At 59.8% G+C, this 53365-nt stretch carries 62 protein-coding genes, 3 tRNA genes and 6 pseudogenes (1 of these 71 cut by a window edge); 23 read left to right on the forward strand and 48 right to left on the reverse strand.

The window, feature by feature from the left end:
* Positions 1–479 (forward strand): annotated as a pseudogene (locus tag O3W47_RS10690) (FAD-dependent monooxygenase); the annotation flags it as partial.
* Here the strand turns inward: O3W47_RS10690 and O3W47_RS10695 are convergent.
* Positions 480–1405, reverse strand: a pseudogene (locus O3W47_RS10695) (AEC family transporter); the annotation flags it as partial.
* A gap of 34 nt (positions 1406–1439) precedes the next feature.
* Positions 1440–2182 (reverse strand): annotated as a pseudogene (locus tag O3W47_RS25365) (cytochrome c biogenesis CcdA family protein).
* A gap of 278 nt (positions 2183–2460) precedes the next feature.
* Here O3W47_RS25365 and O3W47_RS10705 point away from each other — a divergent pair.
* Positions 2461–2536, forward strand: a tRNA-Lys gene (locus O3W47_RS10705).
* Between the two features lie 208 nt (positions 2537–2744).
* Here O3W47_RS10705 and O3W47_RS10710 read toward each other — a convergent pair.
* The 4 genes from O3W47_RS10710 to O3W47_RS10725 form a co-directional block, all read right to left on the reverse strand.
* A complete protein-coding gene (locus tag O3W47_RS10710; protein WP_331283558.1) occupies positions 2745–2972 on the reverse strand; it encodes a hypothetical protein in 228 nt (75 codons plus the stop codon).
* Between the two features lie 74 nt (positions 2973–3046).
* Positions 3047–3559, reverse strand: a complete 513-nt coding sequence (locus O3W47_RS10715) for a hypothetical protein (RefSeq protein WP_269313730.1) — start codon at positions 3557–3559, stop codon at positions 3047–3049.
* 118 nt (positions 3560–3677) lie between these two features.
* Positions 3678–4139 carry a hypothetical protein gene (locus O3W47_RS10720; RefSeq protein WP_269313731.1) on the reverse strand — a complete coding sequence of 154 codons (462 nt, stop codon included), beginning with the start codon at positions 4137–4139 and terminating at the stop codon, positions 3678–3680.
* Between the two features lie 428 nt (positions 4140–4567).
* Complete coding sequence (locus O3W47_RS10725; protein WP_269313732.1) at positions 4568–4786, reverse strand: hypothetical protein; 219 nt, start codon at positions 4784–4786, stop codon at positions 4568–4570.
* A 46-nt stretch (positions 4787–4832) separates the two neighbouring features.
* Here O3W47_RS10725 and O3W47_RS10730 point away from each other — a divergent pair, with 46 nt between their 5' ends.
* Complete coding sequence (locus tag O3W47_RS10730) at positions 4833–5045, forward strand: hypothetical protein (protein WP_269313733.1); 213 nt, start codon at positions 4833–4835, stop codon at positions 5043–5045.
* Between the two features lie 132 nt (positions 5046–5177).
* Here the strand turns inward: O3W47_RS10730 and O3W47_RS10735 are convergent, their stop codons facing one another.
* The 21 genes and pseudogenes from O3W47_RS10735 to O3W47_RS10830 all read right to left on the reverse strand — a co-directional run bounded on the left by O3W47_RS10735 (position 5178) and on the right by O3W47_RS10830 (position 27039).
* Positions 5178–5654: a hypothetical protein gene (locus O3W47_RS10735; protein ID WP_269313734.1), complete on the reverse strand. Its 477-nt coding sequence runs from the start codon at positions 5652–5654 to the stop codon at positions 5178–5180.
* A gap of 570 nt (positions 5655–6224) precedes the next feature.
* On the reverse strand, positions 6225–6527 hold the full coding sequence (locus O3W47_RS10740) for a hypothetical protein (RefSeq protein WP_269313735.1): 303 nt from the start codon (positions 6525–6527) through the stop codon (positions 6225–6227).
* A gap of 597 nt (positions 6528–7124) precedes the next feature.
* Entirely contained in the window at positions 7125–8660 is a 1536-nt protein-coding gene (locus tag O3W47_RS10745; RefSeq protein ID WP_269313736.1) for a hypothetical protein, read from the reverse strand.
* A gap of 55 nt (positions 8661–8715) precedes the next feature.
* On the reverse strand, positions 8716–9144 hold the full coding sequence (locus tag O3W47_RS10750; protein ID WP_269313737.1) for a hypothetical protein: 429 nt from the start codon (positions 9142–9144) through the stop codon (positions 8716–8718).
* Positions 9141–11627, reverse strand: a complete 2487-nt coding sequence (locus O3W47_RS10755; RefSeq protein ID WP_269313738.1) for a hypothetical protein — start codon at positions 11625–11627, stop codon at positions 9141–9143. The genes O3W47_RS10750 and O3W47_RS10755 overlap by 4 nt, the downstream gene beginning before the upstream one ends.
* Before the next feature lie 10 nt (positions 11628–11637).
* On the reverse strand, positions 11638–12120 hold the full coding sequence (locus O3W47_RS10760) for a hypothetical protein (RefSeq protein WP_269313739.1): 483 nt from the start codon (positions 12118–12120) through the stop codon (positions 11638–11640).
* Positions 12121–12149: 29 nt separating this feature from the next.
* Positions 12150–13232, reverse strand: coding sequence for a hypothetical protein (locus O3W47_RS10765; RefSeq protein WP_269313740.1), 1083 nt, complete (start codon positions 13230–13232; stop codon positions 12150–12152).
* 81 nt (positions 13233–13313) lie between these two features.
* Positions 13314–16025, reverse strand: a complete 2712-nt coding sequence (locus O3W47_RS25370) for a transglycosylase SLT domain-containing protein (RefSeq protein WP_442864619.1) — start codon at positions 16023–16025, stop codon at positions 13314–13316.
* A 1-nt stretch (position 16026) separates the two neighbouring features.
* A complete protein-coding gene (locus O3W47_RS10775; protein ID WP_269313741.1) occupies positions 16027–16587 on the reverse strand; it encodes a hypothetical protein in 561 nt (186 codons plus the stop codon).
* The gene (locus tag O3W47_RS10780) at positions 16587–16742 is read right to left on the reverse strand and encodes a hypothetical protein (protein WP_269313742.1); all 156 of its coding nucleotides are present in this window, start codon (positions 16740–16742) and stop codon (positions 16587–16589) included. The genes O3W47_RS10775 and O3W47_RS10780 overlap by 1 nt, the downstream gene beginning before the upstream one ends.
* Before the next feature lie 47 nt (positions 16743–16789).
* On the reverse strand, positions 16790–18664 hold the full coding sequence (locus O3W47_RS10785) for a hypothetical protein (RefSeq protein WP_269313743.1): 1875 nt from the start codon (positions 18662–18664) through the stop codon (positions 16790–16792).
* Positions 18664–19317 carry a hypothetical protein gene (locus O3W47_RS10790; RefSeq protein ID WP_269313744.1) on the reverse strand — a complete coding sequence of 218 codons (654 nt, stop codon included), beginning with the start codon at positions 19315–19317 and terminating at the stop codon, positions 18664–18666. Before O3W47_RS10790 ends, O3W47_RS10785 begins: the two co-directional genes overlap by 1 nt.
* Positions 19318–19389: 72 nt before the next feature.
* Positions 19390–19668, reverse strand: a complete 279-nt coding sequence (locus O3W47_RS10795; protein ID WP_269313745.1) for a hypothetical protein — start codon at positions 19666–19668, stop codon at positions 19390–19392.
* A 65-nt stretch (positions 19669–19733) separates the two neighbouring features.
* On the reverse strand, positions 19734–20669 hold the full coding sequence (locus tag O3W47_RS10800) for a phage capsid protein (RefSeq protein ID WP_269313746.1): 936 nt from the start codon (positions 20667–20669) through the stop codon (positions 19734–19736).
* Between the two features lie 154 nt (positions 20670–20823).
* Positions 20824–21777 carry a hypothetical protein gene (locus O3W47_RS10805; protein WP_269313747.1) on the reverse strand — a complete coding sequence of 318 codons (954 nt, stop codon included), beginning with the start codon at positions 21775–21777 and terminating at the stop codon, positions 20824–20826.
* Positions 21774–22118, reverse strand: a complete 345-nt coding sequence (locus O3W47_RS10810) for a hypothetical protein (protein WP_269313748.1) — start codon at positions 22116–22118, stop codon at positions 21774–21776. Before O3W47_RS10810 ends, O3W47_RS10805 begins: the two co-directional genes overlap by 4 nt.
* 38 nt (positions 22119–22156) lie before the next feature.
* Positions 22157–23605, reverse strand: a complete 1449-nt coding sequence (locus tag O3W47_RS10815; RefSeq protein ID WP_331283565.1) for a portal protein — start codon at positions 23603–23605, stop codon at positions 22157–22159.
* A pseudogene (locus O3W47_RS25375) lies at positions 23506–23775 on the reverse strand (portal protein); the annotation flags it as partial. The gene O3W47_RS10815 and the pseudogene O3W47_RS25375, both read right to left, overlap by 100 nt.
* A complete protein-coding gene (locus O3W47_RS10820) occupies positions 23775–23996 on the reverse strand; it encodes a hypothetical protein (RefSeq protein WP_269313749.1) in 222 nt (73 codons plus the stop codon). The pseudogene O3W47_RS25375 and the gene O3W47_RS10820, both read right to left, overlap by 1 nt.
* Positions 23997–24371: 375 nt before the next feature.
* Positions 24372–25985: a hypothetical protein gene (locus tag O3W47_RS10825; RefSeq protein WP_269313750.1), complete on the reverse strand. Its 1614-nt coding sequence runs from the start codon at positions 25983–25985 to the stop codon at positions 24372–24374.
* Between the two features lie 358 nt (positions 25986–26343).
* Complete coding sequence (locus O3W47_RS10830) at positions 26344–27039, reverse strand: hypothetical protein (protein WP_269313751.1); 696 nt, start codon at positions 27037–27039, stop codon at positions 26344–26346.
* Between the two features lie 686 nt (positions 27040–27725).
* Between O3W47_RS10830 and O3W47_RS10835 the strand changes: the two genes are divergently transcribed.
* Entirely contained in the window at positions 27726–28070 is a 345-nt protein-coding gene (locus tag O3W47_RS10835; protein WP_269313752.1) for a hypothetical protein, read from the forward strand.
* On the opposite strand, the gene O3W47_RS10840 is transcribed toward O3W47_RS10835, so the two are convergent.
* From O3W47_RS10840 to O3W47_RS10905, 14 genes and pseudogenes are all read right to left on the reverse strand, one after another.
* On the reverse strand, positions 28067–28327 hold the full coding sequence (locus O3W47_RS10840) for a hypothetical protein (protein WP_269313753.1): 261 nt from the start codon (positions 28325–28327) through the stop codon (positions 28067–28069). The genes O3W47_RS10835 and O3W47_RS10840 overlap by 4 nt on opposite strands.
* Positions 28324–30243, reverse strand: coding sequence for a hypothetical protein (locus tag O3W47_RS10845; RefSeq protein ID WP_269313754.1), 1920 nt, complete (start codon positions 30241–30243; stop codon positions 28324–28326). Before O3W47_RS10845 ends, O3W47_RS10840 begins: the two co-directional genes overlap by 4 nt.
* 60 nt (positions 30244–30303) lie before the next feature.
* The gene (locus O3W47_RS10850) at positions 30304–30732 is read right to left on the reverse strand and encodes a DUF2829 domain-containing protein (protein WP_269313755.1); all 429 of its coding nucleotides are present in this window, start codon (positions 30730–30732) and stop codon (positions 30304–30306) included.
* Between the two features lie 55 nt (positions 30733–30787).
* A complete protein-coding gene (locus tag O3W47_RS10855) occupies positions 30788–32365 on the reverse strand; it encodes a hypothetical protein (protein ID WP_269313756.1) in 1578 nt (525 codons plus the stop codon).
* Positions 32366–32382: 17 nt separating this feature from the next.
* Positions 32383–32640, reverse strand: coding sequence for a DUF2312 domain-containing protein (locus tag O3W47_RS10860; protein WP_269314824.1), 258 nt, complete (start codon positions 32638–32640; stop codon positions 32383–32385).
* Positions 32641–32645: 5 nt separating this feature from the next.
* Positions 32646–33335 (reverse strand): hypothetical protein, encoded by a 690-nt coding sequence (locus O3W47_RS10865; RefSeq protein WP_269313757.1) that lies wholly within the window; start codon positions 33333–33335, stop codon positions 32646–32648.
* Complete coding sequence (locus O3W47_RS10870) at positions 33325–34446, reverse strand: toprim domain-containing protein (RefSeq protein WP_269313758.1); 1122 nt, start codon at positions 34444–34446, stop codon at positions 33325–33327. The genes O3W47_RS10865 and O3W47_RS10870 overlap by 11 nt, the downstream gene beginning before the upstream one ends.
* Positions 34443–35101, reverse strand: a pseudogene (locus tag O3W47_RS10875) (hypothetical protein). The gene O3W47_RS10870 and the pseudogene O3W47_RS10875 overlap by 4 nt, the downstream one beginning before the upstream one ends.
* A 20-nt stretch (positions 35102–35121) precedes the next feature.
* Positions 35122–35463, reverse strand: a complete 342-nt coding sequence (locus O3W47_RS10880; RefSeq protein ID WP_269313759.1) for a hypothetical protein — start codon at positions 35461–35463, stop codon at positions 35122–35124.
* Positions 35460–35687: an HNH endonuclease gene (locus tag O3W47_RS10885; RefSeq protein ID WP_269313760.1), complete on the reverse strand. Its 228-nt coding sequence runs from the start codon at positions 35685–35687 to the stop codon at positions 35460–35462. The genes O3W47_RS10880 and O3W47_RS10885 overlap by 4 nt, the downstream gene beginning before the upstream one ends.
* Before the next feature lie 80 nt (positions 35688–35767).
* Positions 35768–36316, reverse strand: coding sequence for a hypothetical protein (locus O3W47_RS10890; RefSeq protein ID WP_269313761.1), 549 nt, complete (start codon positions 36314–36316; stop codon positions 35768–35770).
* A gap of 2 nt (positions 36317–36318) precedes the next feature.
* A complete protein-coding gene (locus O3W47_RS10895) occupies positions 36319–36705 on the reverse strand; it encodes a hypothetical protein (protein WP_269313762.1) in 387 nt (128 codons plus the stop codon).
* The gene (locus O3W47_RS10900; RefSeq protein ID WP_269313763.1) at positions 36702–37121 is read right to left on the reverse strand and encodes an ASCH domain-containing protein; all 420 of its coding nucleotides are present in this window, start codon (positions 37119–37121) and stop codon (positions 36702–36704) included. Before O3W47_RS10900 ends, O3W47_RS10895 begins: the two co-directional genes overlap by 4 nt.
* A complete protein-coding gene (locus O3W47_RS10905) occupies positions 37118–37339 on the reverse strand; it encodes a helix-turn-helix domain-containing protein (protein WP_269313764.1) in 222 nt (73 codons plus the stop codon). Before O3W47_RS10905 ends, O3W47_RS10900 begins: the two co-directional genes overlap by 4 nt.
* On the opposite strand from O3W47_RS10905, the gene O3W47_RS10910 reads away from it, so the two are divergent.
* The 10 genes from O3W47_RS10910 to O3W47_RS10955 all read left to right on the forward strand — a co-directional run bounded on the left by O3W47_RS10910 (position 37338) and on the right by O3W47_RS10955 (position 42119).
* Positions 37338–38060 (forward strand): LexA family protein, encoded by a 723-nt coding sequence (locus tag O3W47_RS10910; protein WP_269313765.1) that lies wholly within the window; start codon positions 37338–37340, stop codon positions 38058–38060. The two genes, O3W47_RS10905 and O3W47_RS10910, sit on opposite strands and share 2 nt — an antisense overlap.
* A 255-nt stretch (positions 38061–38315) precedes the next feature.
* Positions 38316–38609, forward strand: a complete 294-nt coding sequence (locus O3W47_RS10915) for a helix-turn-helix transcriptional regulator (RefSeq protein ID WP_269313766.1) — start codon at positions 38316–38318, stop codon at positions 38607–38609.
* Positions 38606–38947 (forward strand): hypothetical protein, encoded by a 342-nt coding sequence (locus O3W47_RS10920; RefSeq protein ID WP_269313767.1) that lies wholly within the window; start codon positions 38606–38608, stop codon positions 38945–38947. Before O3W47_RS10915 ends, O3W47_RS10920 begins: the two co-directional genes overlap by 4 nt.
* Positions 38944–39210 (forward strand): hypothetical protein, encoded by a 267-nt coding sequence (locus O3W47_RS10925; RefSeq protein ID WP_269313768.1) that lies wholly within the window; start codon positions 38944–38946, stop codon positions 39208–39210. Before O3W47_RS10920 ends, O3W47_RS10925 begins: the two co-directional genes overlap by 4 nt.
* The gene (locus O3W47_RS10930) at positions 39207–39758 is read left to right on the forward strand and encodes a hypothetical protein (RefSeq protein WP_269313769.1); all 552 of its coding nucleotides are present in this window, start codon (positions 39207–39209) and stop codon (positions 39756–39758) included. Before O3W47_RS10925 ends, O3W47_RS10930 begins: the two co-directional genes overlap by 4 nt.
* Positions 39755–40075 (forward strand): hypothetical protein, encoded by a 321-nt coding sequence (locus O3W47_RS10935; RefSeq protein WP_269313770.1) that lies wholly within the window; start codon positions 39755–39757, stop codon positions 40073–40075. Before O3W47_RS10930 ends, O3W47_RS10935 begins: the two co-directional genes overlap by 4 nt.
* Complete coding sequence (locus O3W47_RS10940; RefSeq protein WP_269313771.1) at positions 40072–40380, forward strand: hypothetical protein; 309 nt, start codon at positions 40072–40074, stop codon at positions 40378–40380. Before O3W47_RS10935 ends, O3W47_RS10940 begins: the two co-directional genes overlap by 4 nt.
* The gene (locus O3W47_RS10945) at positions 40377–40640 is read left to right on the forward strand and encodes a hypothetical protein (RefSeq protein ID WP_269313772.1); all 264 of its coding nucleotides are present in this window, start codon (positions 40377–40379) and stop codon (positions 40638–40640) included. Before O3W47_RS10940 ends, O3W47_RS10945 begins: the two co-directional genes overlap by 4 nt.
* A gap of 259 nt (positions 40641–40899) precedes the next feature.
* Positions 40900–41202 carry a hypothetical protein gene (locus O3W47_RS10950; protein ID WP_269313773.1) on the forward strand — a complete coding sequence of 101 codons (303 nt, stop codon included), beginning with the start codon at positions 40900–40902 and terminating at the stop codon, positions 41200–41202.
* Entirely contained in the window at positions 41199–42119 is a 921-nt protein-coding gene (locus O3W47_RS10955; RefSeq protein WP_269313774.1) for a hypothetical protein, read from the forward strand. Before O3W47_RS10950 ends, O3W47_RS10955 begins: the two co-directional genes overlap by 4 nt.
* 487 nt (positions 42120–42606) lie before the next feature.
* Here the strand turns inward: O3W47_RS10955 and O3W47_RS10960 are convergent, their stop codons facing one another.
* Complete coding sequence (locus tag O3W47_RS10960) at positions 42607–43881, reverse strand: YcbK family protein (protein WP_269313775.1); 1275 nt, start codon at positions 43879–43881, stop codon at positions 42607–42609.
* Positions 43882–44037: 156 nt separating this feature from the next.
* Complete coding sequence (locus tag O3W47_RS10965; protein ID WP_059760310.1) at positions 44038–44478, reverse strand: VOC family protein; 441 nt, start codon at positions 44476–44478, stop codon at positions 44038–44040.
* A 192-nt stretch (positions 44479–44670) separates the two neighbouring features.
* On the opposite strand from O3W47_RS10965, the gene O3W47_RS10970 reads away from it, so the two are divergent.
* Positions 44671–45249, forward strand: coding sequence for a cold-shock protein (locus O3W47_RS10970; RefSeq protein WP_004442353.1), 579 nt, complete (start codon positions 44671–44673; stop codon positions 45247–45249).
* A pseudogene (locus O3W47_RS10975) lies at positions 45249–45730 on the forward strand (DUF192 domain-containing protein). The gene O3W47_RS10970 and the pseudogene O3W47_RS10975 overlap by 1 nt, the downstream one beginning before the upstream one ends.
* 60 nt (positions 45731–45790) lie before the next feature.
* Here O3W47_RS10975 and O3W47_RS10980 read toward each other — a convergent pair.
* On the reverse strand, positions 45791–46039 hold the full coding sequence (locus tag O3W47_RS10980) for a BON domain-containing protein (protein WP_003522642.1): 249 nt from the start codon (positions 46037–46039) through the stop codon (positions 45791–45793).
* A gap of 213 nt (positions 46040–46252) precedes the next feature.
* On the opposite strand from O3W47_RS10980, the gene O3W47_RS10985 reads away from it, so the two are divergent.
* Both O3W47_RS10985 and O3W47_RS10990 read left to right on the forward strand, forming a co-directional pair.
* On the forward strand, positions 46253–46522 hold the full coding sequence (locus O3W47_RS10985; protein ID WP_003522644.1) for a DUF982 domain-containing protein: 270 nt from the start codon (positions 46253–46255) through the stop codon (positions 46520–46522).
* 216 nt (positions 46523–46738) lie between these two features.
* Positions 46739–47881, forward strand: a complete 1143-nt coding sequence (locus tag O3W47_RS10990) for a ceramide glucosyltransferase (protein ID WP_269313776.1) — start codon at positions 46739–46741, stop codon at positions 47879–47881.
* Positions 47882–47934: 53 nt separating this feature from the next.
* Here the strand turns inward: O3W47_RS10990 and O3W47_RS10995 are convergent.
* Positions 47935–48011: transfer RNA gene (locus tag O3W47_RS10995), tRNA-Pro, on the reverse strand.
* 266 nt (positions 48012–48277) lie between these two features.
* Here O3W47_RS10995 and O3W47_RS11000 point away from each other — a divergent pair.
* Together O3W47_RS11000 and O3W47_RS11005 are read left to right on the forward strand one after the other, a co-directional pair.
* The gene (locus tag O3W47_RS11000) at positions 48278–48583 is read left to right on the forward strand and encodes an ETC complex I subunit (RefSeq protein WP_003507982.1); all 306 of its coding nucleotides are present in this window, start codon (positions 48278–48280) and stop codon (positions 48581–48583) included.
* Positions 48584–48631: 48 nt separating this feature from the next.
* Positions 48632–48708, forward strand: a tRNA-Arg gene (locus O3W47_RS11005).
* Positions 48709–48721: 13 nt separating this feature from the next.
* On the opposite strand, the gene O3W47_RS11010 is transcribed toward O3W47_RS11005, so the two are convergent.
* The gene (locus tag O3W47_RS11010; RefSeq protein ID WP_269313777.1) at positions 48722–49225 is read right to left on the reverse strand and encodes a VOC family protein; all 504 of its coding nucleotides are present in this window, start codon (positions 49223–49225) and stop codon (positions 48722–48724) included.
* Between the two features lie 44 nt (positions 49226–49269).
* Positions 49270–49425, reverse strand: coding sequence for a hypothetical protein (locus tag O3W47_RS11015; RefSeq protein ID WP_080707327.1), 156 nt, complete (start codon positions 49423–49425; stop codon positions 49270–49272).
* 237 nt (positions 49426–49662) lie between these two features.
* On the opposite strand from O3W47_RS11015, the gene O3W47_RS11020 reads away from it, so the two are divergent.
* Genes O3W47_RS11020 through O3W47_RS11030 form a run of 3 tightly spaced genes read left to right on the forward strand, consistent with a single transcriptional unit; the run spans position 49663 to position 52896 of the window.
* Entirely contained in the window at positions 49663–50964 is a 1302-nt protein-coding gene (locus tag O3W47_RS11020) for an efflux RND transporter periplasmic adaptor subunit (protein ID WP_269313778.1), read from the forward strand.
* Positions 50965–50978: 14 nt separating this feature from the next.
* Positions 50979–51698 carry an ABC transporter ATP-binding protein gene (locus O3W47_RS11025; RefSeq protein WP_269313779.1) on the forward strand — a complete coding sequence of 240 codons (720 nt, stop codon included), beginning with the start codon at positions 50979–50981 and terminating at the stop codon, positions 51696–51698.
* Positions 51688–52896 (forward strand): ABC transporter permease, encoded by a 1209-nt coding sequence (locus O3W47_RS11030; RefSeq protein ID WP_065655182.1) that lies wholly within the window; start codon positions 51688–51690, stop codon positions 52894–52896. Before O3W47_RS11025 ends, O3W47_RS11030 begins: the two co-directional genes overlap by 11 nt.
* Before the next feature lie 59 nt (positions 52897–52955).
* On the opposite strand, the gene O3W47_RS11035 is transcribed toward O3W47_RS11030, so the two are convergent.
* A protein-coding gene (locus O3W47_RS11035; RefSeq protein WP_269313780.1) for a DUF6714 family protein crosses the window boundary here: on the reverse strand, positions 52956–53365 show its 3' portion. 118 nt of this gene lie beyond the right edge of the window; only the last 410 of its 528 coding nucleotides appear in the window; the start codon falls outside the window, past its right edge; it ends in the stop codon at positions 52956–52958.

Here is a 53365-nt window from a genome sequence, read left to right on the forward strand (position 1 = left end):
TGCGGGTCGAGGAGCGCATGCAATCCATGCTGGGAGCTGTCACCGTCGAGGACAGTGTGCAGGCATGGCCGCTCTCTTCCATGACGGCACATCGCTTCGGCAAGGGCCGCGTCGCCCTGATCGGCGAGGCCGCACATGGTTTTCCGCCCATCGGCGCGCAGGGGCTGAACCTCAGCCTGCGCGACATCATCGCGCTGACGGAATTGCTGAGCGCCGTCTCCGACCGGCCGATTGCGGCCGATGCCGGCAGCAGCTTCGACCGCAGGCGGCGGGCGGATGTCTATAGCCGCACGCTGAGCGTCGATCTTCTGAACCGCTCTCTGCTTTCCGATCTCCTGCCGGTGCAGATGGCGCGCGCGGCGGGCCTGCACGTGCTTTCCGGCATCGGCACTCTTAGAAGCATGGTCATGCGCGAGGGCATCGAACCGGGCCGTGGGCTGAAGGCCCTGCCCTCGCTGCTGTTCGGCAGCTTCAAAAGGCTGGATGAAATACACCACGCCGGTCAGCGTAAGGACCGACAGCACCGTCGAGATCAGGATCGTTGCCGACGCCCGCTCCTGCCAGACGTGATATTGCTGGCCGATGACGAAAACATTCGTCGCGGTCGGCAGCGCGGCCAGCAGCACGGCGGAATAGATCCAGACCGGCTCGAAACGCCCGAGCGACGAGAGCACGAGATAAGCGGCAAGCGGATGCAGGATCAGCTTGGCGGCACGATATAGCTGATTTCCACAGGCACCCGTTTCATCGGCCGAAGCGCCAGCGTCACGCCCATGGCAAACAGCGCGCAGGGCGCCGCCGATTGCGCCAGATAATCCACCAGCCGCTGCACCTCTCCGGCGGCTGCCAAGACAGCGAAGCGGCAAGAAAGCCGGCGATGACGGAGACGATGAAGGGATGGGTGATGACCTTGCGCGCCACATCCAGCGTAAGTCTTGCCGGAGAGCGCTTGTCACCGCCCGCAACCGCCATCATCGCCGGGGCGACGATGAAATGGGCGGCGTTTTCCAGACAGACGATCAGCGCCACCGGCACCGCCGCCTTTTCGCCAAGCGCCAGAAGCGCAAGCCCCGGCCCCATATAGCCGATATTGCCGTAGCTTGCCGCGAAACTCTGGATCGTGGTTTCGGCAAGGCTGTTTTTCCGCACGAACCGGCCGATCAGGAACACAGCCAAGAAAATGCCATAGGTGCAGGCGAGACTGGCCGCGACGAAATCCATCCGCGCCAGTTCTTCCACCGGCGTTTTCGACACCAGCGAAAAACAGCGCCGGAAGCGCCGCATAGATGATGAAGGTGTTCAGCCAGCCCATCGCCTCGACCGGCTGCTTCGTGATGCGCGCCGCCCCGTAGCCGATGAAGATCAGGCCGAAAAACGGTAACAGCAATCCGACGATATCCGTCACTATGTTTCCCCCGCAAGCAACTCCAGCGGGAGGCTTAGCCGATTTGCATCAGGATCGGAAAGGTCTCCTGGAACCAGATCGCCACATTGGTGATAAAACCGGACATGAAAGCGAGACCGGTCAGCACCAGCAATACGCCGAGCAGCTTTTCCACGAGGCCGAGATGGCGGCGGAAGCGGACGAGGAAACGCATGAAGGAGCCGGAAAACGCCGCCGCGATCCAGAACGGCACCGCAAGGCCAAGAGAATAGACCGCAAGCAGCGCCGCACCGTCGCCAACCGTATCGCGCGCGGCGGCGACGCCGAATAGCCCCCAGAACCGGGCCAATGCAGGGCGTCCAGCCGAAGGCGAAGGCAAGACCCATGACATAGGCCCCCGACAGCGTGGCAGGCTTGCCCGCCCCCTGAAACCGCGCTTCGCGCGAAACAGGCCGATGCGGAACACGCCAAGGAAATTCAGGCCCATCAGAATGATGATGAAACCGCCGATCTTGGCGAGAATGTCGGATTCTGGCGCAGAAGCGTGCCGATCGTCGAGGCGCCTGCCCCCAGCGCCACGAAGACCGTGGCGAAACCGAGCGTGAAGAAGAAAGCCGAAAACAGCACGGCCCTGCAGATCTCCGGCCGCGGCGCGGTATCTTCCGTCCTGAACTGCTCGACCGAAACACCTGCCATATAACAGAGATAAGGCGGCACCAGCGGCAGAACGCAGGGCGACAGAAACGAAAGAGCGCCGGCCAGAAGCGCGCTGAACAGGGAAATATCGGCAATCGACAAGAAAGAACTCCGCATTCCGCAAAGCCGCCGCGATTCTCGAGTTTCGCTGGCACTTCACGCTTCATTTTCGTGCATGTCATTGCTGCAAAGGATTTCACCCGTCCGGCCGACATGTCTGAAGCCGGTTTTATCCCCAGCCGCCCCCTCTCTCCAATCACCTTTTCGGGGTGCGACAAAAAAACCGGATTGATTGTCGAAACCGCTTTTTTGGGTTGACCGAACGGATCGCTCTACATATGTTCCGCGCACTTCCGAAGGGCAGCCAAGCCCCGACACGGGAGAGCGTAGCTCAGCCGGTAGAGCAACTGACTTTTAATCAGTAGGTCCAGGGTTCAGATCCCTGCGCTCTCACCAAAAACCCCATAAAAATCAATATGTTACCGGCGATTTCAATATGTCGTGCGACCTGTTTACGACATTTTGCGACTAATAAAAGTCGCACATGTCGCACGCCGAATTTTGCCTCTCTAGACAGGCTTTCCACCGGCCCACCGCGTCAGCCTCGATATAATCAAATCAGAAATCCACATCGCGCTTGTGCCTGTCAGGAACGCGGCCGCGTTCATGGTCGCGATTGGATCCTCCGGCAGGGCCAGTTGATGCTGTAGAGGTAGTGCAGCAGGGGCGTTGTGAGATAAGCGGCCGCCAAAGCGCCACAGACCGGCGAGACAATCATTTCCTTCCAGGTTACATTCGGACGAGACAACGCCCGCAGAACACCCCCGAAAAACCCGGCAAACAACACGCCCAGCTTGATACCAAGTGCATCGAGAAAATCAAAGAAGGACATGACGCCAGGCTTTCGGATCAGGAAATGATGAGAGCATTTTGGCATCATGCCTATGCAGTCAAATGAGGGCCGCGTCACGCAGCCGGTCGCACGAGGCCAAGACGCGGAACAAGCCCCTCGATGATAACGCACCGCTGTAACCAGTTGACGTCGGCCGTCGGGGCAGCAACCGCTCCGAACGCGGGAGCGAACCTGTAAGCAGAATTCGCATCGTCATTGCTGGGGTCACATGCAATGCCGCCGTAAACGATGGGCATCCACCCGCCCGGGCCGGAAGCACCGGCACTAGGCGACCACATCAATCCACCTCCGGTGTACGTTCTCAGGCCGTTATTCGCACGCGTGATGAAGCTGGTGACGGGTGTTCGTTGAAGCGGGTTCGCCTTCGCAAGCATGATCGCAGTGACCGTCTTTCCCGCCATCGAGGCGCGCTCGGCCGCATCGAACGGGTTTGACAGGCTGGAAAAATGCCCGTTGGCATCTGCCGGCTTCACCCTGGCGGAATAGGCAGCGCCGGAGCCGGGGAAAATGTTTGCCGTGTCCGTATCCTTCGTGACACTGTTTCCCGCCACATTCTGGAAATTCACCGGAACCGAACCCGTCCAGTTCGAAGGTCACCATTGCCGAACAGCTGGGTGCCGATCGGCAACTCCATCCAGCTTACCGTGGAAAATGCGCCTGCCTTAGAACTCCGAAACCGCGCCATCAGCGCATCCGCAACAATCTGGGCACCCTTCGAATTAGCCTCAGTGTCAGACAGATGCACACCTGGCGACGGCTCGCCCAGCCGGTACAGCGAGGCATCCTTGCCAGCCTCGAGTATGCGGGCGTGGCTATCGACAAGCGTAAGGCTGGGAAAGCAGATGCGACGCCACGAATTGCGTTGTTGACGTTGTCATAGCCGGCAGTGTCACGCCATGGATTTTGTGTCGTCATCACCTGCGCAACGCCCTGCCATTGCCAACTGATCAGTCCGATGATCGACCAGAAGAGCCCGCGACCGATTGCAAGGGCACTACCCGGCGTTTCGAAACTCGACATGTTATGGCCGTGATGAGTAATCGCCACGTCCGGTTTTGGAATGGCATCGATCGCATTCGGCTTGCGCGACGCCTCAAACATGCAACCAGCGACCTGTCCGGGCAAGGCCGCCAGATACACAGCCATTGAACCGCGCGTGCCAGTGCGTAGCGTAACCGGCGCGGCGTATTCTTTGGGCCGTTGGCGGAGGAACCGCCCCACTCCGCCCAGCGATACATCACGATTGTGTAATCGTAGAGATCCCCGAGCGCGACGACAAATTTGTAATAGGGGCCAAACTCCGAATAGCCCGTACTGTCTGAATTGATGAAGAGGACGACGTTCTGCCCGGCCTCCAACTTTGTCTTTAGAGGGCCGAAGGCATTAACTTCCCGAACAGGCCCGCCGTTCAATCCGCGCCAGGGCGAGAGGGCGGACAAACCGCGCCCCTTATTTCCGCGAGCAAGCGAGGTGGAAGCCAGAAGCCGCAGTGATGTTGTCATTGCACCGAAACCTTGCAGTTCGGGTAGTGGCACCCGTCAGGGAGACGTAGACATTGCCGGCGCTGACGAACACTATCTGCCGGATCGGATCACCGTTCCCATCCACATTTGCAGCGGAAAGCTTGCTATCCGGAACGGGCACCTGGTCAGCGCCATCGGCGCACTGGGTAGAAGCTGCAGCGTTCCACCGCCCAGCGATCCGGAATAGGAGAGAACGCGGTAACCCGCATCGCTCTTCGCCTCGATACCCATATTCTCGGTGCCATTCTGCGTGAGTGTTTTCGTCGGCATGTTTTAGCTCCAGCATCCTTGCCGCTGTCCGTTGCGGTCGTTTCCGATGACCCTTTCCGCGCCCGACCTATCGGCGGCAATCAGCGCCACCAGGCCGGAAGGAGAAAGATTATTTTTCGTCCACCCCGCGCAGCTGGTCGCAGGCATCGACTGGCATGCCGTTGCTGCGAAGGCCAAGAACGCAAAGCTCAAAATCTGTTTTGGTCTGCAGGCTCGCATCGTCACCCTTCCTTTGCATCTCGGCCTGGCGGCCGCCTGACCATTTCTGCGATCGCGGCCGACTTGCCCTCCCGCTTCGCCGCCGGCACCATCACGAGCGAGGCGACGGCACGAGGCAACGGCAATACCGGCCACCGCCCCGCCGATCGCAACCACTGCGGTTTTGATACGGTCAAGCATTGAACTCGGCCTTGATCTCTCGATACACCTTGGCGATGTCCGCACGACGCTTGATGGCGTAGACGCCGGAGAGGCCGATCGCCACAACGATCAGGATCTGCACACGCCAGTCGAGGCCACCGAATGCAGCAGCTGCAGCGCCCAGAAATGTCAGGATCCATTGCCAGACCGTTTTCGATTTCAGGAGCGGTTTATCCAGCTTTTCCGGATCCACCTTCTCCGCAGGCACTGGCGCTGCGGTATTCCCGTCGACGTGAGGCTCCGGCCGTGCAGGTGCGGGAGAAATCGTCGCCGGCGTATCGCCGACTGTCACGAGCCTGACAAGGTCGAGCACATGGCGCAGGCGCGCCTCTACGCGCTCCGGCTTGACCAGGGATTTGTTGAGGCCGTCGCCGGCGTAATAGCTCTGGCCGCGCAGCACCTGCCGGTGAGCGCCTTTCGTATCGGAGAGCACCGGAAGCTTGCCCACTCCTTGGCGAGGTTCAGGCCGAACTGAACGAGATTGAGTTTTCCCGAAATGAAATCGGCATAGCCCCGGCGCAGGAGCAGGTAATAACCGAGCCTGTTCTGCAGGCCGCCGGAAAAGATCGTCCTGCCATCGATGGAGGGAACCTCCTTCGCGATGCCCTGCAGGGTGGCGCGCATAAACTGGTAACGGCCCGCCGCGCTGGACGCCGTGTCATAGCCCCATTTTTTTCACCCACGTCTTGTTCCCCCATTTTGCCTGCGCATCGACGATATCGCCGTAGGTCATCTGAGTGAGGGGAACAGCCAGCTTTCCCTGGCGGTTTCCAAAAATGGTGTCGAAACCTTTCCGGAGCTTCGATATCGCCGATGAAATCGAGTAAGTTTTGCGCATGCAAGGGGCACAGCGTCAGGCAGCTTGGCGGTCATGAAAATGGCTCCGGTTTTTCAACTGGAGCCATGGTATGCGTCCGGAGGTACGGTCAAATGCGCAGTCAGGAGACCTTTACGACGATCTCGGCCCGCCCATCATCCAGAATGCGACGAACCTTTCCGATTGCCGACTTGTATTGCGCTAACGAAATGGTGGCGTCGCGGACGATACTGCCAGAGATCTGTCCTGATCTCCTCGAACTGGCACGATCCAGTCACCAGGAGCCGCGCCGTAGACGTTCACCGGGACCTTGCCGCAATAGGCGATGCGATCCATCTTGACGCGTTCGCTTTCAAGCAGCTCCTCAAACTCGGAAACTGCCTGGCGATAATCGGCATATTCGGACGCCTCCCATGCACGTCGATGATCTGCACACTTCTGATCGTATTCCTCGATCTGGCGATCAAATTCCGCCTGCGCTTGTGCCGCCTCCTCAGTCGCCATCCGGCTGAAGACAGGAAGTCTCGGCCGCTCGATTTCCAGGGGACATATTCGGGCTCAGAAGGCCGTTCACCAATTTGCGTGTCCCAGTCATCACCGCCGACAAGGTTGGGATTTGTGGATTTAACACCGAACGATATCGCCTCATCGAAGAGGTCCGTCAGGAGCCCCAGTTCATCGAAGCCAATTATCTGCCCTTTGATGATTTCGCCGCAGTCTTCGGATTTCCGCTCATACTCGGCATAGTCAGCACCGCTCGCATTGATCGTGCCGCCCGCATTGATCGAGCGCCCGGTGGCGCTCTGGCCGTTGACACGCATTGCCGCGTTCGCGCCGTTCGGCGGGGAGCCACGCGCAATCTGGACTTCAGGGCAGTAACGGAGGCGTTATCGCGCAGGCTCAGCATGGCCTGGCCTTCGGTCGTGGATGATCTGGTTGCGATGATCGCCCCCGCACCGCCGATCGTGAGATTGTTGCCTGTATCGCAACCGATAGACGCGGGCGAGCCGCCAGCGCTGCCGAACCGAACGCGATGCTGGTTTCCAAGAACGATCGCATCAAGCGTGAACGACGAAGCAGCGCCGGAGTTCAGAAGGCTGGTCATGATGCTGCCGGATCCGGCGGCGAGCCCTGCGCCTGCAATACCGTCCAGTATGATGCCGTTGTTGAAATTTCCGCCACCAACATACCCGACCTGCATAGCCGGACCGGGGATGGCAACATTGAAGGCATTGATGTAAAGACCCGCCGAACCAGCCGCCCGGCGACGCGCGCGGCAGAAGGCTCAACGTCGATCTCAACGCCTACAAGTTTTGCGCCATTCACGCCGGGTGCAGAACCGGCGATGATGTTTGCCCCAAACGACGTGGTGCTGTTCTGCCAGGAAAAAGCAACCGACATGGAGGCCACGACATCCGCAGTGCTGCCCGTGTTCGCAGCATAGGCGAACATCGCATTTGCCGGGGAATGCGTGCCGGAAACATAGCCGGGGCCAAACTCGCGGGAAACACCGAAAAACGTTCCAACCTGACCCGGCCAGATGCCCGCAATATCTTCAAGCTTGTGGCTATCTGCCTGCTCGAAAAGCTTTTCGATTTTCATTTTCGAACCGGCGACGGGGGCGGATCGATAATAATCGAAAACACGAAGGCCACCTGTCGGCTGCGTTCCCGAGAAGGATGCGCCCTGCTCAAAGACGAGCCTATCGGTTGCGGCGAAGGCAAGAGCGGACCCGATTTCATAAGTCCCAGCGGGAAGGACGATTGGCCGGCCGCCGGCAAATGCCTTGGCTCGCAATATGGCGGCCCTGTCGTCAGCGACACCGTCGCCAACAGCCCCGAACATCAGGGGATTTGGAAAGGTCTCCGCAATTTCCCACCACGCGCCATCCGCCGTCTGAAACTTGCCATCGTGCGCGGGCTCGCCACCTGCCTTGACGTAGAGCGCGCCGCCGCCATCACCAGCAACATAAAAGCCATTCACCCGGATCGCATTGATCCCTGCGGGGATCTCGAGCGCCGGCATGCCAACGACCGCTGCATAGATCGGCACATTACCCTGACTGACAATGTCACTCGCCCAGCCTTCGACGAGGTCTTTCATCGCCTCGACTTCGTCACCGATCGCGCCGAGATCCGGACCGGCAACGAGGCGGTTCCCCTGCTTCATCAGGGTGCGCCCGTCATCCATGTCAGCATCAAGCGTGAAGCTCGGCGCGCCGAAATCCGTCACGATCGCGCGGCCAATATCGCGACGCAGTTCCTGCTGTTGCGTCGCAATCTTCGAAAACTCTTTCTCCAGCGCATCCGGATTGATTTTCGTACCGGAAATAACGCCGGCATCACGCGCGGCCACGCGGGCGGAAAGGACCACGAACCGGGTGGTTTCCGGCACGAGGTACGGAAACTTGATGGTGAAGGCGTCAAAGGGATTGAGCACCGTGTTGCCGTTCACCTTGGTAACGACAACGTCGGGAACTTCTTCGAAGCGCAGGGCACCGGCCGGCCGAACACAGACAACAGCATCTTGTGTATCGAATATCTCGAAGTCGAACGGCCCGTATGTGTCGCCGCCATCGCCGACGAGGATATCGCTCAGCCGAAGCTGACGTGGAATGGGATAGGGATTTTCAGCCATAGTCGCCCCGCCTGATTTTTTGGATCAGGCAAAGCGTAAGGGCGGGCCACAGAGGTTAAGTGCGGGATACTCGAACCAACGAGCGGCTAACCAGACGTATCAAAAGGCCTATGCACGACATACCGAGAAATCGAGCACAAACCGATAGAGGCAAGGTTGACCAAGGATCAATTCCCGCCTGCACATACCGACCGTACGCGCCGGTAGCGATAACGATGGAAGCGATAAGAGGAGGCAACAAGATCACCCACCACTTAGCGCGGCCAATAGCAAGCGCGATGGTAACGAGCAGAATAACCATCTGAAAAGGGTCTCGAATTGCCCCCATCATCACGCCGGCGACAACAGCGCTAAAGACGCTTAGTCCGTCCAGAATATCTAGAAAAGCTCCCACAATAGCATCCTGATCAAACGATTCGACCGGAATATAGCTTAAGCCTTCACACCAAAAGGAGAAGTCAAAACGAGGCCCGAGTATCTTCATTCCTGCCCGAGCGCTGCATCTGGATTAGGAAGCCGGCGAAACGTCATTTCACCAGGCTCCCACCAGTGAGAGGCTTTCGCCTTTTGAGACTTGAAGCTTTTGTCTGCGTCCGGATCGAGCAGCCACTGCAGCTGGTCAACGAAGGCACGGCGATACCAGTTGCGGGTTGCCGGGTGCGACGACAAAATCGGCGTGTATCGACCCACATACTTCGCCGCGGCGCGCCCAACTTTTTGATCCTCCGGGTAAATGATCGCCTGGATGCTCTTCAAGGTGAGATCGGCGGTATCGGCTATGAATGCGCCACCTATGCCGCCCAAAGTAGCAACAAGGCTTTGCCCATAACGGTTTTCCGATTTGTCGACGAAATCAGCAAAGAGGCCGCCGCCACCGCCTTTCACGAAAGCCTTAACCCAGAAGGCATTTTCGGTCATATCCTCCGGATCCTTGCCGTTCAGAACGTTGAGGATCTGGATGTAGAACGCCGCGCCCATTGTCAGCGGAACGGCCATAGCGGCGAAATAACCGGATCCACGCGCAACACGGCCGGCCGCGCTTTTCGAAAGCATCGAATAGACATACATCGCCTCGAGCTGGCGCGCTGTGAAACTCATACCGAACGACATGAACTGGGAGCCAAATTCGGCTATTTCGCCCAGGATCGTGCCGCGCTCCACCTTTCCTGTCAGCACGCTCTTGATGCGCGGATCTCCGGCCGGAACCGATCGTTCCTGCCATTGCTGGATCAGCTCGGCATATTTTTCAGCAAGCACGCGATCGCGGGTCTTTTCGAAAACGCCGCCCGGATCCAGAAAGCCCATATTGTCGACGCCGGCCCGCATTTTGTGCCAGTCATCAGGGGTAATGCCGAAACCTTCCATCGCCCGCTGCAGAAGCGGATTAAGGTCGATCCAGTCAGTATCCTTTTCAGCCAGGCCGCCGAGCGTCTCATGCCAGGCCGTTGCCTCGAGACGCTTGCGGGCATCCGTCAGAGGAGAAAGCGCATTCCACGTCAGCGACCGATCGACAAGATAACGGCTCCATTCATGGCCAAACATCTGGTCGACGAAGCGCGCGCTTTCATTCATCGTGTGCAGATAATCGTCCCAGATCATCGCCCGGCGGGCCATCGCCTTACGATCGCCGTCATTGGCGAACCGTTTCAGAATGCCGCCGAAACCGCGCACCACCGGCAGGCCGGCCAGCCGACGCGAAGCTGCAGCTACGAACGGATCTGTTGCGGCCGCCAGAATACCGGTAGAGCCAAGTGCGGCCGACGTCGCGAGGTTACGAATATCGCCAGCCCATTGAGCCGGCGCATCGAGGACAGTTTCCCGCCCGCGCAGGGCACGCCAGAGGCTGTCAATGCGATATTCGGCCATCTTGATGGCTGACATGCCCGGCACCTTCACACCTTCAATATTGAGCGCTCCGGACTGCCGCTTGCCGATATCGACCTGCACGGCCTGTTTCAGCCACTCGATAGTCGCATCCGGGTTCGGTCCAAAGCGCTCCATAGCGGCGATATCGCGTGCCACACCGTTGATGTGGTTGAAAATGGAGCCGATCGCGTCGGAGCTGCCGAATTTCTCATTGTAGGCAAGCCAGCTCCGGGCATCTCTGAAAATCAGAAAGCGGCTGTCCTGGTACTTGCTGGCCACCTTGCCTTTGCCGAACCTTCGCCCTTCCGGCCGGCGGTGCGCCCAGCCATCGGAAGTGATGGTCTCGAAGACATAATCAAGCGAGCTATCGAGCCCGTTGGCGCCAATGACCTCGCCAGTGTTCGGATTGGTCATCTGCTCCGGATCGAGCAAAGGCCGGATGAAATCTTTCCAGCGCTGGCGCGCCTCCTCCGGCGTCCCGCCTAGTTTGCGGATCGCCCGGCGGTTATGGCTGTGCACGATGCCCCAGTCCTGCCGCTTCGGAATATTCCCGCCGGCATCGTTGAAGCGCAGACGCAGATCCTCGAGGACGCCGGAAAGAGCGCCGGCAAGCGCTTTGGCGGTCGGATTGCTAACGTGCTCGCCATGCATGGCCGTGATGAGATCGGGAATATCGACCTTGTTCAAACGACGGCCGAGACCCTTCGAGCGCCGGAAATGATACATCACGTCCGAAAGCTGGCGGTGCGCCAGGGCAATAATCGCATTGGCCTTGCCGGACATGCTCTGGGTGCCCTTGTAACCGTTGTGGATCATCAGCGATAAAACGGCATCGAGCTTATCCGGACGCCCTTTCTTGTCACGGTAGTTTTCGATGAAGCCCGCCAGATCCTTCCGCGCCGCCTCTGTCAGATTGACCTGCCGACGCATCTCTTTGGCATCGGCACGCAACGCGGCCGCCACCTCATCGCGTGCAGCGGCCATCGCCTCGCGTTCCGACATAGCGGCACGCTTGGTGTTGAAGCGGGCATCGTAATAACGGTGCAGTTCATCCGCCTGGCGCGAATTGATCGCCCCTGTGCTACGGCGGAAGCCAGACAATCGCGCAGGCTCATAGTTTGCATGCCTCCAAAAGATCGGCGAGGAATTCAGGTTCGGCGGCCATCTCGAGCGCTTCCCGGGCGGAAACAACGCTCACCTTGCCGTCGCCATCTTCGATCGCCATAAAGTCGAAATAGTTTTCAGGATTGCCGTTGCGATCGCGCGCGGGTTCGGCGAGCTCGCCGGCGCGGATCTCCGCATTGCGCATGCTGACGTCATCGAGCGGTTCGGCTATGACGCGCGGGCGAATTGATTGCTCCTGCAGGGCGCGCTCGGCAGACGCCGCCGCTGGAGGCTCATTGAGCTGACGCGCCGCCGACTGTGGTGAGACGGCACGATCGGAGACCGCATCGCCCGCCGTCTCGACACGAGCAGCGGCATCATCGATACGCCGTGCAGCGTCAGCAACATCCGAAGCGAAAAAGGTTTCCGCGATATCATCGATGGCATTCGCGTCACCACCATAGATCCGCTCGTAATCATCCGGCCGCATCGTCAGCATCCTGCCGGCTTCCTGCTCGGCTAAGATGCGTTCAACGATCTCGGGGGTGGAAAATTGTCCGGATCCGCCGCATATCTCTCTGCGGCCTGCATGACCTCGATCTGCCCTGGCGAGGCATCCGATGAAACCATGTAATCGTCCAGAACGCGATCTTCGAAGCTCCGATTGATGAGATCGAGCTTTTCGGGCGCGAGCTCGACATTCATGGCTTTCGCCATTGCCTCGATATCACCAGGCTGAGGATTGCCATCGAGGACGCGCGCGGCGATATCCTCGCCACCTTTGCCCATGCGGTAAACGCGGGCGAGCTCCGCCCCGCCCTGGATCGATCCACCGAACAGTGCGCCGAACACAGCGGCAACGCCGGCGTTCTGCAGCATGTCACCCATACCGTGCTCGAGGCCGGCCGCACGCTTGCGCTCCTGGCTTAAGCCCTGCAGCACGAGTTCCTGCCCGCCGTTCAAGAGCGCTTCCGTCAGCATCGTCTTGCCGATCCGGCCAGCAACAGTCGACGACGTCGCGCCACCCGCTCCGAACATCGCCATGCCCCATTGTGTCGGATCGCGGGCAGCGCCTCGCAGGCCACCGACGAGTTGCGCGCCGAGACGTCCGGCCGCTCCGAGCTCCGGCGAATTCAGCGCCTCCTGTGATGCCTTTTCAGCATCTCGCATTACCTGGTTGTGCGCTTCCTCGACACTCGTAGACAGAACCTGCTCAAGCTCCTGACGATACTTGCCGGAGAGCGAAAGCGCCTTGGCGTTGAACTCTTCCTCACGCGAGGCCCTACCTTCCTCATCGACGGAGGAAAACGCCGTGCCGCCACCCCCCAGTGACATCGCCATCACATCGGCGCGATCCGGATCCAGATCGACGGCCGCCGCTTCCCGCATGGGATTTGGCAGCGTCTGGCCGGTTATGTCGGCGATCAGCTTGATGCGCTCATCATAAGCCTTTTCCAGACCGTAATAATCGGCATTGGTATTTTCGATCAACCGCATCGTTTCATCGGTCGCGCCGGCAGCCTTCGACCAGGCCTCACCCCAGCTCTCAGGTCCGGCCGAGCGGCTTGCGGGCAGATCCGTGACGTTCGGCAGCTGGATCATCGGTAAGCCCCGGAACACGCGCACCGAGCCTGCCCTGCATGCCGGCGAGATCCAACACGACGGGATTGCCATCCTTGTCGGCTATGAACTGGGGGACGAGCTAGACAAATCCCCGAGCGCAAAAGCATAACCGCCGGTGACCGCAATCGGCGTCGCTTTCTGGAAATCACGCGCCGTCCAGGTGCGGCCGTTCTTTGCGACCACCTGCCCCACATCGTTATCCTCGAGCGCATCGATGAGATCGCCGAACTTGTCAGCACGGATCGATGGTGGCACGAGGATCTGACGTGACCGAGAGAACATCCCGCCGCTGAATTTCGTGAACCCGCCGAACTGGACCCCATTCGAGAATGTTGCGCCGGCCGCCTCCTGGTAGGCCTTTTCGTAGAACGGTCGCGCGTCTTCTTTCTTCGGATCGATGCCGGCATCATAAAGGCGCTTGCGCGCGATCGCGGCGGCCGCCTCGTCAAGTCGGTTCACCTCCGCAGGCGAAAACTGCAGGGCATCGCCGGCGATCGTCTGGGCAACCGGAATACGCTTCGTGTTCGGGATATCGGTATAGGCCTTGCCTTCCGGGCTTTTCCCATAACCGGAAATGAGATCGAGCGCCGCCTGCCTGTTACCGCCAGCAGCGACCAGGCCGCCGGAAAGAGCAACCGCCGGTGCAGTCTCGCCCAGTTCACGCAGTACCCGATTGGCATCACGGCCGGCCGCGTCCACGAGACCGGCAGCAATCGCCAGCCCCTTTGCCGGATCCGCCTTTACAGCCGCCTCAATCTGCTCGGCCTCGCCCGGGCGGAAATAGCGCGGCGAAACGCCAAAATGCTGTCCGGCGGCATTGGCAGCATTGATCCGCTCCGAAAAAGCGCCAGCAACCATGGCAGGATCCACGTCACCATCCAGTGGCAAGCCTTCCGAAACCGGCAGAACACCGAAGCGCTCGGCAACACCAAGCGGATCCACCTGCAGATCCTTTCGATGATCTGCAATAGCCTTGCGGGCAAAATCAACATCGTCAGACGTCGCATTCTCCCCCAGGATCGTCTTGACGGATTTTTCCACCTCCCCAATCGGCTGGGTTCGAATGGCGTCCGAAACCTTCATCCGCGTCAGCGTCGACGAAACGATTTCCTTACCGCGAGGGGCGGTTCCGGCATCGAGCTGGAACCTCGCAAGCTCATCAGCACCGACCGGTAGGCCACGGGCGATGCGCTTCGCCATGTCTTCGCCGCGCTTTTCGAGATCTGCATTCGATTTGGCATCCTGCGTCCGGCGAGCGCTTTCCGCCCCCGTCAAACCCTTGTCGATCGCATCCCAGTCATCGGCCGTCACGCCATCGAGGTTCCCGGCGGCATAGTCGCGCTGCATGTCCGCGCGCATCGTTTTGATCTGATCGGCGTTCATCGTCGCCGCCTGCCTGGTGTAATAACCCACCGTCAGATCGGAACGGCTCTTGCGCTTCGCCTTCTCCGCCTCTCCAGCGGTCAGGACACCGCGAGCCACGGCGCTGTCATAGTGGGCGTCGATCGTCGACTGCGTATCGGCAAGCGCCACACCAGCCGCGTCGTCATCCATTTTCAGGCCGGCGAGCTGCTGGCTTTTGCGGTTCTCGAGTTCGTCAACGCGACCGAGAAAATCGACACGGTTTGCGGCATCTGCCCGCTCTTTCTGATCGGCCCGCGCCTTGCTCAACAACGCCATCGAGCGTTTGTTGTATGCGGCAGTATACTCCGGCGCGATTTCCTCAAAAACATTGTCGCGCAGATCTGCGGTCAGATTTTCCTGCAGCGCCTTTTCGAGCATGGCGGGATCATCTTTGTAGGCCTCATAAACCGCCTGCTGATTTTGAACCATGGCAGCGTCGGCCATCTCGAGATAGGTGCGCGTGCCAGCCACATCATAGGCGCGACCGGCAGCTGTATTTCGTCGGGAGGGGCGCCATGTTCCCGGCTTTCCGCGCTCAATCACCACAGGCTCGCGAACAGGAGTAACTGACACCGGCCCTACGGAGGAAGAAGACGGCAGTTTGTCATAGGTTCCGCCACTAGGCGCGACTTTCGAGGTCCAACGCGAGGCAAACTGCCCTGCGGTCATATCGGATGTACCGCCGTTCAGGCGCACCGCATCGTGACCAACAACGTCGACGGCTAAGGCGTTGGGATTTGCCAGCAACTTGGAAGCCCCGCCAGCACCCTGCTGATGAGCAAGGTACAATTCGCCAGCGTTAGGCTCACGGCCGAGAGTTTTCCGCAGATGATCGCGATTGTCTCGCATGAGGCGCGCAGCTGCATCAGATGCCTGGGCCGGATCGAAGCGGTCACGAAGGCCATATTGCTTTGCCGTGCCGTCGACGAACTGAAAAAGGCCACCCGCCGACGAGTTTTTATTCCGGGCATATGGGTTAAAAGAGCTTTCGATACCCGCGACTTCCGTCAAGGCGTGGGGATCGACACCGTTCCGAACGGCAGCATCCGCGATCATCGTTCGCAGTTCTGCAGGCGGCACCTTCACGCGAACGCCATTTGACGTCTCACTCTCCTTATACCCACCACCCGAGATCTTAATGAGGCCAGGTGCATTCTCTAAGGCTTCTTTCCGAGACAGAGACGCTTCTCTTTTTTCGGCCTCTTGTAATGCCTGAGCACCGAAGTCATCCGCCATACGGGCAAGGCCCGCAGCCACCTTGCGTTCGAGATCTCCGCCCTCGCGCGAAACCGAAAGCAGCCCCTCACTCAAAAGGGGCTGCGCGCGGAATGGCTTGTAAGATACAGGATCCAGCCTTCTGTTTGTCATATTAGTACCCGTCTGCGATGGAAGTTGCACCCTTGAAACCGATCATTGCCGCATCGAACATGGCCGATCGCTTCGCACGCGACGCCCTCTTTCGATATTCGGCCTCACGCTCCTGCAGGCGACCAATCCGCGTCTGCTCCGTTCCGACATCAGACGTGATACCGAGATCCAGTTGCCGGAACGCGTCTTTTCGAGCCTGCATCGGCGTTCCGAAGGAAAGATCAACGCCGGACGCAGCATAGGCAACGTCCTGCTGCGCTATGCTGTCCATCGCCTCTTTCTTGAGAGCCGTGCGCCTCGTGATACCCTGCAGGGTTTCAAGCGGCACCTCGCGCGCAGCATCATCGGCGGCCGCATTCAATGCTTCCGCGTCGGCATTGCCGGCATTGATGGACTGGACCATCCCAAGAACAGTCGCCGTTCCCTGCAACAGCGATGACAGCGAAAAACCTGTCGCAGCAGGAGCCGCCACCCCTGTTGTCACTGCGCCGGTGGCGGCCCCTGCCGCTGCAGCACCGCCACCCCCAAAGATAGACGTCACAAAACTCGCCGCCAGCTCCATTACAGTTTCACCCCCGCGATATAATCCCGCACACGCAGCCGCCCGGGGCGAACCTGCGTAATTGTCAGTGTCGGATCCATGCAGACGCCGATGAGGCCGGAAACCGCGATATGACCCGTGAAATTCTTCTTTGCGGCAACCAGGTCATCGCTCATCAGCTGCAGCGGCACATTGCGCGCCGTTCGACCATTTGCGCCGATAGCTATGCTAGCGGTGTCCTCGAGATAAAGCCGAACAGACACCACCTTGCCGGGCCGTCGCACAACATCGTCATTCGGGAGAACACGCACGAAAGGCATGCATTCATGCAACGGCGCGGACCATATACCGACGAGCGCAGCCTTTCCTGCAATCTCGGTTTGCACCGAGCCCGCAGACACGACAAAGGCCCGTGGAAATCGTTTTCGATTTCAACCCAAACGGCGCGACCATTGAAGCTGGAAAGGCCGGAGATCTGCCCCGTCAGGTCAGTGACCGCAGACACAGTCAACTGCAGAACACTTTCTTCATCTTCAACAAGGATTTCCCGGGTGTACGCCCCGTTGCGCTCTACTGTCAGCCAGACACGGTCGAGACCATCAACGGAAATGTCATGAACTAAACCACCTTCGGCAACCGGCCACTCACTGGCCGCAAGCCTGATGTCCTGACTGACGTTCACGCCGCCGGAAATAAGCCGCCCATCTTCACGTAGGATCCAGAGGCGGTCAGCGGACATTCCGCCCCGTTTACGCTGCACCACCAGTTTCCGCACGTTGGAGACGATATCGTTGTTGAGATCGTTCACGGGATCGGGCTTGAAAGCCTCAGAGACGGCGTCATAGTCGGCAGAATAAAGAATGCCCCCGTCACGCGAGACGAAATAAATCATTCCACCCAGCAGAACAGGCTTGCAACCCTTCTTTGTGCCGATCTCTGACGCCTTCACCCAATTGAGGGGCTTTCCCCGCTCTATCGTCCGGTTAGACGCGAAATATTCCGCCCGGTTCGTAAAAACCACAAGGTACGTGGCATCGATCGCATACAGGACGGTTTCGGAAACTTCAGTTCGAAGCGCCTCCAGCCGGGCAGCGTTATCAGACTGGCTTTCAATGTTGAGATCGAAATACTCACCGATGCGTGACATGGCGATGGCGGCTGGCTTCGATCGAGGCGCGATGTAGACTGATCGATCCTGAAAATTCGTCATCGCTGCAAATCCGCCCCTGGTGACGGAAATCAAGGGTTCACCTGCCGTCTTGCCGATCGACGCGTGGGTGACGAGTGCCGATGCTTCCGATGTGTTGACTATCCGGGCATCGAAATCATATTCCTGCCCCTGCAGAGGGCCGCCGAAACGCACAACCAGCCGCCAGAACCGACCGCCGCCGCCGGCATTGGAAACCGTCACACCCGACGAGAAGCCGGGCAGAGCAGCAATCTTGCTCTGGATGTTGAGGCAGAACGCATCCCAGCCGCCGAGATCCGGAGCGCCGCCAAGGTTTGCCGCTTCCGTTGTATTTCCTTCGACGGTCATGGACACGGCGAGCTCCGGCACGCCTTCACCCCAACGAAAGTAAATGTCCCATACATCGTCCGTCTTTGCGTAATCACCGCCAAGATCAACGTCAGGAACAAATTCAAACGGCCAGGCACCCACAGTCCATAGCGCGTCATTCGAGGAATTCCGCAAAATTCTCAAACCCGAAAAAAGCGACGGATGAAAGATACCAACCGTGTTCGCTTCGCCATAGAATTCGAGATCCGGCAGCATTTCGGATGTGATTTGCGGAACGGCGACAGTCGCAACTTTAACCAGATCTTGCCGCCATATCTCGACCTGCCCCGCCATGAAATAAAGCGTATAGGAAAGCGCCGAGCTCACGGTGAGAGTGGTTTGAACGACTGGAGCCGCCGGAGCCGAGCCGACCAGGCGAGATCCGGGCAACAGCGTAAAACCGCTTTGCGGCACTGGCTCTACGCCAAGCATCCGCTTCGCACCGGAATAGTACTGTTTCAGGTTAACCTTGCCGAATAGGCTCTGCGCCAACTGGCCGGCATTCGCTGAGCTCTTGAGCTGTCCCGCAACGCGCGCCATCAGAATTCTCCATGCCAGGGAAGATAGGCGCGTCCACCGGTGTTATGCACAGCGGTCAGAGGGTCATTCGCAAGAAGCGGCTCGCCGATCGGTGCACTCGCCTTGTCCTGGGCCATCAACCGGCCGAACAATCCGCCAGTGCCCTCACGCGAAGGAGTGCCGAAAGCCTCAACAAGCTTTGCCTCTCGCAGATCCTGATCGGCCCAGACCGGAATGGCCAGATATCCGGAAAGTGCGATGACGAAGGCAGCACGGAAGGAAGGATCCCAGTAATCAGGATCGACCAGGACTTTGCAAAGAGACCAGGTGTCCGTCACATTCGCGAACAGCATCCCTTCCTCGATGGCAAAACACCGCAGTGGTGACGGCGATTGTCCGGCTCGATCCATGATCTTGAGAGGATTTCCGATGCGGTTGCCCGGCAGAGCGAAAGCATGCGACCAGCCATTGTCCGGCCTGTCGGCTAGGCGCGTGTTTTTGAAGGTCTTACGGGCGAAGGTCCAATCATGCATGCCGAAGACCTGGTCGACAACGCGTCTCCAGGTTGCCTCGATCTGCTCGGAGAGCTCCGAACCGTCGTCGATCGAAAACATGGGGCCAGCACCGATATCCGTCAGCGCCTCGTTGATGATCGTCGCCCTGTCAATTGTCATGACCACCGCCCGAAAAAAGAAAACCGTGGCCAGAGAATACCGGCCACGGTCCATCGTTGAGTGCGACGCGAATTAAGACGCGGCCAGACCACCATCTACGGCGACGGTGACGTTGCCGGTCGGCGGCACGGCCGTGGTTCGAAGCACCACGCGCGCCGTCGTACCGTTGATATCCGCTACGCAATCGATGATGCTGCCGACCGTCAGATTGTCACGGCTGTCATTGAAGAAACCGGCGGCCTGCACCTCAGCCAGCGTGTGGACGGTGGCATAGTCGAAAAACATGATCTGACGCTGGCCGGGAATGCTGATCGTGGTCCGGCGGCGCAGATCGCGGGGGCGATGAGCCATAGTCGTATCCTTTTCAGTTGAGACAGGAGGGCGAGCCGCCCGCGCGAAACGGGCGGCATGTCACATCAGGTCGGGCGAACCGTATCGTTGATTGCGAGGTAACGCAGACGCTTGACACCTTCCGGGAGGAGGCCGATGGCCGCGCCGGAAAGAGCCGTGTCGCAGAGAAGCGGCTTGCCGGCCTTGCCGATCCATTCGTTGATGTCCATCTGCTCTTTCGACCAGAAGGTTTCACAGCCAACGGCGGATTTCGTCCACATGAACGTATCGAGGTAGCCGGCAGCCCATTCGTCCTGACCTTCCACCCATTTGGCCGTGCCGTAGTTGAAATGCTCATCAGGCAGCGCCATGATATGGATGCCCTTCCAGGTCTTTTTGTCGACGATACCCGACTGAGCGAAGGGAAGATCCTTATCGCCCTGGTAGTCCTTGGAGGAGAATTCCTTGTACCAGCAAAGCTGCTCGAACCACATAAACGGGATGGGGTAGTAAATCTCCTCATCCGAGCCGACGCCACGAACCTGGGCGGCAGCACGATTGACGAAGGGAAGATCGATGCGCGCACTGCCGTCGCCGATCGTCTTCGGAACGGTCGGGCCGCCGCCCGGAATGTTGGCATTGCCGACGTTGCAGAACGCGTCGAGCGCATCGAATTTCAGGTTGTCGCGTTTCATTCGCACCGATTTGGCCATCGCGTCGGAAACTTCCGCCTGGTAAGACGGAGCCTGGCGCAGCGTGTCCTGGTTGCGAATGGTCGCTTCCGCCGTATAGTCGGAGGCCTGCAGGGAAACGACGTCGATGTCGAGCCCCTGCGGACGGACTTCCTCGATTGCGCCGGAAAGCTTGTACATTTTGATGCGGCCGCCCGCGATCGGGAACTTGACCGTACCGGCGACGTTTTCGCCGGTTTTCATGGTGCCGTCGAGAAATCCACCCTTGGACTTCAAACGGGTTGCGACGTCGTCGCGGATTTTTTCTTTGAACCAGGCTTCAACAGGCATGTGTGACCCTCAATTGGTGTGATGGACGAAATCACCGTGAGGGCCGATTAGCCGGGCGCTACTGGGTCCGGTGAAGGATAGCCAGCATGTTCCCCAGGTCGCTCCCGTCCGGTAGCAGGCAAATCATGCCAGCGGGCGGGAGCCGTTAAGTGCGTCAGCCGGGATAAACGCGTTTATAGTCGGCCTGCAGCTGGTCATAGGACGCGCGGTCGAAATCCTTGTGACCGACAGTGTTCTGCGGCAGAGCCCCGCGCTTGGCCAATTCAGCCTTTGGATCAAGACCACCGGAGCCACCAAACTGCATGGCAGGGCCGCCACCCTGGCCACCGCCGACAACGCCACGCATCCACTCAAACACGCGATGCCCTTTCGCGCTGTCCCCGAGCATCGCCTTGGCAAATTCGACGTCATCTTTCGCAAGGCCGCCGTTTTCGGCGCCCTTGGCGGCAACGCTATCGAGGAACGCGTAATTTTCGTTCATGCGCTTTTCGACGGCCTGGCGCTGCTCGGCCTCCGGCAAGTGCTTGGCAACATCCGGAACGAGGGCGGCCCGCTCGGCCTTCTCGTCGACAACCGGCTCCATCAGGCCCATTTCAGACGAGACGGAGAGGAACTGCTGAACCATGCCCTGGTAAACAGGCAAAGGAACCTTGTTATCGAAAGCGTACTGCTGCATGCGCGCCGTCAAAGGATCGCCTTTCAGCGTTTCCAGATGCGGCTTAATCGCTTCCGGAATGTCGCCGGAAAACTCCGCATAAGCCTCAGCCGTCGCCCCAACCTTGTTTGCCGCGTCGCGGTCTCGATAACCGTCGAGCGCCTTTTTCATGTTGTCGATCGTCTCGGTGTTGCTCTTGCCAACAAGATGATCCGCGATGCCTTCCGGCTTGTAGATATCTCCGGCGGGCGGAGACGGTGCGCCCGCCGGAGGAGCGACAGCCGATGGAGGCGGCTGCGCGCCCGCGTCGGCGGGAGGAGGAGCCGACGCGGAAGAACCTGCCGGCGGCGCAGCTGCTGCAGCATCACCGCCACCGCCGCCACTGCCGCCCGCGTCCGAGTTGAACAGCATCAGGTCAAAAAAATTGATGCCGCCTAAAAATCTGCCTTTCATGATCCAGCTCCATTCTGGTTTTGAGATTTCGATAAGAGTTTTTCGCCATGACCAATGGCCGCGAGGATCGCCTCGCCGACGCCATTAATGCCCTGCCGTGTTGCCGTGTTGAGTGCTGTTTGCTCGAAGGTCTGGCCGGTCGAGCGCAATGGCATGCGAAGGGTGATATCCATCATCCATTCGAACATGGCCCGGCCTTCAGGCGTGTGGTAAAGCCCATACATAAATTTGGCGACACCTTCCCGCGGCTGCAGTGGCGCATCCTGCAGCTGCGGCCTAAACAGGGCCTCGAGCCCTTCCCAGCCGTCGCCGTCATCCGTAAGCCGCTCGAGCAGATCCATAGGCTGAGCGGCGCGCTCCGGAAGAAATGGACCTGACATCAAGCAGCCCTCCGCATATCCGCCACAGCGAGATCCTTGATCGCGCCCGGAGCCTGCTTTGCCATTTCGGCCGCCATCATCGCCTGCATCTGCTGGCGACGTGCATCCTCGATCTTGAGGAGCACCTTTTCCTTTTCCGCGTCGTCAGGGATCAGATCCTTGTCGATCTGCAAGCCGTCGGCGATCCGCTCCATGACCTTGTCCTGGTTCAGATAGAGCTCGCGCTGCTCGGGACCGGCAAAGGCCATCACCATATCGTGGTAATTGGCGATCGAGGCGATGCGGTCCGCATTGAGCGCAGCCTGCATCGGCGAGCGGACGTTCACCGAAACCAAAAGGTCATCCACCTGCTGGATCCCGGGCAGCATGCCGAATTCCATCAGGATCTCTGCAGCTCGCGGCACAACAACCGGCATGATCTCGCGGACCAGGCGGCCGAATGCGCCGATGTGAATGTTTGCACGCTGCTGCAGACGGGCCGTCATTTCGGAGGCGGAACGCGGCGTGCCCTCATATTCCGGCAGGCGCGTATCGAACATGGCCTGCTTGATCTGGCCCTGCAGATCGCCGATGAGCATCTGGGCAACGTTCATGCTTCCCGACGCCGGATCGAGGCGCTGCACGTCCGGACCGAGAACGCCGCCCGTCGATTGCATCGCCCAGAACTGACCCGGGGCCATCTGCACGGTGTTCGGGTTGAATGTGCCGCCGGCGCGGTAACCCCAGATACCCAGCATGTTGATCGCGGCGCTTTTCAGAGCAAGCTCTTGCGCCTTGTTCAGCGTCTTGATCGTCGGCAACGCAGTCAGGATTACGCCACGGCCGTAAGCCTCGCCGGGCACGCGGTAATAGCGGGGAATGGCAATCGGCTGGGTCCGGTAACGCTCATGCGTCACGAGACCCAGTGCGTTATCGATGCGCGCGCCGAAGTGCCAGCCACCACCCGGCTGACGATCCGCCCACCAGTCCTGGTAAACCAAAATCTCCTCAGACGGGCGGGTTCTCGCCAGCTCCTTGAAGTTGTCAGGAAACCGGCCCTTCGACCAGGCGTCAACGATCTGGTCGCGCCGAAGCGTCTGCCGCCACGACACCAGGTTGACCCGGCCGAAAGCATCGGTCGATATCGCCAGCTGGTCGAAGGGAATGCAGGCAAACATGATCGGGTTGCTGGGCGTACCTTTGACCGGCAACAGCGCGCCAGTGCCCACGGCCAGATCGATGCACATTTCGTGAATGGCAGTATCCCAGTCACCCGCCAAGAAAAATGGGTGAATGAGGGTCGAGACCCGCGACAGTTCCCGGTTGAACTGCTTTTTTCGCTGTCCTGCAGCGCCATCGCGGCGAGAGGGCCAGCCTCGAGCTCGAATGTGGACTGGCCGGCCGGGAAGAGATCGCGCTGCAGATTGCCCGCGAAATACATCGCCGACATTGGCGCGGTCATATCGAATAACCGATCCGGCCCGCGCGCCTTGCCATTCGCGCCGCCGCTGGGCCGACGCATCGGCACGGCGAAATCATAGGCCTCCTGGTAGATCGGCGTCCAGTGAGAGCGAGCGCCCCAGGTGTTATCAACGCGGGTTTTCAGAGCCTGGACATCAACGTTGAAATCGCCATCCATCAGGCAAGCACCGCGCTGGATCCGCCGGCGTCAGCGCCACTGTCCTCAAACAGACGGCGGCCACGGGGCGCGCGCCGCGTGGCCGCCACTGCCTGATTGTTCCGGTTCGCTTCCGCAAGCTGCCGATCGTTCGCCACCTGCTGCAGCTGACGGCTCTTTTCCGCCTCCTGCTTTGCGCTCTTGTCCGACCCGCCGAAAAGTCCCTTGACGATCTGGCCCATGCAACTCCCCGTTCAAAATCCAAAGGGTTCCGCCCAGGTGCTGGAAGCCGACGAGGCGCGCCATGCGCACACCGCTGGGGTTGCTTTCCGTCACATGGGTTATGACGGTTCGATTTTGGGCCAGAGCCGTCAGCGTCAAATGCGCGATACGGACGAGTTCGCGCATATACGCGCGGGCGGGCGGGCGAAGCGCCAGACAGAATTCCCATCGCCCCTCACAATCCGGGACGAGATAAGCAATGGCCAACAACTCATCACCGGCATGAAGCGAGACACTTTCGCCGTTCGAACGCTGCCAGATCGCTGCCTTACGCGCGAGCGCGCGCCCGCCCGCGCACGCGAGGCAATCAAGCCAGGCTGCCGGACTGGCGACGGTTACACGTCCCATACGCTGAAATCTCCCGGGCGCTGCGGCTTAGGCTGATTTCGCAAAAGCCGCTGCTCATGCAAGCTGACGACGCCGGACGGCAGCACCGAATTCGCGCCGTGCGCGACAACGTTGGCCAGGCCGATGTACCCGAGCCGCCGGTATTGTTCAGCATCATGCGGATGCGAGTAAGCGTTTTTGACCACGGCAAGCTTATCGGTTCCGCCGATCGTCGCCTGTTTCGTGAGCTTGTAGTGAGCAGCGAAGCCGCCCAGGATCATCTTGCAGCGCGGATCGACGAGGTAACCCGGCACCCGGCCATCAATCATGGTGGTGAGACCCATTCGCACCGCATCCTGTCGTACCCCGGGCTCGTTAGATGGGGCGGGCAAAATGGGAAAGCGCAGCGTTTTCTGGACCGTCATGGCGAAATTCATTTCGTCGGTCTCCTTGTCGCCGCCGTAGAAAATCGCCGGGTCGCCATAAATGCCGATGATCGGCAGGCCCGAAAACTGGCTCATCAGCAATTCCAGCAGCATCAACGAAAACCGCGTCGGCCCCGTGCCGGGTTCCGTGACGAGCTCGGCCAGCAAGCGTTCCTGCCCGTTCGCCTGCGGCTGGCCGATGGTCGCCGATGGAGAGCCGCCGCCATCGATGCCGATCGTGATGCCACGACCTGGCGTCGGCGCAAGCGGCTGATCCGCCTTGTGGATTTTTTCGTTGTACTCAGGATAGACCGGCTTTCCGTCCTGGGCGTAACCGGGGAGCCCATGCACCATGCGCCGAGACAGGTTCTCCGACATGGCGCGCAGATCCATTTCGTAAGCCGAGCGCGGGCGGCCGACACGGTTTTCCGCCCCATCGTCGAGACCACCAGGCTGACGGAAAAAATTATAGGCCGGGTTCTTCTTGTCGGGATCCTCCCACCCGACCTCTTTGAGCAGCGGATGATCGACGTCGGGCGGGTTCATATCGCCCCAAAACATGCGCGGCAGGGTGATTTCGGTGTCGTCGACCGTCATCCCCATCCGCCTCATCGCCTCGCGGCCGTCGCGCGAAACTCGATCGAGCTCGGAAGGCGCGATGTCTTTCACTGGCGGATATCGGCCGGTACGCATGAACAGAGCGCCCGGGACTTCCGGGCTCATCATGTCGACTTCGTTCCCCCAGGCCATCGAGACCTCATAGCCTTTGACGAACTGCATCACGTTGCTGTCAGCGATCGCGCCCGTCTCGAGCGTGAATTCAACGATCACCTTATCCGGACCGCGCCAAGCTTCCCAGACCAGATGGTGGCGGACCGGGCGATCCTGCCCGCCCTCATACCCCTTGTCCGGCCGCTGCCAAGGGTGACCGACCGGAAACATTTCGTGCCAACTCGCCAACGCCGTTCGGGCGAAATCGCGATACGTGTCACGAACGCAGATCAGCTTCACGCGCACGCGCCCGTCCCTGCACACGGGCATGTACGAGGCCGCGAGCAGCGGCCCCTTGATGCAACTGGCGACGGTCTTTCCGGAGCCGGCCGGCCCCATGATGATATCGATCGGCCCCCGCGAGTGAATGAAAGCCGCGCCCACCGGACCCGGCGGCACATACCGCGCAACATCGATATTTCCCATGACCCAGAAACCCTTTCGAAACCCATAGCCCGCGCGCCCGCGCCCGCTCTCGTTCCGGAAAGATTAATTTCGCCGCGACGCCGTTCAGTCGGGCAATGGCCAAAAGGGCAGTGTGTGTGAGGCGACACACCCATAGGGGGTACTTCACTTTCAATTTTCAAACCGAAGTCGCGGGCGTATGCCCGCGTCCGCATGAGCCACCCCCACCACGGGCGGGAGGCCAGCCGGTTTTCCGCGCACGCGAGGCCGGAAACCAAACCTGCCTACTGATTTACGATCAGTTGCGGCATCAATGATTTCAGATGGTTATCTATAGATATGTCGCAAGCCCTCGAAGTCGCACGAACGGACATTGATTTCATTGATCTTTTTCGCTCGGTGCGTCTACCCGCGTCAGGTCCAGCGCCGCGCCTTCGGCTGGCCGTTCGGTCGGCATTTCGCCGATGAACATGACGCCGAGTTTGGTTTCCTTGACATGGACTTCCTGCGGTCGCTTGGCATGGAAGAACGGCATGAGCTCGGCGTTGGCATCCTCGATCATGTCGTATGCCTTGCTCATCATCTTGAACACCTGGTCGCGGTCGAGCACGCCAGTCCGCACCGCCGCTTCCATCGCCTGTTCTGGCGTAGCACCTTCGAAGGTCGGGAGACAGGCCAGCTCGGCGGCAAGCGCCACCGGATTGGAGTTGGCCAGGTCAGCGAGGTTCAAGGCCGGATCGCGATAGCCCATGGATAGCAGGTAGTTCGCCAGATCGGTGGAACGGCGGTTCTGGGAGCCTTTCGGCCTCCCCCTCGCCCGCTTGGCGGCATCCATGATTGACGCGACGTGTTTGACCGGACCGGCGAATAGGCAGTTCTCGCCGTCAGGATCGGCAAGCAAGAGGGATTGCTGCGCGGGTTCCTCGCGCTCGCCCGCGATGGACTGGGCGAGGCCGGCCATGACAGTTTCCGTCATCGCCGCCATCGATCCGACTTTCGCGGCGCGCTCCGGCGAAATTTCCGGCGGCGTGTGTGCCACTTGAAGCCCCTGATTTTGCTCGGTTTCGTCGCTCACCAGCTATTTCCCTATTTGTTTATTCCGGTTACCGGATGCGGCTTTCGCCAACCGGTGGTAACCGATTTTCCAACCGCATTTCCGCAAGAAAAACAGGAACATATACCTACCGGTTACCCGGTTACCATCAAATCACCATCTACGCGTATACACGCGCGCGCGTAAAAGGGTGCAATATATGGGTAACTCGCCAACCGACATTACAAGCCTCTGATTTTGTTGATTTATCGCGGTTACTCTGCCGCCAACCTAATGGTAACTGCTGGTAACCACCCGCACCCGGCAGGGCAGACAAGCCCCGCAACGTTCACGCTATGACGCATTCCCCCGTGTTAAGTGCCAGCGCCGGGATTTTCCCCGGCATATCGTGGTGAGCGGCCACAAGGCTGGAGCGAAGCGGAGGCATAGGCCGTGAACAGGCTGCAACGGCAGGCGCTGGCACCGTCCGCGCCTCACTTGCTCCAACCTCTCGTAGCGATTGGCCACGGCATTCCTTTTCTCGTGTCGCCTCTCTCCAATCGCAGTTCAATGCGGCGGCGCGGACACCGCTTTTAAAGTCACGGGGCGGGGGTGAAAGAGTTAAATGCGAGGGGCAAAGGGCGCGGGAAAATGACGCAATAAGGACAGGGTGTGGGTTAACGAATGTGAATTGATGTTCTCATTCTGTTCTGGTAATTCAGTCGCCCATGGTTGAGACGATCGGAGAAGCATTCAACGCGGATTGGCAGCTGTTCGCACGCTGTGTGGACGGTCGTGTGGATCTCGGCCACGCGGCGCTGAAATGCGAATGGCGCTATGATCTGGACATGATGACGCTGGTTGCGACACGCGGCCGGGATTTCCCGCTGGCAAGCATCGCCCGGCAGGCTGCGCTGTCCTCGATGCGGCAACCGGCGCATCAGCGTGACATTCGTTCTCCCAGGCGACAGGAAGGCCGAGCGGCCGCAACGGCCGATATCACGCTGGTAGAAATAGAAAGGCCCGCCGGATCGCTCCAGCGGGCCACATGGCAGGGATGTGCCGAGCGCTAATGCAGCCCCAGCAATCGCATGTTTCTGTCGCGCTGCAGGCGGCCCTCTGCCGCCTCCTCTTTCCATCGCAGCTCGGCCACGATGCGCGGCATGGCGGCATTGAGGCGGGCAAGGGCGCGGGCGTAGGACCATCCACGCGACACGGCGCAGCCGCCCTCGTCCAGCCGGCCGTCATCGCACCCAAAACCGCCCTCCATGTGAGCGGCGTGATACAGCGGGCAGAAACGGATATCAGCGTGAGGGCAGCGCTTCTTCATCCCGAGCTATCCATCCAGGCATCATAGCCGGCCAGATCGACGAGCGTGACGGTTTTGGCCAGGCGGTTGATCTTCACAGTCTTGTCGGCCTTTGAGAGCTCGCGCGGCACGATCGTTTGAGGAGCCTGTTTAAGCGCCAGCGTCCAGCCGCCATGATTGAATTCGCTATCTGCGAAAACACGGTTCAGGTTGTCGTCAGCGTGCGGGATCGCCAACGCATACCCCCTGCAGGGCTTACCCTTCTCGCGCAGGCCGAGACCGATCAGCGCCAGGCGGGCGCGGGCATCCTCGATGAGCATGTCGGAACGCTGGTCATTTTCCAGCGCCTCAATGATGCCGCCCACCGTCTGCCGCTCGCCGGCCTTGTAGGCGTCCACTTTCGCGCCCATGATCTTTTCAATGACTTCCTGCCATTTAGGCATCTGTTCGGCTCTGTCGGCCGACGTTGCGGCCTCGAGCGTTTCCACCAGCATATCGATATCGAGGCGAACACCATCGGCCGTTGGATCCTGATGCATGCCGGCATCGACAAGCCCCTGCTCTCCCACCAGGAGCTCGGCACAGGCCAACACCGTGCCGTAGGTATCGATCGCGCGCGGATCCAGTGCAAGGCGGCGATCGGAAAGTATCTGCCGCCACTTCGGCAGGATATGCAAATGGAAATCGTGATATCCGTCCATGATCTGTCGGAGGATCATACGGCCCCACTCTTCCTTGATCAGCGGCTGCTTGGCGTTGGCGTCTTTATCGAGCGCATTGAGGTTCAGAATGATCATGCGGGTGCGGTCCTGGACGCCAAGGTGTGGATGCAGGATCGCCGAGAAAATGAAGCTCGAGCGCAATTCGAATTCTGTGCCGTCGCCGTTCGCACCGCCGCGATAGCCCTTGGCACCGGAATAGGACTGGCGGGCAAGCTCGATGATGGCCTGCTCTTTCTGGCCCTGCGCCTTGCGTTCGAATTCATCGACTGCAACCGGCCGGCTGTCCTGCCGGATGTTCTGATAGATACCGGCGGCCGTTGTGTTGGCGGTCGAATAAAGCGCGGATCCGAAAAGCGCCCGCAGGATCCCGTGCAGGGTCGATTTACCCGTGCCGGCACCACCCATTGTGAACAGGATCGGGCGCACGTCGAGTGCGCCGGAGAGAAACGCCGAGCCGACCCAGCCCAGGAAGAAAATCGGATCGATATAAGGCCGCTCCCATTTCCAGCTCTGCAGATCCTGCAGGATGATATGCGCCGGGCTGTCATTGACGCCGATATGCGTCTGCCAAGGGTGCAGGGTGTCGTTGTCCTGGGCGTAGAAATAGCCGTCATAGTCGCCGGGCTTGGCCGCCTGCAGCTGCCAGTCGATCGCGCGCTGATCCCTGTCGGCTTTCACGTCGACGGAAAACAGGTGCTTGCCGCTATGCCAGATGAATTTGTCCTGCGCCTTCCAGCCGCCACGGCCGCGCACATTGTTCTGGGGATCGAACAGGCCCTTCCGGCCGGCCTCGCCTATGATCGCTGTCCAGGCCTGGTCGCGTTGCACGCGCTCGACCTTCGGCGGAACATAACCTTCGCTGCCGGGTTCGCCCTTGGCTTTCGACCAAGCCGGCCATGCCCAGAACACATAGTTCACGAACGGGGAGAAAATCCGCAACAGCGTGGGCAGATCGTGGCGGGTAATCTCCTCGAGCTCGCCGATCGCGTTGATGACATAGATCGTCTCACCCTTCTTGCCCAGAACAGTAATCGGGCAATCGGGCGGCATGTTGTGGTGCGGCGCACCTTCCCACTGGCCGGCCTTGATGCCGTTGCGCAGTAGGTTGGCGTCCGGATCGAAAAGCTCTTTCTTCTCGTCCAGCACCTGCTGCGCGTCCAGGAACTGCGCGCGAATGCCTTGGATACCACCCTGAATTTTCGGTTTTCTTGCCATAACTGCCCGCATGAATGAGAGGAAGCCGCCGCACCGGGTCGCAGGCGCGGCGGGTAGTGTTTAGGCCGCGCTGACGATCATCCAGTCTTCGGCAAGCATATCGGTTTGGGACGCCAGCCACGGCACGAAAGAACCCGTTGTGGTGAACATGTCGATATGAGGGAGGTAGTCAAAAACAGTACCGACAGGCACGCCTGCCTTGGCCAGCGGCCGGCCCTCGTCGACGGTCAGCCCGGTGGACCCCGGCACTAGGACGAGGAACATGTTTTTGCCATTCCAGCCGGCGCGCGCGACACGATGGCCAGATTTCAGCGCTTCGACCGCATGGCCGAAGTTCATGCAGGTCACCGGCTTGTATGCGCTCTCAAACACGTCCTTCGGCGACCATGAGATATAACCGTCGCTGTATTTCACAGCGTAGCCGCTCTGACCGTCCTTTTCCTGCGGCCAGGCTTGCACTCGTTTCGTCCCATAATAATCCTGCGTCACTGCATTTCTCCTTGTGGTGGCCCGGCACCATTACCGGGCCTGTTGATAGGCAGGCTCAGTGGGTGGCCATCGGATCGTCGACGGTCTCCATCGTGGTGTCCTCGATCGGCACGGGTCTGGGCGTCGGCTTCTCGGCCGCCAGATCCTCGAGGCGCTTCTTTTCAACCGCGGCGTAATCGTCGAGATCAAGCAGAACGGCAATGAAAGTTTTCAGGCCGATATGCTCCGCCGGCGTCAGCTCGGCCGACTGGCGATGCTTGGTGATGACGAGCTGCTGCGCGAGGATTTCCGGAGTGGCGCGCCGGCCGATCTTGCGGATGAAATCCTGCAGATCTTTTGCTGCCTCATAAGAGAACGCCGAGCCCTCAAGCGGAGCGCCGCCAGTAAGGATCGCGCCGATGACCTCGATGTTGGCGTGCACGCTGCGGAAGGCATCATCTGCAACATGCATGATGATGTCGTCGGGATTGCATTTCCGCCAGAATTCCGGGTCAAGCTGACTTGCCGGAAAATTCTCCGGCGTATAGGCCCCAGCGAAAATAGCCGCATCATGGATGGCGTCCGTCAACGCATCACTATGGAGAGGTGACGCGCTGGCCAGTTCACTTTTTTCGTCGTCGTATCGGAACGTGAGAACCGGCCCGCTAGAAGGCTCTCCGGTATCGAGATCGACGACAGGAGTTCCGTCCAGGCACTCGGCGTGGCAGGTTCCCATTTCAATATCGATCGCGCACATATCATCCGGCTTGAAGAGAACATCGCAAACCGGGCAGCTATCAGCTTCCGGAGGCGCTTCGCTGCTGGCCGGGCTGCCCTCCGGATCCAGCGCCGGCGCAGCGGCCGCCTTTTCCCGCGCATGCTCGAGGGCGGCATAAAGATCGTGAATGATCTCGACCGGATCATTCGCCGGTGCCCAGTCCTTGAAAGGTCCGTCGTGTTCCCGGATTACCTCAATGGCCTTCAGGAAACTTTCGCCGACGCGGGCATGGCAATAAGCTGAGGCAACCGCTTCGACGCTGGTGAACCCAAAACGATTGAGCGCGGCTTTCAGATCATCCGAGATACCGGCGACGTTGCCCGAGCTTAACGAGCCGCTCTTCTCATCATGGCGTAGGTAAAGGCGTCCATTGCGTCGCTGCAGACGCGACTGTGCTCCTTCGCCGCCTTCATCATCTTCTCTTCCATCGTTTCCGGAGGCAGGATTTCCCCCTCCAACACTTCCGGCCTGGTCGTTGGCTTCTCCGGAAACGGGGACGTCCTGCCCGCCATCCGCTGCACCATCAGCGCTTGCGTCGCCGTCATTTTCGATTGGTCCGGAACCGGATCCATCGCCGATATCGCCCGAAACGATTTCGCCGCTGGTATCGGCTGTTTTGGCGTCAGCGCCTGGTGTTGCGCCTTCGCCGGCTTCCAGCCCCGATAGCTCTTGCCGCCCGCCATCGCTCAGCCCCTTGCCTTCTGCAGCGCCGTCGACGCCATTAGTTCCATCCACGAGCGGCGCGGTGTCCAAGGCCGCGCTGTCAGCTGATAGAGCTGCGCCTGCAGCATCGATCTCAGGCGCATTTCCGCTTGCTGCCGACGAAGTTTTGTTTCGTGTCCTGCTTCCATTGGTCTGCCCTTTACGTTTCGACATGCTCTTTCTCCTTGTGGTTACTCCATGCCCAGCGCGGCCATGTAGGTCTGCAAAATCGTCTCCTCCTCAATCCGCTGATTGGGATCCTTGGCGCGAAGACGGACGATGGTTTTGATTGCTTTTTTGTTGTAGCCGCGCCCGTGGGCCTCGTTGAGAACATCAGCCTTGTCGGCATTGATGGCCTTGCCCTCCTCCTCGAGGCGCTCGAAGCGCTCGACGAACTGGCGCAGCTCGGCGGCCGCAACGGTCTCAGAAGCTTCAATGTTGTGACCGATCTCGCTCACGAACTTGCCTCCGCACGATCGAGGCGCTCGATTTCGGCGATGAGGAGCGCGGCCGCGCGAACGAGATCTGCACGCCGGTCTTTCGGCTTCCACCAGGTGCGGGACCACGGCCACATGCTCGGGACGTGATTGCGCTCCTCCTCAAGTATGCGAACATCATGGGTCATCGCAGCACGCTGGGCGTAGGCAACGGCCGCTTTGCTCAACTCGAAATTCGTGTGACCGTCATCATGCACGTTGCCCCAGCCTTCCGCCTCGATCTGCCGGCGACGTTCCGCCGTCACATCGAGGGCGGCTTTCGAGAACCAGCTATGTTCTGCGGCCGCTGCGGGAGCGGGATCTGTGTCGCCGACCGGCGCATCAAGATACGGTTTTGCCAAAGCTAGCCCTGTCTCAACGTCGCCTTCGTCGACGCCATCACCGCCCTGCTCAAGAACTTCGTTAGCGGCATGATCGAGCATGCGATGAACAGGCGTCGTGCCATCCTCGCTTTCGCGCTGCAGCTGCCACACCATTTCGCGGGAAAAATCCCGAAGATCTGTAATGTGAAACTCTTGCGGCCATTCCGGCGCGTTCTGGACGGCCCAGGCCATCAGCGCGACGCCGATCGATATGGACAGAACGCCGTTCTCCGCCTTCACGGCCAACAACTGCCCGGCACCATTGCCGAATTTTTCATTCGTCATCATCTTCCCCTTTCATCAGGTCGTTGAAATCTTTGCCCAGGTGGCTGGTCATCTCGGTCAGCGGCTTGTCCGCGCGCGAAAGCTCCTCCATCACCCGTTCGAATTGCTTGACGGCGGTTTTCTTTTCCCAGTCATTGTCGCGGGCAACGATGATGGAGCTGACGCATGGCAACCACACTGGGGCTGACGCCATGGCGCCGAGCGACCCGGCCGCCCACACGCGGGCTTCGGGAATGGCAAGCGCAAGAGAAAGCCCGTCTTCGACGCCTTCGCAGAGGATCAGCGGAAAAGGCCGCGTGGCAGTTTCCGGCGGCTCGCCTTCCGGCCCGTGACTGATGCGGATCATCGCGCCGCGCGCCTCGCCGAACATAATTTTTGCGGTTTCATCGCCGGTCACCGGCAGCTTTTGCGGCCCGAGCGGCGAAAGGAATGTCATGTGCACGGCCGAGATCTGGCCGGTAGGCATCCGCATGGCCGAAAGCACGGCCGGAAACTTCGGGCCGTCCTGCACCTTGATGCGCCGGCCGTTTTCATGGCGGAACTGTGCCCGCTTCCAATATTCCTGGGCGGCCGAGAAACGGAATGTCTGCATGTCGCGGTTCGGAATGTCGTCGATCGGGCAGCCGCGTGCGGCGAAGTATGCCCGGGCATGGGCTTCGGCCGTCGATCGCGCGCCATCCTGGTAACCGCTGTTCCAGACCTGCTCGGCCTTACCCATGCGCTTGAGCCGGTCGGCTTCCGCCCGGGCCTCTGCCTTGCGGCGCTCGTCATCGGCCCGGCGCTTCATGTCCTGGCGCTGCTCGGCCGTCATCGAGCGCAGCCCGAGAAAATCACGCGACCAGTCCATGGCCGCGCGGAAATCTCCGCCAGTCAGATACTGCACCAAGCCGAGAACATCGCCCTTTTCGCCGGTGCGCCAATCCTTCCAAGCGCCGGGATCTCGATCGAGCGCGATCTTGAGCTCCGGCGTCTGGTGGAAATCATTGGTGATGGGATTGTGAGAAACCCAAAGCCGCCCTTCCCTCTTGCCGGTGGGCAGCAGGCGCTGGCATAGGCTTTCGATGCGGTCTTTCAGCGCCTGTTTGATTTCGGAGGTATCGGAACGGTTCATGCTGCGACCTCATTGAGAATGTCGCCGCCCCATTGATCTGCCATCGCATCCGCAATCCCAGGGAAAAGCGCGAACGCTCATGACCGCTCTTTCCCTGATGGAAATAATATCGGTATGGCTGACCCGCCCGGGATCCGGAGCGGCGAATGCAATATTCAGGCTCGGGAAGCTGAACTACCTTGGTTGGAGAAAGAGCCGGAAGCCCTTTCAGCCAAAGGCAAACTTTCTTCTGAAGCGGTTCGCCGAACTGCCAGGGCGCTATGATCTGGGCGGGCGGCAGGTAACCGACAATTCGCCTCTTGGCGTGGCGGTGCATGACGGGGTTTTCAATGGCAATTCGGGCGATAGGTGCGTTCCAAAAGTCCGAAAACAATGTCGCAGCTTCGTCGAGCTCGCCCCACATTTGCTCGATCGTCTTGCCCTTTGGCGGAGTGGTTAGCCAGGTGATACCGGCATTACAAAGACGGGTGCATGGCGGATGAGCGACGATGAGCAAATCCCAATCGTCATTGAGATAATCGCGAGCATCGCCGATGATATGCCGGTTGCTTCGATCATCTGCGGGCAGGAGATCACAGGACCACGCATCGTGCCCGCGCGCCGCAAAAGCGCGCCGCACCGTTCCCGAATATTCGCAAGCGACAAGAACGCGCATCGGTCTGATTGGTGCAATCGTCACGCCAGCTCCTCCTCTTTCGGGAGGTCCACCAGCAGATTGCGGAACACATCGAGACGGCTTTCATCCAGCGGCCGGAAGCGGGTCGATGCGAATGCCGGTTCGCGCAGCGAGCCGTCAATGTATGGAACTGTCGGATTGACGATCTCACGCAAAAGCAATGGGAGTGCCGTTCCGCTGCCGTCAGCCAAATTTTCCGGCGGATGAACAGAGCGGAGTGTATATACAACACCCTTTTTCGGAGTTGTGATGCCGTGGCGGACTGCCAGTTCAATCTGTTGCGGCGTATCGTAAGGGGAGACACACACCACGCGCATGCCCGGCTTGAATTCCCAGCTCATGGCGAAATCTCCCCCATCTGGATGGATTTGTAAGTCAGCCAGTCGGTGCGGCCGCGCGCGGAATTGCAGCCCTTGCAGGCCACGGCGAGGTTGTCGCGGTTGCCGCCGCCACCATCGGCACGGCGCTGCAGATGCTCCAGCGTCACGCGCCGGTTCGGCACCTGATTTTTCGGAATGTTGAGCCGTTTCGCCTCCGCCGCGCTGGGCGTATCGAGGCCGGCCATGGGCTTTTCGCAGTAGCAGCAAAGGCCGCCCTGCCGTTCCCAAAGCAAATTCCGGATACGATCTTTCCGCGCGTTCCCGTTCATGACTGAAACGCCTCCTCGACATAGGCCAGCGCCGCCTCGATCTCCGGCCGCTCGCGTTCGTCGCCGAGCTCTTTCAGCAAAAGCGAAACGGTGGCCTTGCTCACGCCAAGGGCGCGGGCCATGTCCGCCTGCGGGATATCGAGGTACGTTACGGTGATGTAGATCGCGAGCCGGCGCAGCCTGGTTGCCCGCATCCATTGTTCGTCGGCCGTCGCGCGCCTGGAAGGATCGGCGGCGAGGATGAAACCCGGCTGCACATTGGCCTTGTGCGCCACCAGCGCCACAGCTAGGCGATAAGACCGGATGGCAGAGGAACGCTCCGGAAACCGCAGTTCCAGATCCCTGCCCTTCGCCTCGAGATCCCGCTGGCGTTTCAGCTGCGCGATCGCCAGGCGCACGCGGTTGACGGTGCGCGGCGTGAGCGGCCGGATCCCGGTCCGGATAGCGTATAGATACCGCGATGCGACGCCGGCGGCGCGCAACACCTCGCACTCGGCGAGCCCTGCGGATTTGATCGCCAGATCTATTTCGGCGACAGAATTCATTATCAGCCCCTGCAAGCAAAGGCCGGACGCAATACAAACCGGCGTGGACATTTCAGACGAGCGCCACCAGTTCGGGCGGCTTGCTGGTCGCGGTTTTTCTGGGCCTCGCGGTGTTCCGCGAGACCGGACAAGGTCAATTCGCCGCCCTTCGAAGGCGCGATGTAGATGGAAACGAAGCCGTCACGGCGCATGTAGAAGCAGAATTGCGCCCCCGGCCATTCGCGCCGCTTCGCCTCTGCAGCGAGATCGTCGATCAGTTGCAGGTGAAAGGCGCGGTTCTCGGCAAACTCCGCCGGCGGCTTGCCGCCCATGCAAACCATAGTGTCAGTCAACCCCAGTTCGTCGGCGTTTTCGTCCAGCTGCTGGATCCAGTCTTCGGCAAGGATCATGGCGCCACCGGCAGGTTCTTGCGCCACTCGAAAAAGCCGAGCTGGCCGCGCACCGGAATGAAATCAACCGGCCGGGCATTGCGGATGACGAAGCCGTATTTGCCGACGAACCATGCGCTTTCGCTGGATCGCACGCAGTCGACGATCTCGGCGACGCCTACGATGCCTCCCAGATCAACAGGTGGATCGTAGCTCATCGGTCCGTCGGTCGACCGCATGAGGTGGCCCAAAACAGGATGAACGCCTGCCTCGAGATATTCATGGCAATCGCGGTCAAGCCTCTTGCCGGCATGGATCGCCACCCAGCCGCGCGTTATGGTAGGCCAGTCGCGGTTCTCAATATCTTTGTGCCCGTTGACGATCAGCCAGGCCCACGGCTGCATGATCGAAAGGGCGAGTTGAGGGAGCTCGCTCATTGGCGCGTCTCCGGGTCCTGAATTTCCTCGAGCACCGCGCGCTTTTCGCTGATGAGCTCGGCAAGCGCACTGTCGAGCTTCTTTATGGTTCTCTCGGAGAGAGTACGACGACCGCTTTTCCGGGCCGTGTAGGTCGTCTCGTGAACACCAGCGCGCTCACAGAGCGTCTTCTGATCTATGCCCGCTGCGGCCCTTCTCGCTTCAATGTCGGAAAACATGCAAATCACCTTGTCAACTGATTTGCTTAATGTGATAAGCGAAATTGCTTATTCCGCAAGGTGTTTTTTAGTGACTGCGTTAGCACCACACAGGATTAGTTTTGCGCGCATGGCACTTGATCAGCGCGAAACAAAAGAATGGCTTAAAGCGATTGCACGACATTTAAACCTGTCGCCGTCGCAGCTCGCCCTGAATTCAGGCATGGCGGCGTCGACGATAACTCGCTTTATCAATGACAACAGCAACTCGGTCGGCATTACCCAGACGTCACTCGAAAAGGTTGCCAGCTACTCCGGCTTCCGCCCGCACCAAATGCCGGGCCGCGCAAGATCCGGAACCGCAGAGCCTGACACAATCCCTCTCAAGCAAGATAATACCGAATGGCCGAAGTGGGTTATTGCGGCTGTTGACGCAGCCAAAGCTGGCAAGAACGGTATAGAGGCGTGGGTTATGAAGGGTGCCGCCCTAGACGGCATAGGCGTAATGCCAGGCGATATAGCCATAATTGATCAGAACGCCCGCGCCAGCAGCGGAGACGTGGTGCTAGCACAGATTTTGGATCTGGCGAGCGGCAGCGCCGAAATGGTGATGCGGCTGTATCAGGCACCATTCATCACGACGCACAGCATGCGGCTCGGTCCCGGGCGACCAGAGCACGTCGATGAAGACCGTATATCAATTCTCGGGGTCCGCGTCGGGCTGATCCGCTGGGAACACTGAACGTCGCAATTCGGATAGCAGGTCTTAAACTCAGTAGCGCTCCAAGTCATTAAACTTAGGAGCGCTCCTTTTTGCGCTTATGACTTATCGTCCATTAAATTTAGGAGCGCTCCAAATCGCTAAACTGAGGAGCGCTCCCAAAATCGCACTCGCGTCAAAACCGCTTAAGCAGATTTGCAATATGCGCTTGCTCAAATAAGCATTTTCGCTTATTGATTTGCAGCATTGCAATTCAGCAATGGGGAGACGCGAAACATGCTCCAGAATTCGAATGACCGCTTCATGGAGGCGGAAGACGTGGCCGAAGCGCTCGGCCTGGGAAGGGCCACTTTCCTGCGCAAGCGCAACAGCCTCATCATCAACCATGGCATGCCGGCACCTTTGCCCGGGCAGAAGAACATGCGCTGGTACCGTGACAGCATGGAAAAATGGCTGCGCCAGTACGGCGAGCTCAAAGGCCACGCATTGCGCACGGCCGGATCCCTTGTCCGGATCCACGTAGACCGCGCCCAGCTCACAGCCGTCTATGCGGCGGGAGCAAGCGCATGAGCAAGATGGAGTTCCTGAAAAACGGCATGAGCTTCGAGGAGGCGCTATTCAGCGACGATCCTTTCAAGCAGTGCCTGGCACGCTTCGCCGCCAGCGATTTCGCCGAGCGGATGGGCGACTTCATCAATTCCGAACTGCAGCGCGGCACGGAGATTGCCACGCTGATGATCGCCATGGCGCGGTTCCAGGTCTCGGTCCACGCGTCCGTGGCCGCTCAGACGATGCCGATCAAGGCCATCGAGATGACCGCCTGCATGTATCAGGAGATGGTGGGCGAAAATTACCTTGTCCACGTCAAGCAGATACAGCAGCAGCTGGCGGAGGGGGAACCGGCATGACAATGACGCCCCTCACCGAAAACCCGGCCGTGCTGGATCCGCGCAAGAACCTCGAGCGCGCAGAGAAAGACGCACTGGCCTCGATCGACTTTTTCCGCCAGCAGCGCATCGTCGATGGCCGCCTGCAGGTTGGCAACAAGCGCTTTAATCTGGCCACCATCCGGCGGCTCGAGGAAAAGCAGCTCGTGCGCGGCCGAGTGCCGAACATATCCCTCACCACTGGCGGCGGTCTCGCCCTGCAGAAGCTCAGAGGTGACGCATGAACCAGAAGATGCAATTGAGCGACTGGAAAGTCGACAACTCTGCCGGGCGTCCCATCCTGACTTACAAGGGTTGCAGCGTTATCGAGGCCGAGGATGCGGAATTTGCTCTCAGCGCAATCCACCGCGCTCTTGAGGCTACTCCAGCACAGAACGTGCGCGATCTCATCGTTGAGGTTCTTCGCGACCATCACGAGGTCAAACGCATCGGCGCACTGGCAGACAGGCTGGAAGCTGCGCTGTCTGCTGCGAAGCCAGAGCCTACTATACCCTACGCGATTTGGAAGTTTATCGCCATAGAAGTCGATATAGAGCCACGGGAACCCGCAACGCAGGTGGAATGCAGGCACGATCTCGACAAGCTCGAATTCCATCTGCAGACGCTCATTAAGGCCTACCCGACCTTTGCTAATTTGGCACCTTACAACAATGATCTGCGTATGTGGTTCGTCGCGGAACTCACCAAGGTAGCCAGCGGCCGCATTCCGCTCACCGAGATTGAGGCGCTTGTAGACCGGAAGCTGACGGCCGTGAAAGGTGGTGAAGCATGAGCGGTGCGCACAAACAGGAAATGAAGCCCGCGACGTCGACAGAGCCATTGGGCATCCGGCTTGCCGCCCGCATCTGCGGACTGGACCGGCCGCCACCACGCGCCAGCGTGATGAGCTTTGCAATCTCCGTTGGCGTGGATCCCAACAATCTGCGCGTCACGCAGACGGATGACGGCTTCGGCATCTTCCCCGACAAGGCGGCCGCTGCAAAGCGTCTTCTGGCTATGGTGGATGACCGCATGGAGGAGCTGCGCAAATCGGCCGCGCACGCCCGCCGCATTCTTCGAGCGGAGAAGAAGAAAGGCGGTAACGCATGAGCGATATGAAAACCTTCGCCAGCCGGGTAGCCGCCTCCGCCAACCGCGCCGAGTATCTTCGGAAGGCAATCGAGTGGCTGGAGCCTACCAGCCGCGACACCATCCTGCACGAGCCGAACGTCAGCGTAATCCAAACATGGGCAAACGGCATGGGCGGCTATTACCAAGCGATGGAACTCCTTTCTTCCGAAATGAGCGACATCGCAGAAGACGTTGCCAAAGCGACGCTCGTAAAGGCGAAAAAGGAACTCGCTGAGATCGAGGACATCTTCGCCCGCTTCATCGAGCAGGAGAACGCACCATGAGCGCAGACAGAACCATCCACGAGCTCGAGCGCCTTGGCAGCGTGCAGGACGCGCTGATGAAGCGCCTCGAGGACGAGCTGCGCGAAATGCGCGCCGCCAGTGACGAGATCGAGGCGTATCTGCATGGCGCGATCGCCGCCCGGGCAGCACGCACCATAATGCTCGTAGAGGCTCGCCGCGCCCTCGAGGACGCCGATAGCGGCTGCCCGGTGCTCAGTCTCGCGCGTTATCGCCGCCCAGCGCTGAGGACCGTGCAATGACGATCGCGCAATGGTCCCTATCGATCACGCCGCTGCTCATCGCCCAGGCGCTTACCTTTCTCGCATTCTGGCGCGCCACGCGCCGGAAGCAATCGCCGCCCGCTTCCCCCGCAGCGGGCGGCGATGCGGGGCCGGTACCAATGGCGGACCACCGGCCCCGCTAACCTGTCCACTGGCTCCAGTCTCCCGGAGCCTGCCTTGCCCGGCGGTCTTTGTTTCGCGTGACCGCCGGGCATTTTTGTATCAAGGAGTAAAATTCATGGCGAAAGACGATCTGAAAATTCCGCACGTGTCCTGGCGCAACGGCCGGCCGCGCTTCAACCCATCGAGGACGCTGCGCGAGGCGGGATATGTGGGCGAGGATCTGCGGCACAAGGACGGTCGCTGGATGAGCGCCGGCGAGGCCCTCGACTGGTCGCGCAAGCTCTCCAGCAAGCTAGAGCTCGACAAGCGCAAACAGCGCCTGAGCGCCGGTGAACCGCGCAAAAGGTCATTCCGCCGATACCCGTCGCAACCATCCAGCCGGCGTTTCCCGTCTGCCTCCTGTTCGACGAGTTTTTGAACGAGACGAAAAACCCGCGCTTCGGAGATCTATCGAAGAAAACCCGCGACGACTATCGCCAGAAAAGCCGCATCATCCAGAAGCACGAACCGGACGTGTGGAGCTCGGAAGCGGAAGCCCTCACAAAGCCGATCTGCATCGGGATTTATGAGAGCCTTCGGGTGAAGGTGGGCAACACGTCAGCCGTCGGCGCGATGCGCATTCTGGGCGTTGCGTTGCAATGGGCGATGGATCGCGGCCGCCTGCCCTCGATGCTGATAAACCCTGCCCACAAGCTCAAAATGAAAACGCCAGACGCGCGCCTGCGCATCGCCTCGAAACAGGAGCTCAAGGTTCTGATCGAGACGGCCGATGCGCTCAACCAACCGGAAATGGGCGACATGTTCACTCTGGCCGTATGGTCCGGCCAGCGCCAGGCGGACCGCCTGCAATACACCCGCAAGGGCCACAAGCGCGGCCGCATCATCCTGCAGCAGTCCAAGACCGGCGCGATCGTCTCCATCATCGAGGCTCCGGAGCTCAAGAAGCGAATGGACGCCGCCCAGAAGCGTCGCAACGATGCCGGCATCATATCGCCCTGGGCGGTTCTGAACGAGCGCGAATGGAAACCCTTCAACGGCGATCATTACCGCCGCAGGTTCGAGGAGGTGCGCCGCCACGCGAAGAAAAAGCTTCCGTCACTCAAGGATCTGACGGACCAGGACTTTCGCGATACCGCCGTCACCTGGCTCGCAATGGCAGGCTGCACCATTCCGGAGATCTGCGCCATCACCGGCCACAGCCTCAAGACGGCCCACGAGATCCTGAGACATTATCTTGCCCTCAATGCCGATATGGCAGACGCAGCCATCGGTAAACTGGTGACGTGGTTCGAAGCCCCTGACGGCGACGACGACCGGCCGGCAAGCATGAAATAAAGAAGGCGGGCTTTGACCCGCCTTTTATTTTTAAGCTTTCAGGAGATATCTCCAAGCACTGATTTGACAGAAAATCCACATTATGCAATCAACGACAAGAATAAGAAAAGTCGCACAACGTAGTTTTACTAAGCCATTAAAAACATTGTATTTCGATATTACTTTTAATCAGTAGGTCCAGGGTTCGAATCCCTGCGCTCTCACCACCTCAAATCCAGTTTTCTGATATTTCGCAAAGAGTTAGCACCGAGGGTGACCGAACTCTGATCGGAATAAAAAGATTCTCCCGCAGTCTTCGCGCGTAAAATAGCGATATCCGCCACAAGCCCGAGTTCAGAACAGCCGCTGCGATAAGGGTCACCGGCTCAAGTGTCAGCGTCCCGGCATGACCCGGCAGTCGTTTCAATCGCTCGGGATAGTTCCTTAAGCCGAAGTCTCAGCCCCGGAAATCACCAGATTTAATATTCCGACAAATCCAATCAGGAGATCATTTGCGCGCGGCAGTACGGCGGCAGCGCCAGTTCCAGTCTCTTGGCTCACCCGTGTCCATATGGACCGATTCGGTGTGGCAATAGGTGCCGACACCGCCGCGTTCCGGCAGGGAACGCAGATAGGTGGCAAGCTCCCATTTGGAGACGCCCTTGATCTGGATGTCGGCGGCATCGCAGGTATAGTGCTTTGAGCCCTGCCTTATGCCCTTCGGCGGACGATAACCCGAGGTGACGATCGCCGGGCTGTTATAGTGGCGTTCCACATCCTTGATCATCCGCACCAGTTCCGGCTTGAAACAGCCGACTTCGACACGGTCCGTCTGCAGGAAAAGCCCGTTCGGGGCGACGCGGGTGAGGCCGGAGAGCGAAGCGAGCTTCATCAGGCCGGTCGGCTGGTCATCCTCTTCATCGAGATGCGCATCGTCGAATTCGTCGGACATCATCGAACGGCCGGAAAGGGCAATGCCCATCGTCCCGTCCGAAACTCCGGGCAATGCGGCGACCTGCGTATTGCCGGCCGTGCCGCTTTCAATCATTTTCGGCAGGCGCTTTTTGGCCGCACCGGCGAAAAATGCCGCAAGCGTTACGCCCTTACCCTCGCTTTCCTGCCCCTCGCCCGCCGCCTTGGCGTCCTTGGCTGGTTGCGCGGCAACAGCCGCGAGCTGTTCCGATGCCGACTGCGGCACGGGTACGGGAACCGGCTGACGATTTTCGCTGTGCTGTTCCGCCGGCGCCTGTGCGGCTGGCGGGACCTGAGCCGGAACCGCCGCCGGTTGCGGCTGCGCCGCCTGCACCGGCGCCGAATAGACGCTGCTGACGGCAGGAACGATTCTCTGGGAAGGAGCACCCGTGGTGGCGGCCGTGCCCGGCGCCCCTGCAGCACCGGCGGGCGCTGCTGCTGCGGATGCGGTGGAATAAATGCTTGTCGTCCCTGCGGAGATCGCCGTTGGCTGCGTCGTCAATCCGCCGATATCGGGGGCGGCGCCATAGGCCTGCGCCGGGCCGCCCGATGCCTGCGGCTGGGCTGGCGCGGCCGCTCCGGCCGCCGATGCCACGGCCGGATCCACATAATGTCCCTGTTGCGCGCCGGCGGCAGCAGTTGAAGCGGCGGTCTGCGGCTTCTGTTGTGCGGAAATTTCCGGCTTTTTGGTCGCGGCGGCCATCTCATCGTCGGTCACCGCCGAAACGCATCCGGAAAGCCCGAGCAGCGAAACCGCGATGACGAGACGCTGACGGACCAGACGTCCTTTCGCGCTCTCGACAGTTGTCATGGGTGGCCTCCGTATCTTGCATTTCCAACAGCAGCACGGGAACGGGCGCGTGTGCTTCCCCAAAACGGGACTGGCCGTTTCGATTCGCGGACTATGCCTCATCCCCTCGGGACAAGGCAAGAGCACCCGAAAACGCCGCTGCTCACCGGAAAATCCCTACCAGGAACCGGTATTCTGCATAGATATCCACGGTTCGGCTGGTGCGAGGCTTTCGCCCTTCTGCAGAATTTCGAAGGAAATACCATCCGGCGAGCGCACGAAGGCCATGTGTCCGTCGCGCGGCGGCCGGTTGATGACGATGCCGTTCTGCTGAAGCCGGGCGCAGAAATCGTAGATATTGTCGACCTCGTAAGCCAGATGGCCGAAGTTGCGGCCGCCGGTATAATCCTCTGTGTCCCAGTTATAGGTGAGTTCGAGGCACGGCGCCTTGTTTTCCTTCGCCGCAGCAATGTCGTCGCGCGCCGCAAGAAACACCAGAGTGAATCGGCCTTTTTCGTTCTCGATTCGGCGTATTTCCTCAAGACCCAGCAGGTCGCCATAGAATTTCAGTGATTCGCCAAGGTCTTTGACGCGAACCATTGTGTGCAGATACCGCATTTTCTTCCTCTCCATTACACGGGTCCGGAGCCGTTAAACGCATGATGGCAAGCCCCGGACAAGGACGGCGACATAAAAGCAGCTGCGTAAATCAAAAACTAGGGCTTGCGTGAAACCGTTACCAAGATGTTAATCTGGCGCGCAGGAATCAGTTGACCGGTGTATGGCGCGTAATCGAGGGGTTGGCAGGATATGGCTGATAGGATGTCATCGAAAACGATAGTCGATGTCGAGGACCTTTCGGGCGATGCCGTGGACCTGACCGAAATTACCGGCGTCGTGAAGTGGTTCGATGTCGCCAAGGGTTTCGGCTTCATCGTGCCCGACAACGGCACGCAGGATGTGCTGCTGCACGTCTCCTGCCTGCGCCGCGACGGTTACCAGACAATTCTTGAAGGAACGCGCATCGTCGCCCTCATCCAGCGGCGCGACCGCGGTTTCCAGGCGTTCCGCATCCTGTCCATGGACCAGTCGACCGCCGTTCACCCCTCGCAGCTGCCGCCGGTGCGCACGCATGTGCAGGTAACGCCTTCGAGCGGGCTTGAGCGCGCCATCGTCAAGTGGTTCAACCGCACCAAGGGTTTCGGCTTCCTGACGCGCGGCGAAGGAACGGAAGATATTTTCGTGCACATGGAAACCCTGCGCCGTTTCGGCCTGACGGAGCTTCGCCCCGGCCAGGTGGTTCTGGTGCGTTACGGCGATGGCGACAAGGGCCTGATGGCGGCGGAAATCCACCCCGACAACCCGGTTTCCATCGGGATGTCGCATTGATGTCCGCCCTGCCCCATATGGTGAAAAGCGCCGTTATGGCGCTTCTTTTTTCACGCTCGCCGCCGCCGCGCAGGCCCAGCAACAGCAGACATTCACCTCCGAACCGCTGCAGATTGAAACCGCTGGGGGAAAGAGCCACGATTTCACGGCCGAACTGGCGCTGGACAACGCCCAGCGTGAACAGGGCCTGATGTTCCGCAAGAGCATGCCGCTTGAAAACGGCATGCTGTTCGATTTCGGTGAGCCGCGTGACGTCGCCATGTGGATGCGGAACACGCTTATTCCGCTCGACATGCTTTTCATTGGCCGCGACGGCCGTATTACCCATATTCACGAAAACGCGGTTCCGCGTTCGGAAGCGATCATCAGCTCCCGCGGGCCAGTAAAATTTGTGCTTGAACTGAATGGCGGCACTGCGAAACGCTATGGCATCAAGCCGGGCGATTTGGTTCGCAGCGCGCAAATCGGCAACCGGAAATGACGTTGCCGCGTTATTGCGCCTGAAGGAGCCGGACGAGGTTTCGCCCGGCTGGCGCAATACTCAGTAGACCGGCTCGATATGGCTCAGAATCCTGCAATTGGAAATGGAAGCGGCAAGGTTGATGGCGATGTCGATCGCCTCGACCGAATCGGCCGTGCCTTCCAGATAGATCACGTCATTTTCGACAGTTGCGGAAATACGCGACTTCTCGAGACCCGATTCGAAGGCCAGAGCCGACGTGATTGCCTGGCATACGCCGGCCATGCGGTCTCCAAAGAAGCTTTCCTGAATGCCTGACAAATTGAACATATGCGTTCTCCTTCTTATGGACATAACAACGCCCTGAGGGCGGTTTTGTTCATCTCCGGTTCATCTATTTGTTCATCTTCCATTCATCTTGGAAAATTGGAACCCCCTGATCGATCACATTTTAGGTGATCGGGAACCATTTCGTGAGGCGGGCATTTCGCGCATGGGAGTGTGAAAGGCCTTCAAGGCAGGTAAAACAGGGAGGAAAATGACATGCTGATTAACAGAACGGAGCCGTGTCACCACGCCTCGTGGATGAAGCCGGTGGCGATCCACCTGCCGCTGTGCGTCGCCGTTGAAATCTACAGCCCGCTGGTGGCGCTGGACATGCTGATGTACCGTTGGCCCGAGGAACACGGGCCGGAATATGAAGAGGCGCGCAGGAACTGCCTCGATGCCATCGCCGGCAGATGCGACATCGAGAAAGCACGGGAATCGTTTCTCATCGCAAGCAGTCATGCCCATATCCTGAACGTCCACTAAAATTCATCGACCGTCATGACGATTGGGCCCTTCTATGCGGAGGGCTTTTTCTTTTGCGGTGCGGCGTTTCTGCGACGCCTCCATGCACGGCGCAGCCTGCACACCGGCCGATGATGACATGTAACTGTCACGCAAACGTTATAATCGGCAGAGACGAATTCCATGGAATCGATTGGCGCGCAGACCGCCAAAAGCTTGGGAGTGGAACTGGCCAGCATGGAAACTGTCTTTGCCCTTTGCGCAATTCTGCTCCTCGGCTTCAATCTTCTCGGCATCGTTCTGGCCGGCTGGCGACTGACGAGACGGGACGCGGAAAACGATCTCGTCCGGCAAAAGCCGCCTGTCTCGCTCGTGGTGCCGCTGCGCGGCGTGGAGAACTTCACGCCCCTGACGCTGTCGCGCGCCTTCGAACTCAACTGGCCAGATTATGAGCTGCTGTTCTGCGTCGCCGATGAATTCGATCCGGTGATCGAGGAAGTTCGCAAGGCGCAAGCCGCCTTCCCCTCGGTTTCCATGCAATTGCTCATCGGCGATGACCGCATCAGCGCCAATCCGAAACTGAACAATTGCGTCAAGGGCTGGCGGGCCGCCCGGCATGAATGGGTGATTCTGGCCGATCTGAACGTGCTGATGCCAAAATCCTATATTGCGACCATGATGTCGGCCTGGCGGCAGGATAGCGGGCTCGTCTGCTCGCCGCCGCTTGGCTCAAGGCCTGCGGGTTTCTGGGCGCATGTGGAATGCGCCTTCCTCAACGGCTCGCAGGGCCGCTGGCAATATGCGGCGGAAGCGATCGGCATGGGTTTCGCACAGGGCAAGTCAATGTTGTGGAACAAGCCGTTTCTGGAAGACAATGGCGGCATCCGCGCGCTGGCCGCTGAAATCGCCGAAGACGCCGCCTCGACGAAGCTGGTGCGAAGCGCCGGCCGCAAGGTGCATCTGGTCTGCGCCCCCTTCGAACAGCCGCTCGGCCAGCGCCATGCCGGCGAGATCTGGTCGCGCCAGACCCGCTGGGCGCGGCTGCGGCGCGTGACCTTCCCGCAATATTTCGCGCCGGAAATACTCACCGGCGCGCTTCCCCCGCTTCTCTTCGCGCTCGCCGCCGCCGCCATGACGGATGTAAACCTCGCCGCAACCGCCTTTGCCGTCCTCGCCCTCATGTACGTGCCGGAACTTGCGCTCGCGGCCCTCAACCGCTGGCCGATATCGCTCCATACGCTGCCGGCGATGATCGCCCGGGACATGATCATGCCCATCGTCTGGGCGCGAAGCTGGATCGGCAGCGCGGTGGCATGGCGCGGCAATGTCATGACGATCGGCACGGCGGAGAGCACTCTGGCCGGTCCGTCCGCGGAATAAATCACGGCTATTTGGAAGAAGTTACGCCGGAAAGCTGATATTTTGCTTTAAAATGGTCGGAGTGGAGAGATCCGAACTCCCGACCCTCTGGTCCCAAACCAGATGCGCTACCAGACTGCGCTACACTCCGCCGAGGCGATGGCTGGGGAATACACGGTTCACCCGCAGTCCGCAACAGGGAAATTCATCTTTGTTCAGCCGCGACCCCGATGAGCAAAACGTAACCTCGAAACGGCAGCGCGCGATCGGACGGCAAGGGGATAATCGTCTTGACTCTCACCTGAAGTCAGTCCATTTCAAATTCAACGTTCCTGACACGATTTGGTTATTCTATTCAGGTACGTGATGAATAATTCGGGGTGTTTCGCCCCGCTGTCCAACCGGAGCAGTTTCGACATGTCTGCGAAGATTTACCGCCCTGCAAAAACCGCCATGCAATCCGGCAAGGCGAAGACCAATGTCTGGGTTCTGGAATTCGACGCCGAGGTTCCGCGCAAGATCGATCCGATCATGGGCTACACCTCCAGTTCCGACATGAAGCAGCAGCTCAAGCTGACATTCGAGACGCAGGAACAGGCCGAAGCCTATGCCCAGCGCAAGGGCATCGAATACCGCGTCATCCAGCCGAAGGAAGCAACCCGCAAGGTGGTTTCCTACACCGACAATTTCCGTTTCAACCGCACCCAGCCCTGGACGCACTGAAACACGACGATCAAAGTTTTTGCCGGAGTATCGATTGCCCGGCATGACGGCCCCTTAGCTCAACTGGATAGAGCAACTGCCTTCTAAGCAGTAGGTCGCAGGTTCGAGTCCTGCAGGGGTCGCCATTTCTCCTCACAATTATAGATGAATGACCGCTGAGGTCTGCTCAAGCTCAAGCACATTCCCTTCTGGATCGCGCGCATAAGCGATCAGATAGGGCGTCTCTGGCGTCCCGAAATCAGTAATCTGCCCGATCTGTGCACCGCCCGCTTCGATGATGCTGGAGAGGGTCGCACTAATATCTTCCATCTGGAAAGCTAAGTGCCCAAAGCCGGGTTCATTAACTCTTGGCTGTTCACGGGGATGAGTGATCCTGTGTTCGTGAATCTCCAGAAAAGGCTGCTCTAGTTCCGGGAATCTAAGCCAGACTGTACGAATTTCGGAGTTTGAAAGCCCGTTTCCCCGGGAAACCTTTTCACCGGATAGAGTCCTCGGTTCGCGAAGAACATCGCATTTCATAACGTTTACGTAAAACGTGGCAAGCGCTTCCGCATCGCGGGCAACAAGATTGATGTGAGCAAGTCTCATGGCATTCGGCGTCCTCGTCTCTAAGGTGACCATACCGAGGCTTCCGATGCTCATCGAACAAAGTCCCGCTGAGGCTGTTTTAAACAGACGCTTGCGGCCTACCCCTGCCCCATCAACGTGAAATACCCCCACACCGCCACGAAAAACGCAATGACAGCCGCAATCGTCAAAGCCTTCTTCGCTTTCGGCCCCAGCGGTTCGCGTGGCTTCTTCGGCGGCACCGGTTTGCGGAACTTCACCACATTGTCGTTCATTCTATCTTCGTCCTGACTATCGCTGCTGAAAGCTCAGCCGCGTTTATGGCATCGATCTTCCCGGATTTATCTCTATCAGACCAGAACTATCATAAATATTACCAAGTTTTCACTTCACCCTTGGGGCAAGCTATGTCACTTCCCACAATCAGAGGAATACAACGGCGACAGATGGACGGACAAACCGGAGAGCGGCGACAACCCTCTGTGGTATTTTGAACTTTGCGGGTGACGAGAATGAATGACGCCAATACGAGTGGCAGCGATACACAAAACAGCCAGCCCGATCTGCGCCAGATTCTGGGAACGAACAGAAACGGCCGCAAGAAAAAGTCGCGTCGGTATCTCTACGCCGCAGCAGCCATTGTGCTGATTGGCGGAGGCGTTGGCTATTATTACCAGTCACGTGCGGCAGGCGTCGCTTATAGCTACACCACCGAAGCCGCGCGTCAGGGCGATCTCTCGGTCATCGTCACCTCCACCGGCTCGGTTCAGCCGACGGATCAGGTCGATATATCGAGCGAACTGTCCGGCACCGTGCGCAAGGTCAACGTCACCTATAACAGCCCGGTCAAGGCCGGGGACGTATTGGCGGAACTGGATACCAACAAGCTGGAGGCCGATGTACAGAGCGCCCGCGCCAAGCTTGCTTCCGCCAAGGCCAATGTGCTGAAGGCGCGCGCCGATCTCGGCTCGGCCAAAACCTCCATGGAGCGCCTGAAATCGCTGGTGCAGAACCGGGTCTCCAGCCAGCAGGATCTGGACGCCGCGCAGTTCACCCATGATGCGGCTGCCGCAACGCTCGAAGTCAACGAGGCGACCGTGCTTTCGGCGGAAGCGGATCTGAGGCTCGCCGAGGTCAATCTCGGCAAGGCCAAGATCGTCTCGCCCATCGATGGCGTCATCCTCACCCGCAGCGTCGATCCCGGCGCCACCGTCGCCTCCTCGCTCAATGCTCCCGTTCTCTTCACCATCGCCGGCGATCTGCGCCACATGGAATTGCAGGTCTCGGTGGATGAGGCCGATGTCGGCAAGGTCGAGACCGGTCAGAAGGCCAATTTTAACGTCGATGCCTATCCCGACCGCAGCTTTCCGGCCGAGATCGAGACCGTGCGCTTCGCCTCGGAAACCGTATCCAACGTCGTGACCTACAAGGGCATACTGACTGTCGATAATGAGGAGCTGCTGCTGCGCCCCGGCATGACGGCGACCGCCAATATCATCGTCGAAGAAATCAGGGATACGCTGCTGGTGCCGAATTCCGCGCTTCGTTATACGCCGTCGCGCGAATCCGCCTCCCGTGGCGGCGGGTTGATGAGCCTGTTCCGCCCACCGCGCATGGGCCGCTCGCAGAACCGCGATGCCGGTCAGGCGGCTGCGGCCGGCAAAAGAACGGTCTGGGTGCTGCGCAACAACACGCCAGTCTCCGTCGCCATCGAAACCGGTTCCACCGACGGCCAGCATACCGTGGTAAAATCGGGCGAGTTGAAAGCCGACGATCAGGTGATTACCGACGCCACGGCCCGCAACGCCGGCTGACGGAGGACAAGCCCATGCAACAGCCGCCGCTCATCGAATTCCGCGATGTCGTCAAGCAATATGGCCGCGGCGAAGCGACCATCCGCGCGCTCGATGGCGTCAGCCTCTCCATTCATGAGAAGGAATTCGTCGCCATCATGGGGCCGTCCGGCTCCGGCAAATCCACCTCGATGAATATCATCGGCTGTCTGGATGTGCCGACATCAGGCGAATATCTGTTTCAGGGCGTGCCGACCAGCGGCTTCGACAACGAACATCTGACGCTGCTGCGCCGGCATATGCTGGGTTTCGTGTTTCAGGGTTTCAACCTTCTCTCGCGCACCTCGGCGGTGGAGAATGTCGAGCTGCCGCTGATCTATCGCGGCATGAAGGCCTCGGAACGGCGCGCGCGCGCCATGGAAGCGCTGGCGCAGGTGGGCCTGAAAGGCCGCGAGGACCACACCACGCAGGAGCTTTCCGGCGGCCAGCAGCAGCGCGTGGCCATAGCCCGCGCCATCGTCACCCGCCCCGCTTTGCTTCTGGCCGACGAACCGACCGGCAATCTCGATACGAAGACCAGCATCGAAATCATGGAACTGATTACCGCGCTCAACCGCGACAGGGGCATCACGGTGGTCATGGTCACCCATGAAGAAGATATCGCCGCCCATGCCGGGCGCCTCCTGCGTTTCGTCGATGGCCACCTCGCCTCCGACAGCGCGACGGGCAAAAAGGAGACCGCCGATGTTCTTTGAAACGTCGCGTCTTGCGCTGCGCGCCATCAGTCGCAACCTGCTGCGCTCCTTCCTCACCGTGCTCGGCGTCGTCATCGGTGTGGCCGCCGTCATCGCCATGGTCACAATCGGCAACGGCACGACCGAACAGGTGAAATCGGAGCTTTCGCGGCTCGGCACCAACATGCTGTTCGTTCGCCCCGGCCAGTTCGGCCCCGGAAGGGCCAGCACCGAAGCCAAGCGCTTCGATGACCGCGATGTCGAGGCCATCCGCAACCAGATAAGCGGCATCCGCGCCGTCGCGCCGCAGAACCGCAGCTCTGCCGCAACCGTCATTTTCGGCGGCAAGAACCACCAGACAAGCGTGATCGGCACCACCAACGACTATCTGATCGCGCAGGACTGGACCATCGCGCTCGGCCGCGATTTCCAGCCCGCCGAAGATCGCGGCGGCCAGATCGGCTGCATCATCGGCGAAACGGTGCGGCAGGAACTGTTCGGTGCGGAAAACCCGGTGGGGCAGACGATCCGCGTCAGCAACATCTCCTGCCCCGTTATCGGTGTGCTGGGCAGGAAAGGCCAGTCCGGCCTCGGCGACGATCAGGACGACACGATCATCATGCCGCTGAAAATCCATCAGCGGCGCATCGGCGGCACCACCACCATTTCCTCGATCATGGTCTCGGCGCAGGACGGCGTATCGACTGCCAAGGTGCAGAGCGACCTGCAAAACCTGCTGCGCGAGCGCCGCCGCATCGGCATCGGCCGCGAGGATGATTTCACCGTCAACGACATGACGCAGATCGCCTCAGCCATGACCGGCACGACGACGCTACTGACCGGACTTCTCGGTGCAGTCGCGGCCGTCAGCCTTCTGGTCGGCGGCATCGGCATCATGAACATCATGCTGGTGTCTGTGACGGAGCGCACGCGCGAGATCGGCATTCGCCTTGCCATCGGCGCACTGGAAAAACAGGTGCTGACGCAGTTTCTGGTGGAAGCCGTCATGCTCTCGGCCTTCGGCGGCCTTGTCGGCATCCTCACCGGCCTCGGCCTTGCTTATGCCGTCGTCGGTTATCTCAACGTGCCCTTCGTCACCAGCCCGTCGATCATCTTCCTCGCCTTCGCCTTTTCGGCGGCCATCGGGGTGATTTTCGGCTACTTCCCGGCACGACGGGCGGCGAGCCTGAGCCCGATAGAAGCCTTGCGGCATGAATGAAAGCCGGCGTTCAAACCGCAACCTGCTTTGTCTCTTCCCTGCAATTGACCCGATCCGCTTTAGTCGCTCACCGGCGAGCGTGCACTATCCATCCACTCTTCGAGCGCGCGCTCTATGTCGTCCTGATAGGACGGCAGGTTTTCCTTCTCGCTGATGGCGCGGAGATATATTTCCACGGCATTCCGTTGCAACGGGGTCAGTAAGGAAAACCTCTCCTGGCATCCGCGCAAATAGGGTGCGAATTCGTGCCTGTAGTCGCCATCGAGATCGGCGATCATATAGGCGGGCAAATGAAATCGCATTCCTTCAGCATCAAGGAAGGCGGGGCTGCCGGAATGTCTGTTGAGGTCCTCCAGCGGGATCGCGGCCCAATCATTCTTCTCATCGCCAGCACGACATGCGGCGCGAACCTCATTGTTCGCACAATCATCAAGCGCCTGCGCCTCGGAGAGGCCGACGCCGCCACCCA

The organism is Agrobacterium sp. LMR679 (assembly GCF_027157905.1).
In the GTDB taxonomy this organism is placed as follows: Bacteria; Pseudomonadota; Alphaproteobacteria; order Rhizobiales; family Rhizobiaceae; genus Agrobacterium; species Agrobacterium leguminum.

Coding starts and splice junctions, on each gene's coding strand:
- O3W47_RS10710 (WP_331283558.1), bottom strand. CDS start 2,972: ATGTCCTTCTTTGATTTTCTCGATGCACTTGGTATCAAGCTGGGCGTG.
- O3W47_RS10720 (WP_269313731.1), bottom strand. CDS start 4,139: ATGGCTGTGTATCTGGCGGCCTTGCCCGGACAGGTCGCTGGTTGCATG.
- O3W47_RS10725 (WP_269313732.1), bottom strand. CDS start 4,786: ATGCCGACGAAAACACTCACGCAGAATGGCACCGAGAATATGGGTATC.
- O3W47_RS10730 (WP_269313733.1), top strand. CDS start 4,833: ATGACCCTTTCCGCGCCCGACCTATCGGCGGCAATCAGCGCCACCAGG.
- O3W47_RS10740 (WP_269313735.1), bottom strand. CDS start 6,527: ATGGCGACTGAGGAGGCGGCACAAGCGCAGGCGGAATTTGATCGCCAG.
- O3W47_RS10745 (WP_269313736.1), bottom strand. CDS start 8,660: ATGGCTGAAAATCCCTATCCCATTCCACGTCAGCTTCGGCTGAGCGAT.
- O3W47_RS10750 (WP_269313737.1), bottom strand. CDS start 9,144: ATGAAGATACTCGGGCCTCGTTTTGACTTCTCCTTTTGGTGTGAAGGC.
- O3W47_RS10760 (WP_269313739.1), bottom strand. CDS start 12,120: ATGCGGCCGGATGATTACGAGCGGATCTATGGTGGTGACGCGAATGCC.
- O3W47_RS10765 (WP_269313740.1), bottom strand. CDS start 13,232: ATGATCCAGCTGCCGAACGTCACGGATCTGCCCGCAAGCCGCTCGGCC.
- O3W47_RS25370 (WP_442864619.1), bottom strand. CDS start 16,025: ATGACAAACAGAAGGCTGGATCCTGTATCTTACAAGCCATTCCGCGCG.
- O3W47_RS10775 (WP_269313741.1), bottom strand. CDS start 16,587: ATGGAGCTGGCGGCGAGTTTTGTGACGTCTATCTTTGGGGGTGGCGGT.
- O3W47_RS10780 (WP_269313742.1), bottom strand. CDS start 16,742: ATGAGCGATGACCTGGTTGCCGCAAAGAAGAATTTCACGGGTCATATC.
- O3W47_RS10785 (WP_269313743.1), bottom strand. CDS start 18,664: ATGGCGCGCGTTGCGGGACAGCTCAAGAGCTCAGCGAATGCCGGCCAG.
- O3W47_RS10790 (WP_269313744.1), bottom strand. CDS start 19,317: ATGACAATTGACAGGGCGACGATCATCAACGAGGCGCTGACGGATATC.
- O3W47_RS10795 (WP_269313745.1), bottom strand. CDS start 19,668: ATGGCTCATCGCCCCCGCGATCTGCGCCGCCGGACCACGATCAGCATT.
- O3W47_RS10800 (WP_269313746.1), bottom strand. CDS start 20,669: ATGCCTGTTGAAGCCTGGTTCAAAGAAAAAATCCGCGACGACGTCGCA.
- O3W47_RS10805 (WP_269313747.1), bottom strand. CDS start 21,777: ATGAAAGGCAGATTTTTAGGCGGCATCAATTTTTTTGACCTGATGCTG.
- O3W47_RS10810 (WP_269313748.1), bottom strand. CDS start 22,118: ATGGATCTGCTCGAGCGGCTTACGGATGACGGCGACGGCTGGGAAGGG.
- O3W47_RS10820 (WP_269313749.1), bottom strand. CDS start 23,996: ATGGGCCAGATCGTCAAGGGACTTTTCGGCGGGTCGGACAAGAGCGCA.
- O3W47_RS10825 (WP_269313750.1), bottom strand. CDS start 25,985: ATGGGAAATATCGATGTTGCGCGGTATGTGCCGCCGGGTCCGGTGGGC.
- O3W47_RS10835 (WP_269313752.1), top strand. CDS start 27,726: ATGGTTGAGACGATCGGAGAAGCATTCAACGCGGATTGGCAGCTGTTC.
- O3W47_RS10840 (WP_269313753.1), bottom strand. CDS start 28,327: ATGAAGAAGCGCTGCCCTCACGCTGATATCCGTTTCTGCCCGCTGTAT.
- O3W47_RS10845 (WP_269313754.1), bottom strand. CDS start 30,243: ATGGCAAGAAAACCGAAAATTCAGGGTGGTATCCAAGGCATTCGCGCG.
- O3W47_RS10855 (WP_269313756.1), bottom strand. CDS start 32,365: ATGTCGAAACGTAAAGGGCAGACCAATGGAAGCAGGACACGAAACAAA.
- O3W47_RS10865 (WP_269313757.1), bottom strand. CDS start 33,335: ATGACGAATGAAAAATTCGGCAATGGTGCCGGGCAGTTGTTGGCCGTG.
- O3W47_RS10870 (WP_269313758.1), bottom strand. CDS start 34,446: ATGAACCGTTCCGATACCTCCGAAATCAAACAGGCGCTGAAAGACCGC.
- O3W47_RS10880 (WP_269313759.1), bottom strand. CDS start 35,463: ATGAGCTGGGAATTCAAGCCGGGCATGCGCGTGGTGTGTGTCTCCCCT.
- O3W47_RS10885 (WP_269313760.1), bottom strand. CDS start 35,687: ATGGCCGGCCTCGATACGCCCAGCGCGGCGGAGGCGAAACGGCTCAAC.
- O3W47_RS10890 (WP_269313761.1), bottom strand. CDS start 36,316: ATGAATTCTGTCGCCGAAATAGATCTGGCGATCAAATCCGCAGGGCTC.
- O3W47_RS10895 (WP_269313762.1), bottom strand. CDS start 36,705: ATGATCCTTGCCGAAGACTGGATCCAGCAGCTGGACGAAAACGCCGAC.
- O3W47_RS10900 (WP_269313763.1), bottom strand. CDS start 37,121: ATGAGCGAGCTCCCTCAACTCGCCCTTTCGATCATGCAGCCGTGGGCC.
- O3W47_RS10910 (WP_269313765.1), top strand. CDS start 37,338: ATGCAAATCACCTTGTCAACTGATTTGCTTAATGTGATAAGCGAAATT.
- O3W47_RS10905 (WP_269313764.1), bottom strand. CDS start 37,339: ATGTTTTCCGACATTGAAGCGAGAAGGGCCGCAGCGGGCATAGATCAG.
- O3W47_RS10915 (WP_269313766.1), top strand. CDS start 38,316: ATGCTCCAGAATTCGAATGACCGCTTCATGGAGGCGGAAGACGTGGCC.
- O3W47_RS10920 (WP_269313767.1), top strand. CDS start 38,606: ATGAGCAAGATGGAGTTCCTGAAAAACGGCATGAGCTTCGAGGAGGCG.
- O3W47_RS10925 (WP_269313768.1), top strand. CDS start 38,944: ATGACAATGACGCCCCTCACCGAAAACCCGGCCGTGCTGGATCCGCGC.
- O3W47_RS10930 (WP_269313769.1), top strand. CDS start 39,207: ATGAACCAGAAGATGCAATTGAGCGACTGGAAAGTCGACAACTCTGCC.
- O3W47_RS10935 (WP_269313770.1), top strand. CDS start 39,755: ATGAGCGGTGCGCACAAACAGGAAATGAAGCCCGCGACGTCGACAGAG.
- O3W47_RS10940 (WP_269313771.1), top strand. CDS start 40,072: ATGAGCGATATGAAAACCTTCGCCAGCCGGGTAGCCGCCTCCGCCAAC.
- O3W47_RS10945 (WP_269313772.1), top strand. CDS start 40,377: ATGAGCGCAGACAGAACCATCCACGAGCTCGAGCGCCTTGGCAGCGTG.
- O3W47_RS10950 (WP_269313773.1), top strand. CDS start 40,900: ATGGCGAAAGACGATCTGAAAATTCCGCACGTGTCCTGGCGCAACGGC.
- O3W47_RS10960 (WP_269313775.1), bottom strand. CDS start 43,881: ATGACAACTGTCGAGAGCGCGAAAGGACGTCTGGTCCGTCAGCGTCTC.
- O3W47_RS10965 (WP_059760310.1), bottom strand. CDS start 44,478: ATGCGGTATCTGCACACAATGGTTCGCGTCAAAGACCTTGGCGAATCA.
- O3W47_RS10970 (WP_004442353.1), top strand. CDS start 44,671: ATGGCTGATAGGATGTCATCGAAAACGATAGTCGATGTCGAGGACCTT.
- O3W47_RS10980 (WP_003522642.1), bottom strand. CDS start 46,039: ATGTTCAATTTGTCAGGCATTCAGGAAAGCTTCTTTGGAGACCGCATG.
- O3W47_RS10985 (WP_003522644.1), top strand. CDS start 46,253: ATGCTGATTAACAGAACGGAGCCGTGTCACCACGCCTCGTGGATGAAG.
- O3W47_RS10990 (WP_269313776.1), top strand. CDS start 46,739: ATGGAAACTGTCTTTGCCCTTTGCGCAATTCTGCTCCTCGGCTTCAAT.
- O3W47_RS11000 (WP_003507982.1), top strand. CDS start 48,278: ATGTCTGCGAAGATTTACCGCCCTGCAAAAACCGCCATGCAATCCGGC.
- O3W47_RS11010 (WP_269313777.1), bottom strand. CDS start 49,225: ATGAGCATCGGAAGCCTCGGTATGGTCACCTTAGAGACGAGGACGCCG.
- O3W47_RS11015 (WP_080707327.1), bottom strand. CDS start 49,425: ATGAACGACAATGTGGTGAAGTTCCGCAAACCGGTGCCGCCGAAGAAG.
- O3W47_RS11020 (WP_269313778.1), top strand. CDS start 49,663: ATGAATGACGCCAATACGAGTGGCAGCGATACACAAAACAGCCAGCCC.
- O3W47_RS11025 (WP_269313779.1), top strand. CDS start 50,979: ATGCAACAGCCGCCGCTCATCGAATTCCGCGATGTCGTCAAGCAATAT.
- O3W47_RS11030 (WP_065655182.1), top strand. CDS start 51,688: ATGTTCTTTGAAACGTCGCGTCTTGCGCTGCGCGCCATCAGTCGCAAC.